The sequence below is a fragment of the Vibrio sp. genome (genome assembly GCF_048266485.1).
Taxonomy (GTDB): Bacteria; Pseudomonadota; Gammaproteobacteria; order Enterobacterales; family Vibrionaceae; genus Vibrio.
This window is the reverse complement of the sequence record NZ_JBLWZK010000003.1, coordinates 57,672-115,342: the sequence shown is the minus strand read 5'-3', so window position 1 is coordinate 115,342 and position 57,671 is coordinate 57,672. Positions and strand designations below refer to the sequence as shown.

Annotated in this window: 50 protein-coding genes and 1 pseudogene (1 of these 51 only partly in view); 16 read left to right on the top strand and 35 right to left on the bottom strand. The window is 40.3% G+C overall.

The window, feature by feature from the left end; genetic code table 11:
• The 4 genes from ACN0T8_RS06405 to ACN0T8_RS06390 all read left to right on the top strand — a co-directional run.
• On the top strand, positions 1–498 hold the 3' portion of the coding sequence (locus tag ACN0T8_RS06405; RefSeq protein WP_417879810.1) for a DUF748 domain-containing protein. The gene continues 2,619 nt to the left of window position 1, outside the view; only the last 498 of its 3,117 coding nucleotides appear in the window; the start codon falls outside the window, past its left edge; the stop codon is at positions 496–498.
• A 706-nt stretch (positions 499–1,204) separates the two neighbouring features.
• The gene (locus tag ACN0T8_RS06400) at positions 1,205–1,696 is read left to right on the top strand and encodes a hypothetical protein (RefSeq protein WP_417879809.1); all 492 of its coding nucleotides are present in this window, start codon (positions 1,205–1,207) and stop codon (positions 1,694–1,696) included.
• Between the two features lie 20 nt (positions 1,697–1,716).
• Complete coding sequence (locus ACN0T8_RS06395; protein ID WP_417879808.1) at positions 1,717–2,298, top strand: hypothetical protein; 582 nt, start codon at positions 1,717–1,719, stop codon at positions 2,296–2,298.
• Positions 2,299–2,370: 72 nt separating this feature from the next.
• Positions 2,371–3,216, top strand: a complete 846-nt coding sequence (locus ACN0T8_RS06390; protein ID WP_417879807.1) for a hypothetical protein — start codon at positions 2,371–2,373, stop codon at positions 3,214–3,216.
• Positions 3,217–3,500: 284 nt separating this feature from the next.
• Here ACN0T8_RS06390 and ACN0T8_RS06385 read toward each other — a convergent pair whose 3' ends face one another.
• A complete protein-coding gene (locus tag ACN0T8_RS06385; protein ID WP_193000406.1) occupies positions 3,501–3,719 on the bottom strand; it encodes a DUF6500 family protein in 219 nt (72 codons plus the stop codon).
• A 382-nt stretch (positions 3,720–4,101) separates the two neighbouring features.
• Positions 4,102–6,471: a Lon protease family protein gene (locus ACN0T8_RS06380; protein WP_417879949.1), complete on the bottom strand. Its 2,370-nt coding sequence runs from the start codon at positions 6,469–6,471 to the stop codon at positions 4,102–4,104.
• A 344-nt stretch (positions 6,472–6,815) separates the two neighbouring features.
• On the opposite strand from ACN0T8_RS06380, the gene ACN0T8_RS06375 reads away from it, so the two are divergent.
• The 4 genes from ACN0T8_RS06375 (at position 6,816) to ACN0T8_RS06360 (ending at position 11,524) form a co-directional block, all read left to right on the top strand.
• Positions 6,816–9,647, top strand: a complete 2,832-nt coding sequence (locus tag ACN0T8_RS06375; RefSeq protein WP_417879806.1) for an FAD-binding and (Fe-S)-binding domain-containing protein — start codon at positions 6,816–6,818, stop codon at positions 9,645–9,647.
• A gap of 127 nt (positions 9,648–9,774) precedes the next feature.
• Positions 9,775–10,131 (top strand): YibL family ribosome-associated protein, encoded by a 357-nt coding sequence (locus ACN0T8_RS06370; protein ID WP_417879805.1) that lies wholly within the window; start codon positions 9,775–9,777, stop codon positions 10,129–10,131.
• A gap of 108 nt (positions 10,132–10,239) precedes the next feature.
• The gene (locus ACN0T8_RS06365; protein ID WP_417879804.1) at positions 10,240–10,950 is read left to right on the top strand and encodes a DUF445 domain-containing protein; all 711 of its coding nucleotides are present in this window, start codon (positions 10,240–10,242) and stop codon (positions 10,948–10,950) included.
• Positions 10,951–10,999: 49 nt separating this feature from the next.
• Entirely contained in the window at positions 11,000–11,524 is a 525-nt protein-coding gene (locus tag ACN0T8_RS06360) for an RDD family protein (protein WP_417879803.1), read from the top strand.
• A 100-nt stretch (positions 11,525–11,624) separates the two neighbouring features.
• Here ACN0T8_RS06360 and ACN0T8_RS06355 read toward each other — a convergent pair whose 3' ends face one another.
• The 17 genes from ACN0T8_RS06355 to urtA form a co-directional block, all read right to left on the bottom strand.
• Positions 11,625–12,860 carry an MFS transporter gene (locus ACN0T8_RS06355; protein ID WP_417879802.1) on the bottom strand — a complete coding sequence of 412 codons (1,236 nt, stop codon included), beginning with the start codon at positions 12,858–12,860 and terminating at the stop codon, positions 11,625–11,627.
• Between the two features lie 78 nt (positions 12,861–12,938).
• The gene (locus ACN0T8_RS06350; RefSeq protein ID WP_417879801.1) at positions 12,939–14,264 is read right to left on the bottom strand and encodes a peptidoglycan DD-metalloendopeptidase family protein; all 1,326 of its coding nucleotides are present in this window, start codon (positions 14,262–14,264) and stop codon (positions 12,939–12,941) included.
• Between the two features lie 398 nt (positions 14,265–14,662).
• Positions 14,663–15,292, bottom strand: coding sequence for an urease accessory protein UreG (gene ureG / locus ACN0T8_RS06345; RefSeq protein WP_417879800.1), 630 nt, complete (start codon positions 15,290–15,292; stop codon positions 14,663–14,665).
• A gap of 48 nt (positions 15,293–15,340) precedes the next feature.
• Complete coding sequence (locus tag ACN0T8_RS06340; protein ID WP_417879799.1) at positions 15,341–16,096, bottom strand: urease accessory protein UreF; 756 nt, start codon at positions 16,094–16,096, stop codon at positions 15,341–15,343.
• Positions 16,097–16,111: 15 nt separating this feature from the next.
• Positions 16,112–16,714 carry a HupE/UreJ family protein gene (locus ACN0T8_RS06335; protein ID WP_417879798.1) on the bottom strand — a complete coding sequence of 201 codons (603 nt, stop codon included), beginning with the start codon at positions 16,712–16,714 and terminating at the stop codon, positions 16,112–16,114.
• 52 nt (positions 16,715–16,766) lie between these two features.
• Positions 16,767–17,252 carry an urease accessory protein UreE gene (ureE, locus tag ACN0T8_RS06330; protein WP_417879797.1) on the bottom strand — a complete coding sequence of 162 codons (486 nt, stop codon included), beginning with the start codon at positions 17,250–17,252 and terminating at the stop codon, positions 16,767–16,769.
• 139 nt (positions 17,253–17,391) lie between these two features.
• On the bottom strand, positions 17,392–19,134 hold the full coding sequence (gene ureC / locus ACN0T8_RS06325; protein WP_417879796.1) for an urease subunit alpha: 1,743 nt from the start codon (positions 19,132–19,134) through the stop codon (positions 17,392–17,394).
• A gap of 149 nt (positions 19,135–19,283) precedes the next feature.
• On the bottom strand, positions 19,284–19,619 hold the full coding sequence (locus tag ACN0T8_RS06320; protein ID WP_417879795.1) for an urease subunit beta: 336 nt from the start codon (positions 19,617–19,619) through the stop codon (positions 19,284–19,286).
• 9 nt (positions 19,620–19,628) lie between these two features.
• A complete protein-coding gene (gene ureA, locus ACN0T8_RS06315) occupies positions 19,629–19,931 on the bottom strand; it encodes an urease subunit gamma (RefSeq protein WP_417879794.1) in 303 nt (100 codons plus the stop codon).
• 140 nt (positions 19,932–20,071) lie between these two features.
• Entirely contained in the window at positions 20,072–20,962 is an 891-nt protein-coding gene (locus ACN0T8_RS06310; protein WP_417879948.1) for an urease accessory protein UreD, read from the bottom strand.
• Between the two features lie 315 nt (positions 20,963–21,277).
• Positions 21,278–21,460, bottom strand: coding sequence for a hypothetical protein (locus ACN0T8_RS06305; RefSeq protein ID WP_027695013.1), 183 nt, complete (start codon positions 21,458–21,460; stop codon positions 21,278–21,280).
• Between the two features lie 165 nt (positions 21,461–21,625).
• Positions 21,626–22,489, bottom strand: a complete 864-nt coding sequence (locus ACN0T8_RS06300; RefSeq protein WP_417879793.1) for a mechanosensitive ion channel domain-containing protein — start codon at positions 22,487–22,489, stop codon at positions 21,626–21,628.
• A gap of 311 nt (positions 22,490–22,800) precedes the next feature.
• Positions 22,801–23,496 carry an urea ABC transporter ATP-binding subunit UrtE gene (urtE, locus tag ACN0T8_RS06295; protein ID WP_417879792.1) on the bottom strand — a complete coding sequence of 232 codons (696 nt, stop codon included), beginning with the start codon at positions 23,494–23,496 and terminating at the stop codon, positions 22,801–22,803.
• 2 nt (positions 23,497–23,498) lie between these two features.
• Entirely contained in the window at positions 23,499–24,362 is an 864-nt protein-coding gene (gene urtD, locus ACN0T8_RS06290) for an urea ABC transporter ATP-binding protein UrtD (protein WP_237293897.1), read from the bottom strand.
• Positions 24,359–25,510 carry an urea ABC transporter permease subunit UrtC gene (gene urtC / locus ACN0T8_RS06285; protein ID WP_417879947.1) on the bottom strand — a complete coding sequence of 384 codons (1,152 nt, stop codon included), beginning with the start codon at positions 25,508–25,510 and terminating at the stop codon, positions 24,359–24,361. The genes urtD and urtC overlap by 4 nt, the downstream gene beginning before the upstream one ends.
• A 36-nt stretch (positions 25,511–25,546) precedes the next feature.
• Positions 25,547–27,139: an urea ABC transporter permease subunit UrtB gene (urtB, locus tag ACN0T8_RS06280; RefSeq protein WP_417879946.1), complete on the bottom strand. Its 1,593-nt coding sequence runs from the start codon at positions 27,137–27,139 to the stop codon at positions 25,547–25,549.
• A gap of 211 nt (positions 27,140–27,350) precedes the next feature.
• Positions 27,351–28,661 (bottom strand): urea ABC transporter substrate-binding protein, encoded by a 1,311-nt coding sequence (gene urtA, locus ACN0T8_RS06275; protein ID WP_417879791.1) that lies wholly within the window; start codon positions 28,659–28,661, stop codon positions 27,351–27,353.
• Between the two features lie 418 nt (positions 28,662–29,079).
• Between urtA and ACN0T8_RS06270 the strand changes: the two genes are divergently transcribed.
• Entirely contained in the window at positions 29,080–29,655 is a 576-nt protein-coding gene (locus ACN0T8_RS06270; RefSeq protein ID WP_417879790.1) for a hypothetical protein, read from the top strand.
• A gap of 116 nt (positions 29,656–29,771) precedes the next feature.
• On the opposite strand, the gene ACN0T8_RS06265 is transcribed toward ACN0T8_RS06270, so the two are convergent.
• Positions 29,772–31,352 (bottom strand): BCCT family transporter, encoded by a 1,581-nt coding sequence (locus ACN0T8_RS06265; RefSeq protein ID WP_417879789.1) that lies wholly within the window; start codon positions 31,350–31,352, stop codon positions 29,772–29,774.
• A 989-nt stretch (positions 31,353–32,341) separates the two neighbouring features.
• Between ACN0T8_RS06265 and ACN0T8_RS06260 the strand changes: the two genes are divergently transcribed.
• Entirely contained in the window at positions 32,342–35,503 is a 3,162-nt protein-coding gene (locus tag ACN0T8_RS06260; RefSeq protein WP_417879788.1) for a chitinase C-terminal domain-containing protein, read from the top strand.
• Positions 35,504–35,607: 104 nt separating this feature from the next.
• On the opposite strand, the gene ACN0T8_RS06255 is transcribed toward ACN0T8_RS06260, so the two are convergent.
• A complete protein-coding gene (locus ACN0T8_RS06255) occupies positions 35,608–35,964 on the bottom strand; it encodes a RidA family protein (RefSeq protein WP_417879787.1) in 357 nt (118 codons plus the stop codon).
• Positions 35,965–36,392: 428 nt separating this feature from the next.
• Here ACN0T8_RS06255 and proV point away from each other — a divergent pair, with 428 nt between their 5' ends.
• The 4 genes from proV to proX (ACN0T8_RS06235) all read left to right on the top strand — a co-directional run bounded on the left by proV (position 36,393) and on the right by proX (ACN0T8_RS06235) (position 40,866).
• The gene (proV, locus tag ACN0T8_RS06250; protein WP_417879786.1) at positions 36,393–37,580 is read left to right on the top strand and encodes a glycine betaine/L-proline ABC transporter ATP-binding protein ProV; all 1,188 of its coding nucleotides are present in this window, start codon (positions 36,393–36,395) and stop codon (positions 37,578–37,580) included.
• 5 nt (positions 37,581–37,585) lie between these two features.
• Positions 37,586–38,686 (top strand): glycine betaine/L-proline ABC transporter permease ProW, encoded by a 1,101-nt coding sequence (gene proW / locus ACN0T8_RS06245; RefSeq protein ID WP_417879785.1) that lies wholly within the window; start codon positions 37,586–37,588, stop codon positions 38,684–38,686.
• 85 nt (positions 38,687–38,771) lie between these two features.
• The gene (gene proX / locus ACN0T8_RS06240; protein WP_417879784.1) at positions 38,772–39,779 is read left to right on the top strand and encodes a glycine betaine/L-proline ABC transporter substrate-binding protein ProX; all 1,008 of its coding nucleotides are present in this window, start codon (positions 38,772–38,774) and stop codon (positions 39,777–39,779) included.
• An 85-nt stretch (positions 39,780–39,864) separates the two neighbouring features.
• Positions 39,865–40,866, top strand: coding sequence for a glycine betaine/L-proline ABC transporter substrate-binding protein ProX (proX, locus tag ACN0T8_RS06235; protein ID WP_417879783.1), 1,002 nt, complete (start codon positions 39,865–39,867; stop codon positions 40,864–40,866).
• Positions 40,867–40,960: 94 nt separating this feature from the next.
• Here the strand turns inward: proX (ACN0T8_RS06235) and ACN0T8_RS06230 are convergent, their stop codons facing one another.
• Positions 40,961–43,828: an alkaline phosphatase family protein gene (locus ACN0T8_RS06230; RefSeq protein ID WP_417879782.1), complete on the bottom strand. Its 2,868-nt coding sequence runs from the start codon at positions 43,826–43,828 to the stop codon at positions 40,961–40,963.
• Positions 43,829–44,038: 210 nt separating this feature from the next.
• On the opposite strand from ACN0T8_RS06230, the gene ACN0T8_RS06225 reads away from it, so the two are divergent.
• Positions 44,039–44,530, top strand: coding sequence for a MarR family winged helix-turn-helix transcriptional regulator (locus ACN0T8_RS06225; RefSeq protein WP_417879781.1), 492 nt, complete (start codon positions 44,039–44,041; stop codon positions 44,528–44,530).
• Between the two features lie 75 nt (positions 44,531–44,605).
• Here the strand turns inward: ACN0T8_RS06225 and ACN0T8_RS06220 are convergent, their stop codons facing one another.
• Complete coding sequence (locus ACN0T8_RS06220; RefSeq protein ID WP_417879780.1) at positions 44,606–45,502, bottom strand: homocysteine S-methyltransferase family protein; 897 nt, start codon at positions 45,500–45,502, stop codon at positions 44,606–44,608.
• Positions 45,503–45,655: 153 nt separating this feature from the next.
• On the opposite strand from ACN0T8_RS06220, the gene yjjG reads away from it, so the two are divergent.
• On the top strand, positions 45,656–46,330 hold the full coding sequence (gene yjjG / locus ACN0T8_RS06215) for a pyrimidine 5'-nucleotidase (RefSeq protein WP_417879779.1): 675 nt from the start codon (positions 45,656–45,658) through the stop codon (positions 46,328–46,330).
• Between the two features lie 110 nt (positions 46,331–46,440).
• Here yjjG and ACN0T8_RS06210 read toward each other — a convergent pair whose 3' ends face one another.
• The 12 genes and pseudogenes from ACN0T8_RS06210 to ACN0T8_RS06155 all read right to left on the bottom strand — a co-directional run.
• Entirely contained in the window at positions 46,441–46,725 is a 285-nt protein-coding gene (locus ACN0T8_RS06210) for a hypothetical protein (protein ID WP_417879778.1), read from the bottom strand.
• A 91-nt stretch (positions 46,726–46,816) separates the two neighbouring features.
• Positions 46,817–47,224, bottom strand: coding sequence for a hypothetical protein (locus tag ACN0T8_RS06205; RefSeq protein ID WP_193000293.1), 408 nt, complete (start codon positions 47,222–47,224; stop codon positions 46,817–46,819).
• A 123-nt stretch (positions 47,225–47,347) separates the two neighbouring features.
• Positions 47,348–47,506: a hypothetical protein gene (locus ACN0T8_RS06200; protein WP_417879777.1), complete on the bottom strand. Its 159-nt coding sequence runs from the start codon at positions 47,504–47,506 to the stop codon at positions 47,348–47,350.
• Positions 47,507–47,787: 281 nt separating this feature from the next.
• Positions 47,788–49,311, bottom strand: a complete 1,524-nt coding sequence (locus tag ACN0T8_RS06195) for an EAL domain-containing protein (RefSeq protein WP_417879776.1) — start codon at positions 49,309–49,311, stop codon at positions 47,788–47,790.
• 283 nt (positions 49,312–49,594) lie between these two features.
• On the bottom strand, positions 49,595–50,605 hold the full coding sequence (locus ACN0T8_RS06190) for a hypothetical protein (protein ID WP_417879775.1): 1,011 nt from the start codon (positions 50,603–50,605) through the stop codon (positions 49,595–49,597).
• 27 nt (positions 50,606–50,632) lie between these two features.
• On the bottom strand, positions 50,633–51,163 hold the full coding sequence (locus ACN0T8_RS06185; RefSeq protein ID WP_417879774.1) for a fimbrial protein: 531 nt from the start codon (positions 51,161–51,163) through the stop codon (positions 50,633–50,635).
• 47 nt (positions 51,164–51,210) lie between these two features.
• On the bottom strand, positions 51,211–51,756 hold the full coding sequence (locus ACN0T8_RS06180; protein ID WP_417879773.1) for a fimbrial protein: 546 nt from the start codon (positions 51,754–51,756) through the stop codon (positions 51,211–51,213).
• A 57-nt stretch (positions 51,757–51,813) separates the two neighbouring features.
• Complete coding sequence (locus ACN0T8_RS06175) at positions 51,814–52,581, bottom strand: molecular chaperone (RefSeq protein WP_417879772.1); 768 nt, start codon at positions 52,579–52,581, stop codon at positions 51,814–51,816.
• Position 52,582: 1 nt separating this feature from the next.
• A complete protein-coding gene (locus ACN0T8_RS06170; RefSeq protein WP_417879771.1) occupies positions 52,583–55,066 on the bottom strand; it encodes a fimbria/pilus outer membrane usher protein in 2,484 nt (827 codons plus the stop codon).
• 141 nt (positions 55,067–55,207) lie between these two features.
• Positions 55,208–55,774: a fimbrial protein gene (locus tag ACN0T8_RS06165; protein WP_417879770.1), complete on the bottom strand. Its 567-nt coding sequence runs from the start codon at positions 55,772–55,774 to the stop codon at positions 55,208–55,210.
• Positions 55,775–56,487: 713 nt separating this feature from the next.
• Positions 56,488–56,718, bottom strand: a complete 231-nt coding sequence (locus ACN0T8_RS06160) for a winged helix-turn-helix domain-containing protein (protein ID WP_417879769.1) — start codon at positions 56,716–56,718, stop codon at positions 56,488–56,490.
• 648 nt (positions 56,719–57,366) lie between these two features.
• A pseudogene (locus ACN0T8_RS06155) lies at positions 57,367–57,648 on the bottom strand (SDR family NAD(P)-dependent oxidoreductase); the annotation flags it as partial.
• Between the last annotated feature and the right edge of the window lie 23 nt (positions 57,649–57,671).

Here is a 57,671-nt window from a genome sequence, read left to right as displayed (position 1 = left end):
AAACTAAAACTCAGCATTGTCGGTTCGGTTCAAGAAGCAGAAGACACCAAAGCGATTGCCGAACACAAACTGCAAAACATACTACTTAAAGAAAGTGGTGATGATGCAATTCCTGAAGGTTTAACTGCTGACAACTTCCCTGCTGATAGTGATTTATCCGACGCTTTAGAAGATCTCTTTAAAGCCCAATTCAATATCCGTATTGGTACTGAAGAAGATAAAGTGGAAGAGCAATTAAAAGCTGAAACGGGTAAACAAGACATTGACGATGACGTTCTAGAACAAGCTCTCAACGCTAGTATGTATAACCAATTGATTGATGTACAAGACGTTAGCCATGATGAACTCGGTAGTCTCGCGGTAGAACGTGCGCGTGCAATCAAAGCTTACTTAATCGATGTTCAGCAACTTGAACCAGCTCGTGTCTTCATTTTAGACAGTAAGACCAAACTAAAAACCGAAGGTCGCTCTGCAGAGTTATCTTTAGATGGTAGTTGATAGGTAAGCCATTCAGCTACGGTTGACTCGATAATAAAAGCTCAAATTTCAGATGAAGTTTGAGCTTTTTTGGGGGACAAGAGTAATATGAATTTGTCTGGATATAATTTGCCAGTTTAGTGTCTTCGATATAACTAGATCTGACAGATTGCCCTAAATCAGTTAATGATCCGTAGTTTTATCTATCCTCAAACTTGTCATTCTAGAAATGAAGAACGAATTATCCGGAATCTATCACACGAATGAAATTTACGTGAAAGCAAGACCCCGCACATTATTAGAGCGTCATTCCAGCCGAGCCTAAGCGAGAGCAGGAATCTACTTATCACGCGCTGAATATTTACAGTGTTTTTTTACGCAAATATCATTACACAACAAGCGTTCACAAATAACTCCCTCCTTTTACCAATGAAAATACTTGGCATCAAGATTTACAGCCAAGGGAGGGTTGATGTGAGTAGCTTATTTTTGCCCCGTTTCTACTTAGATCAAAAACTCATTCATATGTTGTTCATCTATTTTGCCTTACTCCACCTAATGGTGCAGCGTAAAAGTTTGAGGTGGATTCTTTCCGTCATGCAAGGCCACTAATCACACAACATACCTATATTGCTTGAGTTGCATAAGTGATGGTAGCAAGATAGACCGAAAGCAAAGGTAGAAAGATTCTGCCTGCCTAAAAAGTGTTATAACTCATGGGGGAAGAATGTACTTTTACTTACCAATTTATAAAGAAACAAAGGAGCAGTTTGAAGATAAATATGAAAATGCTTTTGCTAAGAGGATTTCTGAGTTAGAAGCTCAAACTGATGGCGTAATTAGTCAAAATATACAAATCAGAATTAAAGATCAGTTGGCTAAAGATATGGGGAGGAGCTGGCGTGAGAATCATACTGTTGGCTGGATTAGAGTCGGTAAAGGGAAAGGTGGTTTTACCTTTATTATCTCTAAATCAAACCCCGAAAGACCACGCAGTCCTAAACGCTATTTTGATCTGATACCACCAGATAAGTGTTATGGCGCATACCACGTAATCTCATTTGAAAGCTGTACAAATACAGCGGAAGTGCTAGGTCAATTTAAGCGTATCTTTTCAGAGATTGTGCAAGATTCTCCATTCAAAGGCTGCTTCGTCGATGATAGTCAAATTGTAAATTTGAGTGATTTTATCGATTGGAAAGCACTCATCGAAAAATGAATTATGTTTCAGAGGATGATATGGAAAAATACTTATATTTAACGGAAGTGGAATGGGCTGATGCATGGGTCAATGGCGGCGAGATTCCAATAGCATTAGCTAGCTCTTATTTAAGTGACAATCGGGAAGGAATTTATACCCCTGATGAAAACTTAATTCATGATTCACCTGTAGACCTAAAAGGCTTATCTCCGTTCTTACACATAGCAGATGGTGCTCAAGTAAAAGGCCTAACTATGACCAACAACACCGGTAATGGTAGAAAAATGCCTGATGTGGTCAACGCGAGCTACTTTAATGAAGATGGGTTGATATTATCATTTTGCAATGAGTTTTCACCTGATATCGCTAAGGAAATGAGGAAAAAATGTTGCGTCAAAATTATCAATGTTGAAAAGTTAAGGAGAGTTATTGATAAGCAGCTTGGGTGTAAAGGTCGAATGGATGATTGTCTTTATACAGACAATCATGAAAGAAATCATTTCCTTAAGTCGATAGATGATAGTTGGCAAAAAGAATATCGCTTGTTTTGGCGTTCTCTTGAGAGTAAATGGGTAAAGTTACCTGCTGGTATGGCTGAATTTGTCTGTGAATTTGAATAAAAGCATAACAAGTATTAGCAGTCAGAGTTGTTTAGCAAAGCGTTAGCTGTATGCCGATAATCAAGGAAAACTATGTGTGAAATAGAGCAATGTAATAATCGAAATATCCCACTACCAATTCAACGGGAAGTTCGTCAAAGGTGTGGTTTTGGCTGCGTGATTTGTGGTTTGCCTCTATATGAATATGAACATATGGAGGAGTGGGCTGTTGTCAAGCGTCATGTAGCTGATGAAATTACTCTTTTATGCGATCAGCACCATCGAGAAAAAACTGGTGGGTTACTTCCTATTGAAGTTGTGCGTGCGGCTAACAAATCTCCGTACAATTTGAGAGAGGGTAATTCAAAGCCCTATAATTTACACTTTGCTGGTACTGAAGCCACAGTTGAAATTGGTAGTAATAGTTTCACTTGTCAAGACAAGGGATATGGTACAGCTATGGTACCAGTAAGCGTTGATGGTACGCCTCTTATTGGTTTGATACTAGCGGATGGGCATTTGTTGCTCAATTTGGTTGTGTTTGATGAATTTAATTCTCCAGTGCTACATATCAAGAATAATCAATTAATATACTCAACTTCGCCGTGGGACATACAGTTAGTAGGTAAAAAACTAACCATTAGGGAAGAGCACAAAAAAATCCTGTTTGAAATCGAGTTTTATCCACCGAGTCGTGTAGTTATAAACCGTGGACGCTTACTGAGAAATGGTGTGGAGATTTTAATAAGACCAAGAAATATTTTGGTTACTAACAATTCAATGTTACTAAGTGAAAATCATGCTAACAATTGTTATGGCGGCCTTATCATTGGACACCATGACAAACCAGTAGGTGGCTTTATTGCGCTACAGAGCGTGCCAAGATATCTAGGCGACCGTACAGAAGCGCTCAAGTTCGAAAAAGAGTCTCTCAAGTGAATGGAATGCAGCTAATAAGTTACTTGAGTGAACGCAAAATGTTCGGTGCTTTGGGTTTGGAGTTTGGTATGTACGCTTTCGTCAGCGCCACTTATAAAAGCGGTATTCCATACTATAAATAATTCATCAGTTACTAAATTAGCAAAGCCACTGACAAGGTTTTGACTATTCTAAAACCTGTCATTCCGGAAATGAGGAACGAATTATCCGGAATCTCTTACACCAGTGAAACTTACGTAAAAGCGAGCATGAGCTACCATCAACACTGAACTTGTACTACGGAGCTACTTCCCCGCTTTCACCATCTCAATTATCTTGGTGGCTTTCTCAAAGTGATCGAGCTTATGCGTTTGGATCCACCAAGTCGCGGCTTCCATTAAAAGCTCTGGGTTATCATTTTTATTGGCGAAGAAGGCGTAAAATGACACGCCGACATTATCGCCCTTTTGTTCTATTTTCTTAGTACAAACCGCAATAACCTTCTCTCGTAATGAGTCTCGCATTAAAACACTTCCTTTCTAATTACTACTTTATGATTCAGTTTTCTATTACCCAAAAATGACCACCAGCACGAGTACGATTAAGGCGATGATCCCAAACACTTTCATCGCCACTTTTAAGTCACCGCCGCCATTTGGCGCTTGATTACAGCATCCCATTGGTTTGTCCTTCACAAAATAAAAGCTTTACCATTTATAACCATCGTACTTGAAGCTGCAGCTTTGTTGACGGCGTTCATTCGCCCCAATCATTTAGACAAGCTAAACTCATGGGGTCTCATTCACTTGTCGCCTCACTGCAATTCCAATTACTTCGGGTATAGATTCATTAACTGGATAAAATGATAAAGCTTCCCGTTACTAGAAGGTCAATGCTTGTACCGTGTTATTTTCTCAACGCATTGAGTTTGGCTTGAGTGATACCAAAAATACTGCCCGTAGGATAGGTGAAATCATCTTCCAATTCTCCGGCTTCTATTCCGGTGAAAATCGACAAGGCTTGAGTGACATGATCGATTGCCCAGATATGGAACTCGCCTTTGTGTACGGCTTCAACAATATCTTTACGCAGCATTAAGTTATGGACATTCGATTGAGGAATGATCACCCCTTGAGTTGAACTCCTACCTTTAATAGCGCAAACATCAAAGAAGCCTTCGATCTTCTCATTCACACCACCAATTGGCTGCGATTCACCAAACTGATTCATCGAGCCGGTAATCGCGATATCTTGTCGTAGTGGGAGTTTCGAAAATGCCGAAACAATCGCGCACACTTCCGCCATTGAAGCACTGTCTCCATCGACGCCACCATACGATTGCTCAAAAGTAATATGAGTCGTCAGTGGAATTTTGGCACTACGACCTAAAATCGAAGCTAAGTAGGCAGATAAAATCATCACGCCTTTGGAGTGAATGCTTCCGCCGAGATCCACATTTCGTTCAATATCTAAAATATCGCCATCACCAAATGCGGTGGTAGCGGTAATACGATTCGGCGCACCAAACATGTGGTCGCTGGTTGATAACACCGATAACGCATTTACCTGACCAACCGCACTACCCTCAGTTTTGATCAAGGTGGTGCCATTAGTGAAAGTTTCCATCACATTATCTTGCAAGCGACTCACACGCATTTGTTGATTATTCAACGCTTGTTCTACATGCGAGGCACGAATCAAACTCGATTTCGCACTTCTAGCAACGTAATTAGACTCACGCAATAAGTTAGCAATATGCGCAGAATGGAGTGACAACTTGTTCTGATCGCCTGCGTTACGTGAGCTGTGTTCAATGATTTTAGCAATCGCTTTTTTATCGCAATGCAGCATGTTGTTGTCATGCACAATGCTGGAAATAAAGCGCGCATAGTGCATTTCCGCTTCTGGGGTGCGCTTCATTTCATCTTCAAAATCGGCTGTAACACGGAATAGTTCACTGAATTCTGGATCGTAATGTTGCAGCAATTGGTAGGTGCGATAATCACCAAACAGGATGATTTTGACATCTAGCGGGATAGGCTCTGGGTCTAGCGAAACCGCGCCGGTTAACGTGACCTCTTTTTCCAGAGACGTTAAGCTCAACTGGCGGGCACGTAACGCACGTTTGATTCCATCCCACACATAAGGTTGTTCAAGTACCTTAATCGCATCCATCAACAATACGCCGCCATTGGCTTTATGCATGCTGCCGGCGCGAATTAACGAGAAGTCAGTAAACACAGTGCCTTTAAAAGTGGCGGTTTCGACACAGCCGAATAATGAATGATAATTCGGATTGTCTTCTACTATGATTGGAAACGAATCTTTAGCCTGACTGACCAATACATTAATGGAATAACGACGAGGTAATTTACTATCTAGAGAGGCTGAGGCTATCTCATTTTGCTCATTCGACTCTTGTAAGAACTGGTCGACATTTTCAACAATATCTTTTTGTAACTCAGTCAAATATTGTTTTATTTCTGGATACTTTGAATAGCTTTTCTTCAAGGCTTTGATCAGATGAGAAAACACTTCAAGCGCGGTTTCATCGTTAAGCTTTTTCATCTTTTCGCTAAACGCTTCTTCCCACTCCGTTAATTGACGGATCATGCCGCGCAACTGAATTTCTAACGCATCAATCGTACTGTGGAATTTTTCCTGATCTTTTTTACTTAATTCAAGAAAGCTTTCTTCGGTATGGACTTCTTCTGCATTTTGCATGGCGATAAATTCATAGTCACCTTGCAACGTAATGGTAAGACTTACCCCTTTCTCTTTCGCTATTTTGCTGATCTCTTCGAGTGCCGATTGTTGCTTTTGATTAAGCTGATTTTTCAACTTTTCAGAGCGAGTAAAATACACTTCATTATCAAACGCCAATGGAATTGCTTTCACTAATTTCGCCAATAATTTTTCCATATCTTGGCGAAATGCTTTGCCAATACCACTTGGCAGTTTAAGTACTTTCGGCTGGCGGATATCTTCAAAGTTAGCGACATAACACCAATCAAACACTCGCATATCATCAGGTTGATGGCGGTTCAAATAGCGCAAAATCATGGTGCGTTTGCCTAGACCATTTTGCCCCGTCGCATATATGTTATAGCCCTTGTCTTTAATCGACATCGCAAATTCCACCGCTTTTTGCGCGCGTTCTTGGCCGACGATTTCATCAATCGGTGGAATATCTTTGGTCGATTTACAAGGCAGCTGTTCGAGTTCAGCAGGGTGATATAGCTTATCGCTTGATAAGCTGAGGGAGGAAGAATACATCGTCATAAGCAATCCCTACTTAGTTTGTTGATTAAAAAGTTAATCAATCCATGATATCCAGAATAGCCGATTTTTGTTTCGATTTGAGTGATTTAAGTACCTTTCTTATTTAAGTGCTCATAAAACACACAATGCACCAATCATTCATTTGAGGTTGTGATTACGCTGTAATGTCATCTCATCTATGCTAAATCTCTTGGAAATAGACAAAAGGCTGCGCTCACTGCTTTTTTGTTTTACACGATCCATTCCAACAAATTCTGTCACTATCACTTTTGTAAGTTTCCATCACACCCTATACTTGCTCACAACCTCGTTAATATATTGATAATAAAGCAGGAAGCATGGGTATCTATTCTCAACTTGAGCACGCATTAGTTAAACGCATTGATAGCGAACGCATCATTACTCAACAAGATAAACGCCTCGCCTATGGCACGGATGCCAGTTTTTATCGCTTAGTGCCTAAGTTGGTGTTGAGATTAAAAGATTTAGAAGAAGTGCTGTATGCCATGCGCTGCTGCCGAACGCTGGAACTTCCCTTCACTTTTCGCGCCGCAGGTACCAGTTTATCTGGCCAGGCGGTTTCTGATTCCGTTCTCATTACCCTAACCGACGATTGGCGTACCCATCAGATTCACGATAATGGCCAACAGATCACACTACAACCGGGAGTGATAGGTGCTGATGCTAATAAATACCTTGCACCTTTTGCACGAAAAATCGGCCCCGACCCTGCTTCTATCAATGCTTGTAAGATAGGTGGTATCGCCGCCAACAACTCTAGTGGCATGTGCTGTGGTACTGCACAAAACTCTTACCAAACGTTAGAAAGTATGAAAATCGTGTTTGCCAACGGCTCGATTTTAGACACTGGCAATCCAAGTAGTGTTGAAGCCTTTAAAAAGTCCAATGCCACCTTTATCAGTAAGATTGGCGCGCTTGCCCAAGCCACTAAAGCCAATCACGAACTGGCACACCTTATTCAACACAAATACCGTTTAAAAAACACCACCGGTTATTCAATTAATGCCTTGGTCGATTTCAGTGACCCGATTCAGATCATTCAACATTTGATGATCGGCTCTGAAGGCACATTAGGCTTTATTGCCGACATCACTTACAACACGGTAGAAGATCACGCCAATAAAGCCTCTGCCCTACTGGTATTTGAAAATATTGAGCAAGCCAGCCAAGCGGTAACGGTTCTATCGAATTCTCCAGTTGCCGCGGTTGAAATGATGGATGGGCGCTCTTTACGTTCAGTCGCCAATAAACCAAGCATGCCTAATTTTATTAAAGACCTAGACTTAGAAGCCGCAGCATTATTGGTGGAATCTCACGCCAATGACCAAGAAAAGCTACAGCAACAATGCGATACCATTTTAGAGCGTGTGGCTTCATTTGACATTATTGAATCAGTTCCCTTTACCTCCGATCCAAAAACCGTTGCAGGCTTATGGGATATCCGTAAAGGTTTATTCCCCGCTGTAGGCGCGGTAAGAGAAGCGGGCACTACCGTCATTATTGAAGATGTGGCTTTTCCGATAGAACACTTAGCGCAAGGCGTCCGTGAACTGCAGCAGTTGTTTGAAAAGTATGACTATTCCGAAGGCATTATTTTCGGGCATGCACTGGATGGCAACTTACACTTTGTGTTTACCCAAGGATTTGAAGCGCAAACTGAAATTGATCGCTATGGTCAATTTATGGATGAAGTCACTCAATTGGTTGCGGTGAAATACCAAGGGTCTCTTAAGGCAGAACACGGTACTGGGCGCAATATGGCACCGTATGTCGAGCTTGAATGGGGCAAACAAGGCTATCGCTTGATGCAAGAGATTAAGCAGTTATTTGATCCTCAAGGCTTGTTGAATCCCGGTGTGATTATTAATGATAACCCCCATGCCCATTTAAGCGATCTCAAACCTATGCCGAAAGCGGATGAGTTAGTCGACCGTTGTATTGAATGTGGTTTCTGTGAACCAGTTTGTCCTTCGCGCACTTTAAGTTTATCACCCCGCCAACGCATTGTGTTGTATCGAGAATTACAGCAACAAAAGCGTGAGGGTAAAGCGACTGCGCCGGAACTAGAGAAACTGTTTAACTACCAGGGCATTGAAACCTGCGCCGCGACAGGACTATGCGAACAACGTTGTCCGGTTGGGATAAATACTGGCGATTTGATAAAGAAATTACGCTCCGAACGCCACACAGATAAAGCACCTCTCATCGCTCATTGGACTCATGAGCATTTCAGCGCCTCTACAAAACTGGTTAAACATGGGCTCACCATTAACCACATTATTTCTAAATTGTTGCCCAATGCGCTGGTGTCCAAAGTCGCCAACGGTACTCGTCGGCTAAGCGGCAATCGACTGCCTTTATGGCTCCCTGAAATTCCAAACGCTAACCATCATAAGTTACCGATGGATACTCAAAAACAAGCGCAGCAAGATCTATTTAAAATCGCCGATGTTCAACATCGAAAAGTGGTTTACTTTCCATCATGCATCAGCCGAACCGCCACATCGAATCATAGTAAGCCATCACTAACAGAAGTCACGATGTCGCTGCTCACCAAAGCCGGTTTCGATATTATTCTCCCTAAAGATTTGGATAATCAATGCTGCGGTATGCCTTATAAGAGCAAAGGATTAAACCAATTAGGCGACAGTAAGGCGAAAGATTTAGAAGACAGCTTATGGCAAGCAAGCCATCAAGGTTTATACCCAATTTTGATGGATACCAGTCCGTGTGTGAAGCAAAGCCAAGCGCAATTTACTAAGCCGTTACACCTGTTTGAACCTTCTGAATTTGTCATGCAACACGTGACGCCTCATCTTAACCTTAAGCCGATTAATGAAACGGTTATGCTTCATGTGACTTGTAGTGCGCGTACGCTAGGGTTGGAAAGCACCATGATTGAACTGGCTCAACGTTGCGCTAAGAAAGTGATCGTCCCTGAGCATATTCAATGTTGCGGCTGGGCTGGCGATAAAGGCTTTAACACTCCAGAGCTTAATGAAGCCGCCCTCACCCCACTTAAAGAGCAAGTACCCATACATTGCAGCCGAGGTTTTAGTAATAGCTTAACTTGCGAAATTGGGTTATCTCATCACAGTGGCGTGCCTTATCAATCAATTTTGTATTTGGTGGATGAGGCGATGAAATAAAACCATAGTAACTTTAACCTTATTATACTCAAGTTACTTGGGTATAATAATATTTCACGTGCTATACTCCGCCCTCGCGTAATTTGACGCAATCCACTGATTTAATTTTAGAGTATATGGTGAACACATGAGCCAACAAAACGAACTACAACAACTGAATAATCGACTCGATAAGTGCCGCCATAAACTTGAAGCTGCTCAAAAACGAGCAGATAAAGCGATGATTTATCAATTTGAAACTGAAATTAATCAACTCAGTAAAAAAGTGGCTCAGCTTAACCACAAAAAAAGCTACGATTTAAATAAAGAACGTAAAGCCTTACTCGCGATGCCTTTTAGCCGCGCATTAACAAAAGAAGAGAAAGCCGACCAAGGTAAACTGAAAAAATCAGTGAAAGGCCTTGTTATCGTTCACCCTTTAACCAAAATTGGTAAAGAGTTAAAATTAGAAGAAATGACAGGCTTTGCTCCTAAAAAGTTTTAAGCGAGTCACCTCTCAATGACTGTCGAAGGATGATACTACTCACGTTTATCATCCTTTTTTGTGCCTTAATTTTACGTCCCTTGGATATAACAAAACAAGAAAATCACTATGAACAAAAGCTTTATCACTAACCTTATTTCAGTTGTTTTATTAGCGATTGGTTACCAAACTCAAAACACCATTGTGCTTTATGCTGGCTTATTTGCCTTTTCAGGTGCGGTGACCAATTGGCTCGCCATTCACATGCTATTTGAAAAAGTACCGGGCATGTATGGCTCGGGCATTATCCCTGCTCGTTTTGAAGAGTTTAAAGCGGCAATTAAAAGTCTCATGATGATGCAGTTTTTCACTAGCCAAAATATCGACAAGTTTTTAAATCAAGAATTGGCAAGCAGTGCCTCATTCGATTTAAAGCCAGTCATACAGAAAATCGATTTAGAGCCGAGCTTTGATTCTTTAGTAGAAGTGATCACCCATTCTTCTTTTGGTGGAATGCTCGCAATGTTAGGTGGCGCGGAAGCACTTCAACCGCTAAAACAACCTTTTATTGAAAAAATGCAAGAATCTATGATTGAAATCAGCCAAAGTGCTCAGGTGAAACAAGCATTAAAAGAACAGCTAGAACAACCGTCAATGATGGATGATATCCAAGCCAATATTGAAAATATTATTGATCAGCGATTGAACGAATTAACCCCTAAGATGGTCAAAGAAATCGTTAAGACCATGATTCAACAGCATTTAGGTTGGCTTGTTGTATGGGGCGGTGTATTTGGTGGCCTTATTGGTGTTATTTCAGCTATCGTTAGCGCGGCTTAACAAAAAACAACATCTTGCGTATAGATAATAAAAACAAACTGGATAAGTTATGAAAAAATTTGAACTAAGCGACACCTTAATGGAATACGAATATGTGGGGTTTTGGTCGCGTGTTGGTGCCAGTATTATTGATAATATTCTTTATTCCATTGCCTTAGTGCTCATTGCGCTACCGGGGCTAGAGTCATATCAACAAAGCTTTACCACTCAAACAGAACACTACTCTTATTCTTCTTACTCCACTTCATGGGCTGGTACTATGCTGTCGGATACTTGGTGGAGCTACATTCCACTGCTAATTATCACGGTACTATTTTGGAAGCTCCGCGGTGCAACACCGGGTAAAATGCTGATTAAAGCACAAGTTGTCGATGCAAAAACAGGACAACGTTTAACTACCGTTCAGTCAATTATTCGTTACCTAGGCTACTTTGTATCAACTTTCTTATTTATGTTGGGCTTCATCTGGGTCGGCTTCGATAGCAAGAAACAAGGCTTCCATGACAAGATTGCCGGCACTGTAGTGATTCGTCCGAAAGCGGATACTTTCACACCAAGTGCATTTAAAAACTAAACTGGAAAATGGCTCGAAGTAGAACTCGTCGACAAAAATAAAACGAGGCAACGGATCCGGTTAGATCATATTGCCTCGTTCAAGAAAGTTTAGACGTCAATTATTTTTCCGCTGCTACACTTCCCCACTTAAAGCGACACACTTCATTACCCGGCTTCGGCATACGCGGAATATTACAAGATAAAATCAAAGATACTACAGCCATCGCGGACCCAATATAAAACACTGCTGCCGGTGAATGTAGCCACAACAAACCAAATGTCACAGGAATCACCACCGCTGCAATATGATTGATGGTAAATGAAACCCCAGCGGTAGAGGCCATATCTTGTGGATCGGCAATTTTTTGCAAATAGGTTTTAACCGCTAATGCTAAGGCAAAAAATAAATGATCAACCACGTACAACCCCGCAGCAATATGTGAATTTTCAACAATCGCATAACCAACAAATACACACACCAGCCCGCAGTATTCAAACATCAGCGCTTTTCTTTCACCCACAATGCCAATAAATTGACCGATTTTCTTAGCAAATAAGAAGTTAAACGCATAGTTAATTAAAAATAGTAATGTAATATCTGCCGCTGAATAATGAAATTTCTCCACCATCAAAAAGCCCGCAAATACGGTGAAAATTTGACGTCTAGCACCACTCATAAAAGTAAGGGCGTAATACAGCCAATAGCGTTTTCTTAGAATCAAGTTTTTATGCTGAATAGTTGTCGATTCAAATTGTGGGAACGATAGCCACATAAAGACAGTGACGCTTAAAGCAATGCTGCCGGTAATTAAATACACGTGCCAATAATCAAACTTCAAGATTTCTAGCATGACCCACAATGCACCGTAAGTCAGTAATGAGGCAAGCGCACCCACCGAGATTAACTTTCCTAGAAACTCTGGCGCTTCTTCTTTAGTGAGCCATTGTAAAGACAAGGATTGCTTTAAGGTTTCAAAGTAGTGGAAGCCTATCGACATCAACAAAGTCGTCATTAGTAGGCCAAGTACCGAAGGGAAAAAACCGGTGATTGCCACGCCGATAGATAGCATAGCTAATGCAACTATCATGAACTTTTGCTCACGAATAAACAGCAATACGAACACCACAGTAAAAGCTAAAAAGCCGGGGATTTCACGTACACTTTGTAGCAAACCAATATCAGCACCAGTGAAAGATGCCTTCTCTACCACGAAGTTATTTAATAACGCCATCCAACTGGCAAAGGCAATTGGCACCACGATAGAAATGAGCATCAAAAAGGTTTGTGGTGTTTTCCAAGTTTTAGTTTGTTCTGAGTGTGGCGAATTATTCGGTGTATCTTCCAAAGAGCTCATTGCCCATCCTTGTAATATAATAGACGAAAAAAGAGCAAGCGATGATATCACTTGCTCTCATAGAAATAATTCAAATTATTAAATTATTTTTGCCAAAGTAGTCGGACCGTTATTTGTTCCGGCGGCTTGTTTTACCGCTTCAAACTCAGCATCGATAGCTTTTACTTGCTTTTCAAAGGCTGGCTTCTCTTCTTTCGAAATCGATGTTGCCATCGGGATTTTAGCGGTTAAGAAGTTCACAGGGCGATTTCGAATAATGAACTCATAATGCAAGTGTGGTCCAGTTACACGCCCTGTAGCACCCGATTTTGCAATCACTTGTCCTCGATGAACCACTTGACCTTGGCGCACTAAAATTTTGCTCAAGTGTAAGTAGCGAGTACGGTAAGTCGATCCATGTTGAACCACGATATATTTACCCGCGTATGGGTGGTTAGTCGTTAACGTCACAATACCATCGCCGGTTGCTATAACATCAGTCCCAGAAGGACAAGCTATATCAACACCATTATGTGGAGCATGGCGATGAGTCACAGGGTGTAAACGATTCGGATCAAATGGGGAGCTGATACGATAATGTTGTGCAGTTGGCCAACGTAAAAATGCTCGCTGTAAACTATCGCCATTACGGTCATAATATTGACCATCACTGTGCAGATAAGCACTGATCACACGGCCCCGATTATAAATACGGATCGCGTCAATCTCACGATTACCAGTTGCGACACCATTGATAAATTGACGCTTATGCAAAATTTCAAATTTATCACCTGCACGCAAATCTCGCACAAAATTCAGTTTATCTTTTAATAGCTGAGTAATTTGAGCCGTTTCCGCACCCGAAATCCCATATTTATAAACCGATGTAGAGAAACTACCATGAATTTCCCCTATTAACGGATAAGTCTTCCAAACACCGGGTAAATTTACTTCTTGAAAGGTATAGCTCTTATCATCGTTGCGAGTAAATACCACGCGATCTGCTAGAGTAAATTCAACCTCTAATTTGCTTAAGTGTTCTAGATCTTCGTCCATCCAAATTTTTAAGATGTCACCCGGTCTTAAAGTATCAAGTGTTAGGTGGTTTTGATCGGTATCCATCACGCTGAGCATATCGCCATACGGAACACCAAGACGAACAAAGATACTACTTAAATTGTCACCATCTTGAATTTCGTATGAATAAAGCGGAACGTTTTCATCCACATGAACAGGCTTGGTAGCGGCAACCGCTTTCGCCTCATCTGCTAAAATTTTGTCCATATCCATAGGAACTGACTTGCGTCCATCACCAGATTCAGCCATAAAAACAATTATAAGTAATACGACAAAAGCCACGCCTATTTTAAGCATCAATGGAAACTTAGGGTTCTGGCGAAATTTTGCAAATTTTTGTTTAGACATAAGGTTTAGTTTCTATAGTTCCCAACGTAGGAAGTTGTGTGAATCGACCTCAAGAGCCGGCTAAATATCAACTTGATATAATTGATATGTTATAACAGACCATTTAAAATTGAAAAGTTCAAAAATGTGGTGGCAAATGTAACTTAATATTTCATAAAAAGCGAATTTAACCCGTTAATCAAAATAACCGCCTACTCTATACCCAAGTGACTTCAAGGTGCAGAATTCAGAGCTATCATCCCAATCTTTAGACAAGGAGGATTGGCGAAGGAATGTAGGCACCTTTCAAACCAATCTAACGCAGTATAAAGATTTAGATGAAGCTCCCGAAGGGCAAGTTAAAAAAAGCTTAGTGACCAAATTGCCACTAAGCCTAGCTTTATTGCGCGTTAATCGAATTAATATTTTGGCTGCAACATACCTTCTGTAATAATAAAATCGATAATACTATCCAGCCCGACACTCTCTTTTAAATTAGTGAATACATACGGTTTGGTTGGACGCATACGCTGAGTGTCCGATTCCATTACCTCTAATGACGCTCCCACATAAGGGGCTAAGTCAATTTTATTAATCACTAATAAATCTGAACGTGTGATACCGGGTCCACCCTTGCGCGGAATCTTTTCCCCTTCAGCCACATCAATAACATAAATAGTTAAATCGGCAAGTTCAGGGCTAAAGGTAGCACTTAAATTATCACCACCACTTTCAACAAATACCACATCAAGGTTTTTATGTAATTTGGCCAGTTCTTCAACTGCAGCCAAGTTCATTGATGCATCTTCACGAATCGCAGTATGAGGGCAACCTCCAGTTTCGACACCTACGATACGGTCTGCGTCTAGCGCTTCAGCTCGAGTGAGTATTTTGGCATCTTCTTGGGTGTAAATATCATTGGTCACCACGGCAATGTTTAAACGATCTCGAATCGCTTTACATAAAACTTCTAACAACGCCGTTTTGCCCGATCCAACAGGGCCACCAATACCAATTCGTAACGGTTGTTTATACGTTTCTTGAGACATGTTTTATTCCTTGTTTGCTCACTCATTCGATTCTTTTCGCCATGACAGCTAGGAACGGAATAGTCTTGTATATTGTGTTTCATGACGACTACTGGCGATAGCAACCGAAGGGGTAAAGCTACCAATATCGTCATCTTGTATTTGATTGGCTTTGCCTATCGCTTGAGGTAAGCGTTCAGATAAAGCCAATAAAGTTTTTTGACCTGCGGTTTGACCAAGAGGAACCAGCTTAACTCCCGCCATCACAATGTTTTCCGCCCAACTCCATAAATAGCCTTGTTGTAAACTATGGAGCGAAATCCCCCACGCTTTCGCCGCGACACAAAAACCTAACAACTGATTTTGCGTTGCGGCTTTGGGGTCATTATCGGGGTGCCATTCTGCATTCAGAGGTAAATCGAGCTGCTTTAATAAAGTAAATAACGCTTTACCACGTTGAAGCTCTTCCGCTCTTAACTCGCGAGTTTCTCGGCATGAAAATAAATATTGACTCCAATATTCAATACTCGTGTTATCACCTTGTTCTAACGCGTAATAGAACTTCGCCAAAATAGGCAACTCTAATGTCACCAAGCTGTTATTAAGCATCATCTCAAGCCAATGTATTAACTTAGCTTGATTACTCACCCAGCCAGCCTCAACCGCCCATTCCAAACCTTGTGAATAGGTAAAGCCGCCAATGGGTAGTGAAGGGCTAATTAGCTGAAACAAACGAAAGCAAGCGACTTCGGAACCATTGTTCTGTGACGATGCGACTGAGTTGAGTGCTGAGTTAGATATAGATAAAGTGTCTATGTCTCTCATATCATTCATAAGCAATTAAGGCGCCATCATTAAGGCTGCACCAGAAGCGGCAATACCCGCTCCAAGCCACTTATTTACGAAGAACTTAGTTGACAAGAAATGTGCCAGACGCTCACCGGTAAACATGATGCCAAACGCGGCTACTAGCATACCTGCGCCAAATCCGAATAATCCGCCAGTTGCTTCTACGCCATGAGCAAAACCATGGAAAAACACCAAGCCAATGGAAACAATCACTAACGCCTGAGTTAAAGATTCACGAACAGAGAAGGTATTCCAAATCCCTAATGCAACTACAAAAATGGATGCGGCAATTATTAGCTCTACGCCACTAATCGCGCCAAATAGACTTCCTGCCGCAAGGCCAACCGTTAAACTAACAAGAGCTGCAATAAACAAAGTAGGCTTAGCCACTGAGCTTGATTTACTCGCCGTAAAATGGCTGATGAACATACCGAGACCAAGGAGCATCACTAAATGATCAAGACCAGTTAATGGGTGTACAAAACCTTCAAAAAATGCATTGCTTGAGCCGTGCTCATGCATGTGACCAACATGTGCAAACGCCGCTGGAGCAGCAAAAACAGAAGCAAGTGTGAGTAAGCGAACGAATTTCATGGCAAATATCCTTTTTGTTTTTTCTATTTTTGAATTCAATTTCAAGTTGTTATTAATGAGAGTGATCATGCGAATGATCATGATGATGGTGCCCACCTGAACGGCCGCCGTACGCCCCATCTTCAGGTTCAAATTCAGCTTGTTCTACCGTGACTTTGGCACCCAACCCCACCACCATGTCATCTAACACATGATCATGCTGGTAACGTACCCAACCATTTGCTATTTGTAGAGGAACGTGGCGATTACCTAAGTGGTAAGTCACTCGGTTTAGTAATAGTGCATCTTCGCAATACACACTAGAAACCGTTTCCGGTGCTGCGGTGACTTCAATCAATAACCCACATTCACTTTGCAATAACTGACCGCCACGCAAAATATTGCCGCGAGGTAAAAACAACCCCGCATCACGTCCATCTTCAAGCGACACTTTTAAGCGACTTTTAATACGACTATTAATAGGAAGGCTCAATACACCATCCACATTTCTCTCAGTAATTTGAGTGCTATCTGCGACTATTTTTGTTATTTCAATCATTATTTTTTATCCAATTATTCGTGTCTCGTGTCTCGTGTCTCGTGTCTCGTGTCTCGAAGGCAAGATCTTAAGAACGTTGATTAATAAAAGCTTTTTCGAGCAACGAGAGCAAAGCGTCCGAGCCTTCAAGCTACGTTAACTAAAACAGAAAATATCGTTGAGCCATTGGTAATACTTCCGCTGGCTCACAAGTGAGAAGTTCTCCATCCGCTCTGACTTCATAGGTTTGAGAATCCACTTCAATCTTAGGCTGCCAATCGTTAAGCTTCATATCAGCTTTTGAAATGGTGCGGCAGTTTTTGGCTACACCAATTAAGCTGCCAAGCCCTAACTGGCGTGCAATGTCTTTGTCTTTAGCCAATTGAGAAACGAATAACATTGAAGTCTTTTTTGAGGCTTTACCATAACTGCCAAACATAGAACGATAATGAACAGGTTGAGGTGTTGGAATAGAGGCATTCGGATCACCCATAGGTGCCATTGCGATCATGCCTCCTTTGATAATCGCGCTTGGTTTTACGCCAAAGAAAGCCGGTTTCCATAATACGAAATCGGCTAATTTACCTACTTCTATTGAACCCACTTCGTGGCCAATACCATGAGTAATCGCTGGGTTTATCGTGTATTTCGCAACATATCGACGCAAACGGAAGTTATCACTTGGCGCTTGATGACCAAACTTTTCTTCTTGAGCATCAAACGCTTGTTGATCTTCTTTTAAGGAGCCACGCTGCACTTTCATTTTATGAGCGGTTTGCCATGTTCGTAAGATCACTTCACCGACTCGTCCCATCGCTTGAGAATCCGATGAAATCATCGAGAAAGCACCGAGATCATGCAGAATATCTTCCGCAGCAATCGTTTCGCGACGAATACGAGATTCAGCAAACGCCACATCTTCGGCAATCGACGGGGATAAATGGTGGCATACCATCAACATATCTAGATGCTCATCGACAGTGTTGATTGTGTAAGGACGAGTTGGGTTGGTTGAAGACGGTAAAATATTCGATTCACCACAAGCGCGAATGATATCTGGTGCATGACCGCCACCCGCGCCTTCGGTGTGATATGTGTGGATCACGCGATCGCCAATCGCATCTAGGGTCGATTCCACAAAACCCGATTCATTCAGTGTATCGGTATGAATCGCCACTTGAATATCAGTTTGATCGGCAACGGTTAAACACATATCAATTGAAGCCGGTGTAGTTCCCCAATCTTCATGCAGTTTTAATCCAATAGCACCGGCTTCTACTTGCTCAATTAAGCCTTCAGGCAAACTGGCGTTTCCTTTACCGAGTAAACCAAAATTCATTGGAAACTCATCCAATGCTTCTAACATTCGGTGCATATTCCAAGGGCCCGGCGTACAGGTTGTCGCATTGGTTCCAGTTGCAGGGCCAGTACCACCGCCAATCATAGTTGTGACACCAGAGGTCAGCGCTTCTTCAATTTGTTGCGGACAGATATAGTGAATGTGTGAATCAATGCCACCAGCGGTAACTATCGAGCCTTCTGCGGCAATCACTTCGGTTCCTGGCCCGATAATAATATCAACATTCGGCTGCACATCTGGGTTACCTGCTTTACCGATGCCACAAATACGGCCATCTTTGACACCGATATCCGCTTTCACTATCCCCCAATGATCTAAAATCACCGCATTGGTTAAAACGAGATCAGGCGTAAATTCAGACGCTAGTTGGCTTTGCCCCATCCCATCACGAATCACTTTCCCGCCACCGAATTTCACTTCATCGCCGTAAACGGTGTAATCTTTTTCTACTTCGAGCCATAGCTCAGTATCAGCAAGTCGTAATCTATCGCCAGTCGTTGGCCCAAACATCTCGGCGTAGGCTCTTTTTGAAATTTTTGCCATACTATTAATCCTTTATAATTTCTCAGTCAATCCTATCCAAGTAATTGAGTTCACAGTGAGGCGGCAATTGAGTGAAGCCCCATGAGCATAGATTCTCTATGTGATTGGGGTGAACGAAAGCAGCCAACAAAGCTGTGGGCTCAAGAACGCTAGATAGGACCCATGACGCGGCCTTTAAATCCATATACTTCTCGCTTACCGGCATATTCCACCAGTTCAACGGTACGTGACTGTCCAGGTTCAAAACGAGTCGCAGTGCCTGCTGGAATATTGAGCCTAAAGCCTTTGGCCGATTCTCGTTCAAAATTCAAAGCATCGTTAACTTCATAAAAGTGATAATGAGAGCCAATCTGAACAGGGCGATCCCCTAAATTTTCGACTTTAATTTTGATGGTTTCACGGCCGACATTCAGCTCAATCTCACCCTTTCCAGAAACAAGCTGACCGGGGATAAACGCATTAGGATTGGCATTACTGGTTTTCATGTTTTCTCCTCACACTATCGGATCATGGACAGTGACAAGCTTGGTGCCATCTGGAAAAGTAGCTTCGACTTGAACATCAGGAATCATCGACGGCACGCCTTCCATCACATCATCGACAGTTAAAATAGTACGACCAAAGTTCATCAATTCAGCAACCGTTTTACCTTCGCGCGCACCTTCTAAAATCGCACTACTGATCAACGCCACAGATTCTGGGTAGTTGAGCTTTAAGCCTTTATCTTTACGCTGCTGTGCTAACATGCCAGCACAAAAGATCAGCAATTTATCTTTTTCTCTTGGGGTCAGTTCCATCTACATTCGATCCTCGGGTCTCGGGCACTTCGTTTTTCGTCTCTCGAAATGCTCCATTTAACTCATTAGTATTGATCTGGTTGTCTTTTCGTAATACGAGCAGCGAAGCGCCCTAGTCGCGCAGCGAGCCGAGCAACGGATTAAGTTGCCCAAATCCTTGGTGGCTCGGGTACATAACCAAACCATTGATGTCTAAATTGTTGCCAAATCAATGTAAACGCTTCCAACATTGACTCGGCCCATTTACCTAATGCTCGAACCACGATTAACTGTTCTATTTGAGTCGCACCAATCACTAATTCATCATTTGGTGCAAAGTCACGGAGCAAATCCTGTACCATTTCAAGGTCATCTTCAGACTGAGCGGTAATAAACAAACTCCCCATCATGGGAAAATACTGTAAACCACTGTTTAATATATACTTATCTCCTCCGATCAATTGCACGTTTTCGGTGAGAGTATTCCTTCCATCAACAAAAACTTGCGTCTTACCCCACACTTTACCTGCATCGAAGCACTCGTTTAGTGCAGGACGACCAAAACAGTGCAATTCCCAGCCCATAAATAGTGCGTCAGATTCAAGGTGGATATCGGTATCGACACGCACTTGTCCGGTAGGAAAGAAAATATTCTCTTGCGGAAGCCATTCCAAACAGCTTCCTGACTTGGCAGTTAAAATTTGTTTTTGACGGGCGATTTTTCCTTCCGAGCGATAAAACTTGGTCGCACCGGGTGTGGTAACTAAAGCATGCGCTCCAGGATAAGTCGTGGCTTTAATTAACAGCTCATCGCCGCCAACTACCCCGCCAGGAGGGTGAAGTAAATAGGTATGGCAAACGTCGCCTTCAGGATACAGTGGCCTTTGAATCGCCAGCGGTCCTAGTTGAGTTTTGTGCCCAACGACGGTTTTGTCGCCTCGATCGGTAAACCCCAGTGTTAATTCTGCTTTCCAACCATCGCTGCGATTTAATGTATTTATTGGCGATGTTTGAGCGACTCCCGCTATATTTAATTCTTCTAGCGCTTCCATTCGTGTGACTTCCATTTATTACCATCGAGTATTAGTAAAGCAATAACTATGCCGCCTAATGATTTAACTATCAGGAAATCTATACTGAAAGCACGATTAAAAACGAATGAGGAAAGAAAATGCAGGGACATTGCTTATGTGGCAGCGTGACGCTGACTACCGAAGATAAACAAAGCTTTGGAGCGTGCCATTGCGGGATGTGCAGACGCTGGTGTGGCGGCCCTTTTATGGGCTTTCATGGTGAGGAAGGGCGGGGCTAACTTGACTTAACGCCCTTCCGAGCAAACCGCAAATTCATTGCCGCTTGATAGAAGATTAATAACAAATAATCGTACCATCTGCCATTTCATAACTCTTCTGGCCAGAAGCAGTACAGTCGGTCTTTGCTGTCTCTGCATTCGTTTGAGATTTAGCGTTAGAATCTGACCCTGTGCTCGCACAACCACTCAATAATAAGCCACAAATTAACGCAGTATAGACAGCTTTTTTGTTCGTCATAACACATCCTTATTTAATTTCTGATCGAGAATATCTTCGCACTTAACCAAGAGAAATACACTTTTTATCAACTGACAATATCACTTTTTGTATTCATTTCTGGTCATGGTCTAGTCAATTAAATCTCGTTAGTGATGGTAGCTTTACCACCAAGAATATTCACTATCACTTAATATGTATATCCATTTGAGGAAATGGAATGTGAATACCTTCTTTATCTAACTCTTCTTTTATTGCCTGTAATGTGTCGTAGTACACTTTCCAGTATTCTTCAGATTTTACCCAAGGGCGAACCGCAATATTAACTGAAGAATTGGCGAGAGCTAATACTCCAATAGTTGGAGCCGGTAAAGAAAGAATACGCTCTTCCGATTCAAGAACACGGGCAAGCACTTGCTTCGTTTTCTGCAAATCAGCGTCATACGACACGCCAATTTCGAAGTTGATACGGCGAATCTTATGTTTCGAAAAGTTGACTATGGGTTGAGACATCACTAAACGATGCGGTATCGCGACCATTTTATTATCGCCAGTAGTTAAAACGGTATGAAAAATTTCAATCGCTTGGACTTTGCCTGAAACCTTACCAACTTCAATGAAATCTTTGCTTTTAAATGGACGAAAAATCACAATTAGCACACCAGAAGCAAAATTGGAAAGCGATCCTTTTAACGCTAACCCAACCGCGAGGCTAGCAGAAGCGAGCACAGCGATCATCGCTGCCATTTCAACCCCCATTGTATTTAGTGCGGCAATAAACACCATTACTAACAAAGCATAGCGAACCACATTACCAATAAATTGCACAACAACCGCATCCACACGTTTTGTTTGCAACAAGTTGATTACACCTTTATGGATAAACTTAACGCAAACACTACCCACGAATAGAATGCAAAGTGCTGCAAGAAAATTGACACCATATTGAACCAGAAAATCTGCATTATCTGTTAACCAATTAGCTGAAATCGACGTATTGAAAGTACTTTGTGCACCAGATATTAATTCAATATTATTTTCTACAGCCATGATTAATTCCTTATGTTAAGACTGCTATTTCCCATCATTACATTGGTGATAATGATAATTAAAGGTTATTAAGAGATTGATCCAGACTCTGGAGAAACTTTTGACTCCAACACCTTATACCTCAATAAAATATATAGTTTTTTATTATTATGAGAAACATTATATTCACATAAGCATCAATAAATTTAGCATAAGCATCTCTTTTTCAGGCTCTATATCCAGAACCTAAAAATAAAAAGCCCTTCAAAGAACATTAAATGATTTCCAACATCCTCTGAAGAGCTTTGACCTTTACATATACGGAAAGAACCTTAAACCGTCAAATGCTCCTTAATCAACGATTCATTCAAGGCTTCCATTTGTCCTTTAGCCACTGCTTTGCCACGATCAAGTAAACAAAAGTTATGACCGACTTTACGAGCAAATGGCAGTTTTTGTTCCACCAGCAATACGGTTAAACCATGTTTATCATTGAGCAGTTTAATAATATCGCCAATCTCTTGAACGATATTCGGTTGAATGCCTTCGGTTGGTTCATCCAGAATCAATAAATCCGGCTCGACGACTAACGCACGACCAATCGACAATTGCTGCTGTTGACCACCCGATAAGTCACCACCGCGACGATGCAGCATTTCCTTTAGCACGGGGAATAGTTCGAAGATAAAATCAGGGATCTTACGATCGCCACGCTTACGGATAGGCAGGCCAATCTCTAAATTTTCTTGCACCGTTAGCATCGGGAAGATTTGTCGGCCTTGCGGAACATAGCCAATGCCTAAATGAGGGCGTTGTTCAGTTGACGCTTTTTTAATGCTTTCACCTTTAAACACGATATCGCCGCTTTTAATTGGATTTAACCCCATGATGCATTGAAGTAATGTAGTTTTGCCTACCCCGTTACGTCCCATCAACACGGTACATTTGCCTTTCTCGACCTCAACATCGAGATCCCACAAGATATGACTTTCACCGTAGAATTGGTTTACGCCTTGTACTTTTAACATCCTTATTCTCCCAAGTAGACGCGTTTTACTTCTGGATGTGACTGGATTTGATCCATATTACCTTCCGCCAACACATGCCCTTGATGCAGCACGGTGACTTGATCGGCAATCGAGCGTACAAATTCCATATCATGCTCAACCACTACTACTGAATGCTTACCAGCCAGAGATTTCAATAATTCCGCCGTGCGATCCATTTCTTGATGAGTCATGCCAGTAACCGGCTCATCCACTAACAGAAGCTTTGGCTTTTGCATCAATAACATACCGATTTCTAGCCATTGTTTTTGACCGTGAGAAAGCACGCCAGCTAACAAGTTTCGACATTGTTCAAGACCAATCAAAGATAAAACCCCATCGATCTCATCACTTTGCTCGCCGGTTAATTTAGCGGTAAAAGTTGACCAAACCGAACGAGTGCCGGTCATCGCCAGTTCCAAGTTATTCCACACCGTTAAGCTTTCAAATACCGTAGGTTGCTGGAATTTACGCCCCACACCCGCGTTGGCGATTTCCGCTTCGGACATACTCAACAAGTTGGTTTTTGAACCTAACCACACCTTGCCCTGATCCGGACGAGTCTTGCCAGTAATGATGTCCATCATAGTGGTTTTTCCTGCGCCGTTTGGTCCGATGATGCATCGTAACTCTCCTTGTTTGATATACAGATTTAAGTCGTTAATCGCTTTAAAACCATCAAAGGAAACCGATACGCCTTCCATGTACAACATGATGTTGTGGCGAGTATCAATCAATGGATGATTAACTGGTTTAAGAAAATCGAACACTTCATCACGACGAGTAAACTTCTCAAAGCCTTCGCCCACTTTTCTGATTGGTGTGACGACTGATTCTAATGCGCTCATGAGTGGCTCTCCTGTGCCGATGGTTTATCTTGTTGGCTCGATTTCTTTGCCCATTTTTCGGATAACGCGCCCATCACGCCTTTTGGTAAATACATGGTGGCAAGAACAAAAATTCCCCCTAATGCAAATAACCAAACTTCTGGAAACTCGACGGTAAACCAACTCTTGGCATAGTTAATAATTAATGCCCCTACAATGGCGCCAAACAAGGTCGCTCGACCGCCTAAAGCAACCCAAACTACAATTTCAATTGAGTTAATTGGCGCAAACTGAGCGGCACTGGTACTACCGGCTTGCGTCACGTATAACGCACCAGCAATGCCGGCTAATACAGCAGAAAGAACAAATACCCACAGCTTGATGCTATCGACATCATACCCGGTAAAGCGAGTACGTAATTCTGCATCACGAATCGCCATGGCTACTCGGCCTAAACGACTTGCCACCACTAAACGACAAATCAAATAGCCGATGATGAGCGCAGCAATCGTCGTCACTAATAAGCCGACTTTGGTGGTGTCTTGCTCTAGACTAAAACCAAGTACATCTTTAAAGCCCGTCAGACCACTACTGCCGCCAAAACCCATTTCGTTACGTGAAAATGCCAGCATTAGCGCATAAGTCAGTGCCTGGGTCATGATAGAAAGATACACACCGGAAACACGGGAGCGGAACGCCAGATAACCAAATACAAATGCCAATACGCCCGGCACCAACATGATCATCATTGCGGCAAAAGCAAAGTTATCAAAACCATGCCAAAACCAAGGCAGTTCTTGCCAGTTCAGCGATACCATAAAGTCTGGCAATAATGGGTTACCGTAAACGCCGCGGTCACCAATTTCACGGGTGAGATACATGCCCATCGCATAACCGCCTAACGCAAAAAAAGCACCATGCCCTAAACTTAAAATACCTAAATAGCCCCAGATAAGATCAACCGCTAACGCCACCAGCGCATAAGACAGATATTTCCCCATTTGAGTCACGGTAAATGAGCTCACATGAAAGGGGTTACTTTCCGGTACCACTAGATTTAAAAATGGCACCACAATCGCGAGCGCCAATAAAAATACAATCGTGATTTTTCCGCCTGTATCTGAGGCGATAAAAGAACGACGGCTTGCAAAGTTCGACGTACTACTCATTGAATTAGTTGCTACTACACTCGTCATAACGCCTCCTTATTCTGCCGCGCGGCCACGTTGAGGGAACAAACCTTTCGGGCGCTTTTGAATAAATAAAATAATGAAAACCAGAACCAATATTTTAGCGAGAACTGCGCCAGCCCAAGGCTCTAAAATCTTATTGAATAGACCTAAACTTAACCCTGCCACTAGCGTGCCCCACAAGTTGCCTACCCCACCAAATACCACCACCATAAAGGAGTCAATAATGTAGTTTTGTCCCATGTTTGGACCTACGTTGGTTAGCTGAGATAACGCCACGCCAGCAACACCCGCAATACCGGAACCTAAGCCAAAAGTCATAGCATCAACACGTTCCGAGCGAACCCCCATTGATCGCGCCATGGCTCGGTTTTGCGAAACTGCACGTACTTGTAGACCTAGCGGTGTTTTTTTGAGAATGGCCACTAAGCCAAGAAAAACCATGAAGCAGAAAATAATGATGTATAGGCGGTTATAAGTCAGAGATAACATCGGGTTAAGCTCTAACGCGCCAGCCATCCAATCCGGTGTACTGACTGAGCGGTTTAAAGGAGAGAAAATACTGCGAACCGCTTGTTGTAAAATAAGGCTGATACCAAAGGTGGCAAGTAAAGTTTCAAGCGGACGACCATACAAACGACGAATCACGGTACGCTCAATCGCGATACCCACTAGCCCTGACACAGCAAAAGCCGCAGGAATAGAAAGAAGTAACGCAGCACCAATATTATTCGGCATTAATTGTTGAATAACATAAGTGGTATAAGCGCCGATCATGATCAACTCACCATGTGCCATATTGATCACGCCCATCACGCCAAATGTAATCGCAAGGCCAATACCCGCCAGCACCAACACCGAACCTAAACTTAAACCAAAGAAGACGGTTTCCATGCCACCGTAAAAACTTTGGGTTTGTTTATATTGATTTAACGCCAGCTGCGCCGCTTCAATCACTTTCTCATCAGCATCGCTATTAATCACTTGAGATAGCGCGCCGTAAACCTCTTGTTGTTTAGACTCGCTAATCACTTCAATAGCATCAATTTGTTCAGCAGCATTGGTACTGGTTTTGAGCTGCTTCATCGCCAATGCTAACTCTAAACTATTGCGAACATCACGATCGCTTTCTACTTGTAGTTGTTGGGTAATTTTTTCGATGGTTTTAGGGCTTGTCGTACCCAATAAACTATTCACCGCCGACAAACGCACATCAACATTGCTCGCTGAAATATCAATACGCGCCAATACATCACGAATATCAGAACGCAGTGAGTTATTGGTTCTTACCTTTGCAAAATCACGCTTGCCTTCGATAGTCACCACTTGTTCAGAAAGTAATCCATAAGCCTGCTTACCTTCTTCTAAATCTGTGATAATAAATAAAGCGTCATCGGATTTTTGATAATATAAATTTCCTTCTAACCAAGGCGTTAATACGGCCTTAGCGACGTCTGCATCAGAAGATTGTGATAACCACTCAATCGCATCTTGTTTTACCGAACTTTTTTTCGATAACAATGCAATCTGCACATCAGCAAGCGATTGAATAGAAGACGTTTGCGCAAGCAAAGGCGCACTAAATAAGCTCAAATACAACACCAGCATAAAACCGATGAATGATGATATTTGAGACGGTAATTTGTTATGTAGATATCGTTTTATTTTCATTATGTCTCATCCCTGACAATCAAAAGCATGGCAGTCAAATATCCATTATTTTTGAAACGGTTCTCTCTATTACCCCGCGAAGAACTAACTCCAGTAAAGAACCGAAAAAAGCCCCATTGAGCGTATAAAACTCAATGAGGCTAAAGGTTTATTTGGCTTCACCACCTAAACATGCTTTAGTTTGCGTGTTGTAGCTGCCACACATAATTGGTGCCGTCCAATCAGACACTAGGTGCTCAGAAGTTGGTAGGAAATCAGACCATGCATCGCCTTTCACTTCTTGTTCGGTTTCCCAAACTACATCAAATTGACCATCATCTTGGATCTCACCAATCACAACTGGTTTAGTAATGTGATGGTTAGCTAACATAGTCGCAGTGCCACCCGTCAAGTTTGGAACAGACAGACCCACAATGGCATCGCTCACTTTAGCCGTATCAGTCGTACCAGCTTTCTCAACCGCTTTTACCCATAAGTTGAAACCAATATAAGTCGCTTCCATTGGATCGTTCGTTACGCGAGAATCATCTTTAATGTACTTGTGCCATGTATCAATAAAGGTATCGTTCGCTTCAGAATCGACACTCATGAAGTAGTTCCAAGCTGCTAAATGACCAACTAGTGCCGACGTATCCATACCAGAAAGCTCTTCTTCACCAACCGAAAAAGCAATCACGGGAATGTCTTCAGAAGAGACACCTTGCGCCGCGAGCTCTTTATAAAACGGAACGTTAGCATCACCATTAATGGTCGAAACGACCGCGGTTTTCTTGCCTTCTGAACCGAATTTTTTGATATTGGAAACGATCGACTGCCAATCTGAATGGCCAAATGGGGTGTAGTTCACCATCACATCGGCATCGGCTACGCCTTTACTTTTAAGGTAAGCCGCTAAAATTTTATTGGTGGTACGTGGGTAAACATAATCGGTACCAGCAAGCACAAAGCGTTGTACGCCAAGTTCATCAATTAGGTAATCAACCGCAGGGATCGCTTGTTGGTTTGGCGCAGCGCCAGTGTAGAAGATGTTTTTCGAAGACTCTTGGCCTTCATATTGTACTGGGTAGAACAGGATGCTGTTGTTTTGCTCAAACACCGGTAACATGGCCTTACGAGACGCCGAAGTCCAACCACCAAATGTGACCGCCACTTTATCTTTTTCAATTAACTCGCGAGCTTTTTCAGCGTACATCGGCCAGTTTGATGCAGGGTCAACCACGACCGGCTCAAGCTGCTTACCTAATACACCACCTTTCTTGTTCTGCTCTTCAATCAGCATTAAAACAGTATCTTTTAAAGTGGTTTCGCTGATCGCCATAGTGCCAGAAAGCGAGTGTAGAACACCGACTTTAATTGTATCGGCTGCTTGTACGGTAAAGGCACAAGCACTAATTGCCACAGTACCTGCCAACAGTTTAAGACGGGTTTTAAGGGATTTGTTATGCGTTTTGTTTTGCATGATAGCTATCACTCCTTGATAAATAACCAATTAGGTATTGGTGGTATTACCAATAGAGCAAAGAGCGTGCCAGACAAATAAACGCCTTACTTTACAATCAAATAAAGTTATCTGCACAAATGAGAAGCAAGCAAACGCTCATTAACAGTGCGAAAGAACCCACTGATTCACCAAAAAAGTGACATTACTCGAAAAGCTTATAAAAAATTGAAATCACGCACTAGATTGGTGAAAGGGGTCGTGAAATGAGCTAAATCCGTAGCACTATAAAATAAAATCACTCCATCAGTGCTCATCACTAATCTCAGCGCAATAATATATACCTAAGTCACTTCAAGATGTGAATTCTGCATATTGAAGTCACTTGGGTATAAACATGGCATAATACCAACTAAATATTACAGATAAGACTAACATCATGACTGAACTCACTCTCACGCCTCAACAGCAAGCCATCGCCACTTTCAAAGCTAATCTTCACCTACCCAATAGTGGATTTCATAGGTTAATCGTTGAACTGGCACGTGAGTACTTACTTCCATTTCAAGCAGTGAGGAAGGTGTTAAAGCAATCTCAGAAAGCCATTGAGAAGAAAGTTAAGCACCAGTTTGATGACGTATCAGATTTCGACCTTACACAAGAAAATTGGCTCAACTGCATCCATGCCTCTCTTGCTGAACAGGCAAAAAATAACCTACCTGTGATGGAAAAATTACAACAAAGCCAGCTTTATCAAGATGTCATTCAAACACTATCGCAACCTATTAAAAATCAAGATCAGCACGAAGCCGTACGTGAACAATTAGCGATGACCTATGAAATAGAAGTATATAAGCCTCTAACCGAAATGCTGTATACCTCGATTTTGTATTGGAAGTTGCCCGATGATTTATACAAAATGACACAAGAAAAACAGCAAGAGTTTGAAGGGTATCCACAACATATGGAAGCGGTGAAGCATTTATTAGAGTTAAGTGAAAGAGTTAACCTGTAATTCTACAAAACAAAAATGCCAATCAGTACATGCTCTGACTGGCATTTTTATAAGTAAATTTTAAAGTATTTCAACGAGAAACCGGTTCCTAAAACCTTGATCTAAAAATAACCTTCTTAGAATTTCTGCTCTTTCGCCATCTTCATCGCAATTTGTGGCGCGTTCCAAAGAGACGGCAACAAAATAAACGATACTGGCACTGCAGTGATCACAATGAAAGATTGCAGCGCAGAAATGCCGCCCGAGCCTAAAGAAATCAGAATCAAGGCTGTCACACCCATCATCACGCCCCAGAAGGTACGGATAAAGGCATTCGGCTCCGTTTCACCACTTACCACCACACTAATGGTATAAGTCATTGAATCACCAGTCGTGATGATAAACACAGTCGTCAAAACGATGAACAAAATAGAAACTAAGATTGGCATTGGAAATTGTTGAGTGATCGCAAAGAGTGCACCTGGCAAATTAAAGCCTTCAAATGCCCCACTAATACTACCTGGGTTAGCAATTTCAAACGCCAAGCCACTACCACCAATAATCGTAAACCAGAAACAGGTGGCTAAAGGCGCGATCACACTAATGGTGCCAATCAGTTCACGGATAGAGCGACCACGAGAAATACGTGCAATAAAGATCGCCATCATAGGGCCATAACCTAAAAACCAACCCCAGAAGAACACTGTCCAACCACTTAGCCAAGCTTCATCACCACGATAGGTCGCCATTGGGATGAAGTTATCAATCATAGTCCCCACACCTTGAATGTAACCATTGAAGATGAAGTTAGTTGGGCCAAAAATAAGAATATAAAACATCAATGCCGAGGCTAAAATCACGTTATAGCGACTTAACATTTGCATGCCTTTATCTAAACCACTTAGAGCTGATAAGGTATAAAGTACAATTGCAAATAGTACGATGATCATTTGAGTAGTAAAGCCATCAGGTACATCAAATAACAAGTTCAATGCATAGCTAATTTGTAGACCAAGAAAGCCAATCGGCCCAATCGTACCCGCTGCCACTGCAATAATGCAGCACGCGTCAATCAACGCACCTAAATGACCTTTTAATGCTCGCTCACCAAGTACAGGATAAAGCAAAATTCTTGGCTTAAGCGGTAGGCCTTTATCATAATGTAAGTGCATAACTACTATCGTCGTTAAACTGCCGATAATCGCCCAAGCTAAAAAGCCCCAGTGCATAAAGGCTTGAGAAAGGGCATTAATGGCACGTTGTTGAACATCGTCTGCTGTACCATAAATTGGTGGTGCACTCACGAAGTGAGCAATCGGTTCAGCCGCAGCCCAAAAGACACCGCCACCAGCCAGCAAAGTACAAAACAAGATTGCCATCCAGCGGAAATTTGGTAACTCAGGGGTATCAATACCACCCAATACGACTCGACCAGTACGTCCAATCGCAAGTGCCAGACCAATAAGAAAAGTAAGAAGCAATAAAATTTGCCAAAATGGACCAAACACTTTTACCGACCAAGCGAAACCGACATTCACTAAGTGAGATAATATTTCACCATCGAACAGCGCTAATACAACGAAAAGCGCAATAAAACCACCGCTATACCAAAGTACAGGGTTGTTCAGACCTAATTTGTCTGAGGTCGATACGGGTTCGTGAGTTGCAGGATCATAAGTTGCGGAGGGAGATTTTATCGAGTTGGTTAAATCAGACATTCTGACTCCAATTTTCTTTGCAAAACAGCCACAAAGTTCTAAAGTGCTTTACATTGCAAAGTTGTATTTACACCCGATGTCATCCTTTCCAAACAGGCAGCGTATCTTTAACTGCTGGCAGGTCCACTCTAATAAAGAGAATTAAAACCTAGGCACAGTGAAATTTAGCCGCCTTAGGGTATAGATTTATGTCATAAGTGCAACCGAAGCGATTTATTTATTAAAGCTATAGATTCTCATCACTTACCATTCACGATCGGTATTTACCCCAATGTAATGGTGATAAAAACCACAGCAAAGTATTGATCTTCATCACATAAAATATCAACACAATCCACCAAGTAAATACTAAATCGACACCTTAGCCATCAGGTGAATATAAAAACAGAAAAACAACAGTTAACGAACTTAAAAGAAATTCACTGAACATAACAACACGATAACAACAGCTTCCCCAAATACGGTCACTTTTCACCCAAACAGTAAAAACACAACCCGAGCGATTAAAAAACAAACAACCTTATCTATAATTTCATCTTCAACACTTGAAAAATACCTTCACTCAACATATTTCAATTTATAAATTAACGCTCACTGTACTAGGCTACTTTTCCGCTCTCGAATGTAAAAGTCATATTAACTATTGATTTATTTATAAAATAAAAAACCATTTCTTATTTTCAGCCATCAAAACTCTTAAGACTTATTGCCAACCGCCACTTAAAAATCATTTAACATATTGATTAAACGTGATTTATATCAAAAAACAGAAATGTCAGGATAAGTCAAAACATGTCCTAAAAAGCAATTTTCAATGTCTTGTTGCATCAAATTTGGAGAATTTTTCGAGTCGGTATCGAATTCTCATAAAATATAAGTGTGTATTACGTCAATTATCCTACAGTTGTTTCGCATGAGAATAAAAGTTCTCACTTTCAATAAAGTTAGAAGAATTTAATTTTATAACAACAAGTTAAGGATAATTAATTATGGCTATAAATCGAAATAGCTTAGGGAAAAAGGCCTTTAGGCTAAGCACTTTAACGGCTTCATGCTTAATGGCGTTTAACAGCTACGCCGCTGTTGATTGTGGATCTTTAAACACTTGGGATATCGACACGGTTTACACTGGTGGTGATCAAGTACAACAAGACAATAATGCCTATAGTGCAAAATATTGGACACAAGGTAATAGCCCTAAAGAAGCTGGCGAATGGGGTGCTTGGGCATTGGTTGATGCTTGTACCACTGACGTTGTGGACAATGAAGCGCCAACCGTTGATCTCACCTCTCCAACCGCAAACACTTCATTCACTGAAGGTGATGAAGTAACATTAACAGCCAATGCAACTGATAACGATGGCACCATTGCTCGTGTTGATTTCTTAGTCGATGGTGACGTGATTGGGCAATCAACCAATGCGCCATTCTCAGCAACTTGGACGGCGGTTGCCGGTACACACTCCTTTAGTTCGATTGCCTACGATAATGAAGGCGCGCAAAGTACTCAGAGCACAGTATCGCTTGAAGTACAAAACTCTCAAACTGACGCTAACCAAACTCCAAGTGTGTCTGTTGCACTTTCTAGTAGCAGCGTAACCTTAGGTGAAGTGGTCACACTAACCGCTACTGCCGCAGACTCAGATGGTACCGTAGATAAAGTCGACTTTTACGTCGGTGGCAGCCTAGTTGGAACCGTCGCCTCTTCTCCATACACTCTTAACTACACGACGACTCAAACTGGCTCCCTTTCTGTTTTTGCTAAAGCAACCGATAATGAAGGCGCAACCACAAACTCTACTTCAACAAGCTTACAAGTTGCTAGCGATCAACCGGTTGCTACCACTTGTCATCCAGACGGCCTCTATCAAACAGAAGGCGTAAACGTTCCTTATTGCGATGCTTACGATGAAGATGGTCGTGAATTAATGGGAGCTGATCATCCTCGTCGTGTTATTGGTTACTTCACTAGTTGGCGTGCTGGTGATAACGATCAAGCGGCTTACCTAGTCAAAGATATTCCTTGGGAACAATTAACTCATATTAACTACGCGTTTGCTAGCATTGGTTCTGACGGTAACGTTAATATTGGTGACGTTAACGATCCTGAAAATGCCGCGGTGGGTAAAACTTGGCCGGGTGTTGATGTAGATCCAGCACTAGGCTTCAAAGGTCACTTTGGTGCACTAGCAACATATAAAGAACGTTATGGCGTGAAAACCTTAATCTCAATTGGTGGCTGGGCAGAAACCGGCGGTCATTTTGCTACTGACGGTTCACGCGTTGCTGACGGCGGTTTCTACACGATGACCACCAATGCCGATGGATCAATCAACCACGCTGCAATTGAAAAATTTGCCGATTCTGCTGTTGAATTAATACGTAAGTATAAGTTTGACGGTTTAGATATTGATTACGAATACCCTACTTCAATGGCAGGTGCAGGCAACCCTTACGATAAAGACTTCATGGAACCACGTCGTGAACATTTATGGGCATCATACCAAGAGCTGATGAAAGTATTACGTGAGAAACTCGATCGTGCATCAGAAGCAGACGATCACTACTACATGTTAACTATCGCCGCACCATCATCTGGCTACCTACTACGTGGTATGGAAACTTTTGATGTAACGAAATATCTCGATTACGTCAATATCATGTCTTACGACTTACATGGTGCTTGGAATGATCACGTTGGCCATAATGCTGCATTATACGATACCGGTAAAGATTCTGAGCTTGCGCAATGGAACGTATACGGAACTGCCGCTTACGGTGGCATCGGTTACTTAAATACTGACTGGGCTTACCACTATTTCCGTGGTTCTATGCCTGCAGGTCGAATCAATATTGGTGTCCCTTACTATACCCGTGGTTGGCAAGGCGTCACTGGTGGCGATAACGGCTTATGGGGTCGTGCAGCCCTTCCTAACCAATCTGAATGTGCTGAAGGGACGGGTGAAGGAGAAAAAAACAATTGTGGTTATGGTGCGACCGGCATCGACAACATGTGGCACGATACTGATCCGAAGGGCAACGAAATGGGGGCAGGCTCTAACCCAATGTGGCATGCGAAAAACCTAGAGAAAGGCATCTGGGGTTCTTATGCTGAGGCTTATGGTTTAGATCCACAAAACGATCCAACCGATGCACTCACCGGTACTTATACTCGTCATTATGATGAAGTCGCGGTTGCCCCTTGGTTGTGGAATGAAGAGAAACACGTCTTCCTATCAACCGAGGATAAAGAATCGATTACCACCAAAGCGCAATACGTTATCGACCATGGTATTGGCGGTATCATGTTCTGGGAACTCGCGGGTGACTACAGCTGCTATATCCTTGATGAAAATGGCAAGCGTACAAGTGTCGATCCAACAGAACAAGCTTGTTCATCTGGTAATGGTGAATACCACATGGGTAACACTATGACCAAGGCCATTTATGATGAGTTTAAGTCAGCAGCGCCTTATGGCAACAAAGTTGCAACCGAAGCAATGCCCGACCAAGTAGTGGATATTTCAGTCAGCATTGGCGGATTTAAAGTGGGTGATCAAAACTTCCCAGTCAATCCGAAAATCACCTTCACTAACAATACGGGTCAAGATCTGCCAGGTGGAACCGAATTCCAGTTCGATATTCCAACTTCTGCGCCAGATAATGCCAAAGACCAATCTGGTGGTGGCTTAGCAGTGATTAGCTCTGGCCATAGTCGTGCGGATAACATTGGAGGTTTAGATGGTGATATGCACCGTGTCGCCTTTACGCTTCCTTCTTGGAAAGTCCTACCTGCTGGCGAATCTTATGAATTAGATATGGTGTACTACCTACCGATTTCAGGCCCCGCGAACTACACCGTCAATATCAATGGTGTGGACTATGGCTTTAAGTTTGAACATCCAGAACTGCCTTTAGGTGATATTTCATCAAGCACAGGTGGCGGCGATAATGACAACAGTGACGGAACTTGTGATAGCGCAGGACTGGTTACCTACCCTGACTTCCCTCAAACCGACTGGCAAGGTAACCCAAGCCACGCTAACCAAGGTGATAAAGTCATCAACGACGGTGTGGTATACCAAGCAAACTGGTGGACATCATCAGAGCCGGGTAACAACGCTGACTGGACAAAAGTCTGTACTCTATAAGCGTAAGCGCGAATAGATAAATAAAACCAAAGCAAAACGCACGCCGATACTAACATTGACGTGCGTTTTTATTTCTATCACTTTATTCGTTAAGAAAGATACATTTAGCCGGTCTTTAATGCCGCCGTAACAATCAATTCCACTTTTAATTCAGGGCGAGCTAATTTCGCTTCACCGCACGCACGAGCTGGCGCAAACCCTTCTTCAAAAAATGCATCCCAAACCGCGTTCATTTCTTGAAAATCAGCCATATCCGCAAGCCAAACAATGGTTTGCAGTACATGTTGTTTATCCGATCCCGCTTCTAACAATAAGGTTTCAACACGACGTAATGCTTCCGCAGTTTGTTCTGCAACACTCGTTCCAGCAACACCTACTTGACCACAAAGATAAACCGTCTCGTTATGCACAACAATTTTACTCATTCTTTGATTGGTTTGCTGACGCTCAATTGTGCTCATGACTACTGCTCCTAAGTAATAATTAAAAATAACGAACTTATAAAATTCAAAAAATATCCGTTCGCCTAAATAGTTTGATGACAGAATAACGGATTGATAAAAATATTAGTAGGCCCACCTTTCAATACTAAACCATACTTTTTATAAATAATTTCAGCATCAATATTTGAAATTGCAATACAACCAATGTCGGACATATTGAATTCAATATTCTATGTTCATAACCTTAAACTTCAGATGCTTACCCTTATTCACTTAAAGTGTTCTGAATCAAAAATCCCCTACAATAGTCACAGCTTTATTAATTACATCAACTTGTGCACTCTGTCTAACTTTTGCAATTTTATGGCAAATTGTTTAGGGTACTAAACAGTTTGCAAGGCATTTGTGTATTAGTTTTGCAAAAAAATAGCCAAGGATGCTAAATAATGACAACGAAATTAGAAGTAAAAAACCTCTATAAAGTGTTTGGCGAAACACCCGATGAAGCCTTTACTCTCATCGATAAAGGTTTAGATAAAGATGAAATTTTTGAAAAAACTGGCCTCACTGTTGGGGTAAAAGATGTTTCACTTTCGATTAATGAAGGAGAAATATTCGTCATCATGGGCCTTTCTGGCTCAGGTAAATCCACCTTAGTTCGACTATTAAATCGTTTAATTGAGCCTACTCGTGGCCATGTATATTTAAACGGTAAAGACATTGCGGTTATTTCGGATGAAGAATTACGTAATGTACGACGCAATAATATCAGTATGGTTTTCCAAAACTTCGCCCTAATGCCTCACATGAGCGTGATAGAAAACGCTGCCTTTGGCTTAGAACTTGCTGGCGTTGATTTGGATAAACGTAATGATGCTGCACGTAACGCACTGGCAAGAGTAGGTTTAGAAAGCCAATGTGAATCCTACCCGGATGAATTATCGGGTGGTATGAAGCAACGTGTTGGCCTTGCCCGAGCTTTGGCGACAGACCCAGATATTCTATTAATGGATGAAGCCTTCTCAGCGCTCGATCCCCTTATCCGTACTGAAATGCAAGATGAGCTTATTCGTCTACAAAATGATGACCGACGCACTATTGTGTTTATCTCACATGATTTAGATGAAGCAATGCGTATTGGTGATCGTATTGCCATTATGCAAAACGGTGTGGTGGTTCAAGTCGGTACACCCGATGAAATACTGCAAAATCCAGCCAATGATTACGTAGAATCTTTCTTTAGTGGTGTAAACGTTGCTGATGTCTATTCCGCCAAAGATATTGCGCGAAAAAAACCTGCCGCAGTATTTAAAAAAGGTGAGACCGATGGCCCAGCCGCCGCGCTGCAAATACTATCGGATCATGACCGCGATTATGGTGTGGTGATTGATAAAGCCAACAAATACTCAGGAATTGTGTCACAAGACTCTCTAAAAGCAGCCTACAAAGAAAAACGCCCTCTTAGCACTGCGCTATTAGAAGGCACCGTTTCTTTACATGCTGATACCCCAGTTAGCGAACTGATCAGCCAAGTTGCTGAAGTACCTTATGCGGTGCCTGTAATCGATGACGACGGGACATATCACGGGGTGATTACCAAAACCCGTCTGCTTCAAACTTTAGATAGAGAGTAATTATTATGACAACTGAAACAACCGTAAGTGCAGCGCAAGCCGCTGATCCATGGGCTTCAGCTGCTTCAACAACATCAAGCGATCCATGGGCGACCGCAAGCTCAGCAGAAAGCACGTCTTCATGGCTCAGCAATACCCCAACTCAACCAATAGAGCAATCTATTGATTGGGCTCACCCGTTTAAAGATGCGGTGATCCCATTTGATCACTGGGTTGAAAGTGGCCTAAATTGGCTCGTCGAGCACGGACGCCCGGTATTCCAAGCGGTACGTGTACCAATCGACTTTATCCTAACATCATTCCAGACTGCCTTGGTCTCAACCCCCTCGCTGATCATGATTGCCTTGTTAGTGTTAATTGCTTGGCAACTTGCCGGTAAAAAAATGGGCTTTGCGACCCTAGTATCACTTGCTGTGATTGGCTTTATAGGAGCTTGGTCGGAAGCAATGGTAACACTCGCTTTGGTTCTCACCTCAGTCTTTTTCTGTTTATTGATAGGCTTACCGATGGGGATATGGTTGGCCCGCAGCCAATCAGCAGCCAGAGTTATTAGACCAGTACTTGATGCGATGCAAACCACACCGGCATTTGTATATTTAGTACCAATCGTAATGCTGTTTGGTATCGGTAACGTACCAGGCGTTGTAGTAACCATTATATTTGCACTACCGCCAATCGTGCGTTTAACCATTTTAGGTATACAGCAAGTTCCTGAAGAATTAATCGAGGCGGGTCATTCATTTGGCGCTAGTCCGAAACAAATGTTGTATCGAATTCAACTACCACTGGCAACGCCGACCATTATGGCGGGTGTTAACCAAACCTTAATGTTATCGCTTTCAATGGTCGTCATCGCCTCAATGATTGCCGTTGGTGGTTTAGGTCAAATGGTATTACGTGGTATCGGTCGATTAGACATGGGGCTTGCTGCAGTCGGTGGTTTAGGGATTGTTATCCTTGCCATCTTGTTAGACCGCCTAACTCAAACCATTGGGGTCGCTTCACGCGATAAAAAAACCCACTGGTATGAAACTGGTCCAGCATCATTGATTTATCGATTAACCAAAGGAAAATCAAGCAAGCCTGGTGATGTTAAGGCTTCTTGATTCCAATTCCAGTTCAGCGCCACCGCTGGAACAATGAATGTTCTAGCGTTCACCAATAAGCGTAAAAGAAAAAATAGGAGAAATAATGAAAACAACACGGATGAAAACTTTACTTACGACGACCCTACTGACTTCTGCAACTTCGTTTGCTGTCAATGCTGAAACCTTACCGGGTGAAGGCGTGAGTGTACAACCTATTCAATCGACAGTTGCAGAGGAAACATTCCAAACTCTGATCATTGATAAAGCACTCGAAAAGCTAGGCTATGATGTAAAACCAATTAAAGAAGTGGATTACAACGTCGGCTACACCTCTATTGCTAATGGTGATGCAACCTACCTTGCGGTTAACTGGGCTCCTTTGCATGATGACAAATATAAGCAAGCCGGTGGCGATGACAAATTCTACCGTGAAGGTACTTATGTCACAGGTGCGGCGCAAGGTTACCTAATTGATAAAAAAACCGCAGACAAATATGGCATCACCAATATTGGTCAGTTAAAAGATCCAAAATTGGCAAAATTATTTGATACTAATGATAATGGTAAAGCTGATTTGACAGGTTGTAACCCAGGTTGGGGTTGTGAAGCCGTGGTTGCCCACCAATTAAAAGACTTTGGTCTAGAAGATACTGTCGATAACAACCAGGGCAACTACGCTGCCATTATCGCCGATACTATTTCTCGCTATAAAAATGGTGAGCCTGTGTTGTATTATACATGGACGCCTTATTGGGTAAGTGGTGTATTGGTTCCAGGCAAAGACGTTGTATGGTTAGAAGTACCTCATTCATCTCTACCGGGTGACCGTAGCGATATTGATACCACACTACCAAATGGTAAAAACTATGGCTTCCAAATGAATGCAATGCACATTATTGCTAACAAGCAATTCGCTAAAGAGAACCCCGCGGCCGCCAAACTGTTTGCCATCATGAAGTTGAATATCAACGATATCAGTGCCGAAAACCTAATGATGCAAAAAGGCCAAAACAAACCAGCGGATATTGAAGCGCATGCTAATGGCTGGATCAAAGCACACCAAAAGCAATTTGATGCTTGGGTTGCCGAAGCGAAAGCCGCCGCTCAATAATTATTACTAAAATTAAGCCTATCAAGCTGCCTATCTTGGCAGCTTTTCTTCTATCAGTATAAATAAAAACATCGAGACATCACGGATGAAAAATATAACAAAAACTCTTTCAATGACCATGTTGGTAGCAAGTAGTATTTCATTATCCACTTTTGCAAGCGATCTACCGGGTGAAGGGATCACCGTACAACCGGTACAATCCACCATTGCCGAAGAAACCTTTCAAACATTGATCGTTAATAAAGCAATGGAAAAACTAGGCTACACCGTAAAACCAACCAAAGAAGTTGACTACAACGTTGCTTTTACGTCTATCGCTAATGGGGATGCGACCTACCTTGCAGTTAACTGGGATCCACAGCAAAAAGACAAATATGAAATGGGCGGTGGCGATGATAAATTCTATCGTAAAGGTGTCTATGTCAATAATGCCGCTCAAGGGTACTTAATCGATAAAAAGACCTCCGATAAATATCACATTACCAATCTAGGCCAATTAAAAGATCCTAAACTCGCCAAACTATTCGATTCTGATGGCGATGGTAAAGCCGACCTAACCGGTGGTGAGCCAGGCTGGACAACGGAATCTATCATCAACCACCAAATCGATGCCTACGGCTTACAAAATACCGTAACTCAGCGTCAAGGAAGCTACTCAGCTTTAATTGCTGACACTATCTCACGCTATAAAAACGGTGAGCCTGTGTTGTATTACACTTGGACACCATACTGGGTCAGCAGCGTATTAGTGCCAGGCAAAGATGTAGTATGGCTACAAGTACCTTTCTCAGCCATGCCAGAAGGCCTACAACAAGATACCGCGCTGCCAAATGGCCACAACTATGGTTTTCAGGTCAACACCATGCGTATTGTCGCCAATAAAGAATTTGCGAAAGCGAATCCAGCGGCCGCAAAACTGTTCTCTATCATGAAACTCAACATTGGTGATATTAGCCAACAAAATATGATGATGAGAAAAGGTCAAAACAAACCAGCAGATATAGAAGCGCACGCGAATGGGTGGATTAAAGCCCATCAGAAACAATTTGATGCTTGGGTTGCACAAGCTAAAGCTTCGGCTAAATAATTTGTCGTACACTATTTAGCTGTATTAAAATTTGTAGTTACTTGGGTATAGGTTACTGCTATTCATTAGCAGTAACCTATTTTTATTACACAAACTAATGTTGAAGCGACATTAATACCGATGGGTATCCCCAACCATCGACTCCAACTTTAATCGGTTTACCTGTCAAATATTCAAATAAAGTCGGAGCCAACGATCCATTATCTACCGCTCCAAGACGAGCTTTAGGTTGCATGCCATCTTTCCAAAACCCAATAAACGCATCTTTTTCTAAATATGTTTCACCGGCATGACGACCTGGAACTAACGTATTATAACCAAACCCATCTTTAGGAAATAAATTGACCGTCCCCGCCCGATCATCTTCATATAAATGAATTAATTGCATCACCGAATCCGGTCTAGCACTCATGGCAGTTAATTCACGCCATTGCGAACCAATACAACCTTTTTCTGTCATACAACTTTTCATCAACACTTGTTTACGTTTCACTTGTTGGTGGCTTAATGTGGCTTTATAAGGATTAGATTGAGCAACTGATAATAATTCCGGTTCACTTTTACCATCCACCGCTTGATAAGAAATATGATCGCCCACACGAGTGATCACTTCATTTCTAAGTTTACCGTGACGATACCCCACCACACGTACTGCGCAACGTTCAGGTAAGCAATCTGATTCACGAACCACTAAATAATCTAACGATTCACGCAATCGATAGACAATTTCATCAATAATATTAATCGTTTTACTACCAGAAATGGGCATAAACTTGGACAATTCATCATAAAGCGGCTGAACTTTCCATCCTCGTTTCGAGTTAAAAAAATCCATCATATAGTTACCACCAGCGGTTGATGCAATCACAACATCGACCCCTTTATTACTCGGATAATGCAAAGCGTTCGTCATTTTGGGCCCTTCGCCTTCATCTGAGGAAATTTTTAACACTTTCAGTTCAATTCCTTGTTTCTTCAAACCATCAAACACCACCGATTCTGGGCTCAAGGTATAATGCACCGCAGACAAGCCATGATCTCCCGCCATGCCCCAAAGCGTGTGTGGATGTATGCCCGCTTGTTTGTAGGCTTCATCCACCTGACCTAACCAAAAATCTAATCGATTCAACTCCCCTGTTGGGTTAATGATCTCATCACCAAATGGGCCTTTAAAGTGGGCAAAGTGATCCGGCCATGGGTTATACATCAATAAATAATCTGGCATCGCTTGTTCATTCAATGTGGCTAACTCGGCAATTTGATCTCTCAACACTCCCTTTTGGCTCATTTTTGTTAGCAGTCGCCAATCACTTAGACTTTGATAAGCCTGAATTTCATTAATTAAGGCTTGGCGCCTTTTCGACGCGATACGTTCCATTTCTGCTCGGTGGTGTAATTCAAGTAAGCAACGTTGCTCACCAAAATCACGAATCGATTCACCCAAACCTAAGTTCACTAACGCATCAAAACTCAGTTGTGCATTCCAATCATATTGCGCATTACAATTCATAGTTTTCAAATACTTTAAACGATCAAACATGGTCTTCATGCCACGCTGTTCCGTTAAAGGCTCTAATTGCAAAGCATCATTACCAAAAAAGTAATAAGCACGGTCGTGTTGTCTATCCACAAAATGAAAATTAGGGATCCCCGTTCCTCCTTTACCTGAAACCGCGGCCCCCGTTTTCACAATCGGTAAATTACGCACACTAATCGTCGGTGTGGATGAAATGCCATCACTCGCAATCCCATTTTTATGTTGCTGATATAAGTGCTTAAAAAATGGTAAATAACTCGGATCATTTTCCCCTTTATTTACCAACTGATTCAAAAATTTATGCTGAGGTTGATGTTCTGGAGAACCCGTTTCACCCTTTGGTTTAAACGCTTTAAATACTTGCTCTTGTTTGAGTACTTGGTGTAAATATGGGCTGTCTTTAGATTGCGCTAACCCTTCCATTAAACCTTGACTTAAACCATCCACCACAATTTGAACCGCTCTCGGTCGGTTCTGGCGTGATTGTAAATAGGCAATTAATTCATCCGGGTTATCTTCTAATTTATCTTGCATCCATGCCGTAAAAACTTCCGCTCGTTGAGTCGGCTGCACATATTGACGGTAGGCTTTCAATACATTCATGCGAACAAAATCGATTAAAGTAATCGTCAATGCTTGTGCTTTATTGTTGGTTTTACCTTGGTTGGCTGGTTTCGCATCATCCAAGATGGCGTTCATTGCGGATCTCATTTCACCTTGCGGCATACTTTGAACATATTTGGACAACGCTTCCATAAGCAACCATTGAACATGCTCAATGGTTGCTCGATCTTTTGCAGAGGTGGTTAAATATTGGTAATGATCGGGCAAAGATTTCGCCAACTCCCAATCATCATTATTAAATAGTTCATCATAAATACTCACTAACATAGCGAAAAACTGGCGATTCATCGTCAGCCCTTCACGGCGCTCAACACCATCACTTAATTCTTCTTCTGTTATTTTAGATTTATCTTCATCCAGACGAAAAAGAGAATGTTGCCAAGCTTCTAATTGAGTAGAAGAATAATGATCAATTAAATATTTTCGAAACTGGTCTTGGTTTTCTGCACGGCTGTATTGATCATAAAAAACGTAGAGAAAGCGCCCTAAAGAGATACTATAAAAAGGGTTAGAAAGGCGTTTAATCACTCTACTTTTGGTTTCAACATCAAGAGGAAGTGTCAGAATATAAGCATCTAATGTCATGCCTGCAATCGTGAATACGGTAACATCTCTTCCTGTTGAAATAGTGGTATCGAACTGATTTAAAATATTATTTTTTATTAAAGTACCACTGTAATAAATAGGGGCAACAACGGGAATATTCGAAACACTCTCCGCATGAACTATCGACATCTTAAAACTGGTCAAAGTGGCCACGACCCACAAACTGACAAGCTTTATTTTTCTCCTTGGCTTCATTTCCATATACCTTTAATTCTTGTACAATATCGTCAATATTTAAGTGATTAATTTAACCACAAATACATAAGCAACAGTGATGATTTGAGTAAAATTTCACCTGTTATCTACACTTAACGTAAAATACCCACATCTTTATACCTCAATGTACTTTTCCCTTTGCGAAAGACAGATAGGTTACTTTCACGTCTTCATTATGGGAGCAATAACATGGATAAACACGAAGAAGTTCTGATCGCTATTCGACAAATTATTCGCGCGATCGATCTGCACTCAAGACAACTGAATAAAGAGCTTGGTTTAACCGGGCCGCAATTACTTCTGATGCGTTCAATTCGTGACTCAGGAGAAGTAACGATCCGTCAGTTATCCATAAACACCAATATGAGTCAGGCGACCGCGACAACCATTATTGATCGCATCGAAAAGCGTGGTTTAGTTCAGCGCCAACGCAGCCAGCTTGATAAGCGTAAAGTGCATGCCTACTTAACCGAAGAAGGTGCAAAGCTGCTAGAAAAAGCGCCGCTACCATTGCAAGATCACTTTATTCAACGTTTCCAAAATCTCGATTCATGGGAACAATCGCTACTGCTTTCATCGGTACAACGTATTTCAAAAATGATGAACGCTGCCGATCTTGATGTCGCACCGCTATTGGAAGTGGGTAATATCGCGCACCATCAAGGTACGCCAAGTAACTAGTACCAAGTTAATACCGCCACCATACTCTTTGTGGCGGTTAGTTTATTAACAGATAGTCACCATAACAAAGTCGATTTAATTGAATTGTTCAAGTTTCCATTGGGATAATGCTTGAATATGATCTGGACGAATACCACAACACCCACCTATTGTCGTCGCACCGAGTTCGTACCAACGCTGTGCAAATTTCAGATAGTCATCCGGGGTAAAAGTCCGTAGTGAACTAATCTCATTATTTGCCTGATGCCCAGAGGAGATAGGGGTGAAATTATTAGCATACACTCCAATTTCTAAATCGAGCCCATGACTATCGATAACCTTTTTACTGACTTTAATTGCCTGCTCCATCACCTCAGGAATCGAGCAATTAAAGAACACGCCTTCCCCACCATGACGACAAACAAATTCCGCCGCCTCTTCTACTGCTTCGCCTGAACGTAACTTAGCTTGATTCAAAACTTCATCATCCAATGAAAAAGCGTAGTAGCATTTTTTATTGGTCGAGTTCAGTATTGAATGAATCACCGTTAATTCAGCCATACTCGAAATGGTCTCGACTAACCACAGATCAACATACTCATCTTGTGCATTAAAAAGTGCGCGGGAAATACTTTCAGCTTGTGATGATTCGAAAAGGTCTGGTCGATAACTACCTAATGCAGGAGGAATACAACCCGCGACAAGGACAGCGTTTTCTTTAGCCACTTGATAACTAATTTCCGCTGCCTGTCTTGCCAGATCAGCACCATTGCTTTGATACAACGCCTCACCCAAATGAAAAGGAACGCATGCATAACTATTAACAGTAATAATATCAGCACCCGCATCGATAAAGTTTTGGTGAGCTTGTGTCACTTGTTGTGGTGATTCAATTAGCGCTTGTGCACTCCATAAAGGTTGTGAAAATGGTGCGCCTATTCTTTGTAATTCTCGCCCCATTCCACCATCAAGGATCGTTAATGCTTTCTTCATTTCATTTAACTTAATTGGCTTGTTTGTGATGAAGATTGAATCATATTAGATTAGAGATCAAATAAATTTAATGGGAATTTTTCTCCTCGGCGATGGTTTAATCAATCTCACGATTAAAGGTATACTACAGCTTCAATAACCAATGGATAAATCATGAAATACGACTGGATCTTCTTTGACGCCGACGAAACCCTTTTCCACTTTGACGCGTTCAAAGGCATGCAATTGATGTTTTCTCGCAAAGGCATTGATTTCACCGAACACGACTACGCAGCCTATCAAAACATTAATAAACCACTATGGGTTGATTATCAAAATGGCGATATCACGGCCGACCAACTCAAGCACACTCGTTTTGATTCCTGGGCGCAGCGACTAAACACCACGCCAGCGGAACTGAACTCAGCATTTTTAGAAGCCATGGCTGATATTTGTTCTGTTCTACCCGGTGCCAAAGAGTTAATGGAAGCGATTACGGGCAAAGCAAAAGTTGGCATCATTACTAATGGCTTTACCGATTTACAAGCAATTCGATTAACTCGTACTGGTATGGATAGCTACATAGATGAAGTGATCATTTCAGAAGAAGTCGGCATGGCAAAACCGGATAGCATCATATTTGAACATGCTCTACAGCGCGCGGGGAATCCATGTAAATCTAAAGTGCTGATGGTAGGCGATAATTTGCATTCAGATATTCTGGGCGGCATCAATTTTGGGATAGAGACTTGTTGGTTAAATCCACACGGCGCAATCGCAACCGATGGCATTAACCCACACTACACCGTGAGTTCGCTAATGGAATTGCAAGCGATTTTAGAAGCATAGTAACGTCTTCAAATAGCACTGAACACAAACGACAGAGCCACCGATCCTCTATTCATATTGAAATAGGAAACCAGTGGCTCAATGTTTAATTCTCAATAACGTCAAACAACCTACTGCTTAACCGACACACCTTCCACTTCCATGACAGATTTAGCATCTGCGCGATCAATAATTTTAATCAAGGCTGATTGAATCACTTCATGCTCTCGAACATCGATTTCACTCGAAAAACGCTCTTCTTGAACTTCCGCGCCTTCTTCTAAAGTAAAACTGACTACCACCTCGGTGGCACAATCTAGGTTCGGACCAAAATATTGCAGGGTAATTTGTGGGTATCCTTTAAAGCCTTTTTTAACTAGCTTTGCGATGCGTTTTTTTGCTTTATCCACGTTCATCTTTATCTACTCCTACCAACGCTAACTCATTGTCACGTTTAAACTCAGAGTACCACGAGGTATCAATATCGGATACGGAATGTTGCAGTGATTACTTTTTCTTGCTCAGTTGCACTAAGGTTTCATGCCAAGCGGCGCTACCGTCTTTCTTCGTCACATCATACTCAGCGCAGAATTGCGATATCGTCATATTGCTATCACCCGTCGCCAATTTTAACGCCAATTGAACTTGCTGAAGTTTACTTTGCAGACGCAGCACTTGCCCAGCATTGGGGTTCTTTTCTTTGGCATATTTTAGCGCGGCATGTTTACGCTCAGCCGCTCCCGCTCGACGGTCAGCTTCTGACAATAAGTATTTCAGCTGCGCAACGCTCTTTCCTTTTTTAAAAGCGGGATCGATCAACTCGACACATTCATCAAATGACGGGTTAACGACGTATGGATCAATTTTACGAGCTTGTTGGCGCATCCACTCGAGCGCGAGTTTTTCATCAGACATAACAGGATCTTTACTAAATAACGGACTTGCATGGTATCGCTCAATAGTGAAGCGTTGCAATAAAAAAGTCACTACTGCGGAGTAAGTAAAAAAATTCGTTATTTGATGAAATAGGTGACAACATTAGGCTTGTTTATTGTGGGTTTTACGTGGTGATTTTTTGGGAATAAAAAAGTCACAAGCGATACGTGTTGCAACAGTCGGTTGCTCCCATGCACCGCATAAGTCTTTTTGATTATCTGGCGTACGGGTAAATTGTCGACATTGTCCACATTTATTCATTGTACTTTCTCCATAAAGTCTTAACTATATCACTTAAAACAGAGTACAAAACTAACACGGCAAAGCCAATACTCATAAAGAGTCAGTGTGAGAACTAAATTAACCACAGTGATGTGATAACGATAGTCATCGCCTTCCATCAATCAGGTGATTTTGATTTAGAACAACTGTTATTTAGGTTTACGATGATTGACCATAAAATGGTCAAATCATAATAAAATGATAGTGTTATCTAATAAAAACGCAGGTTGAGTTCAACATAAACAGTAAGATACATAGGTTTAATCATCTTTAGATAAATACTGGTTAATAAATTCATCTATCGTCATAGGTTTCGCAAAATAATAACCTTGTAGAAAATCAACGCCTCTTTCTATTAAATATTTAGCTTGTAGATCAGTTTCCACACCTTCGGCAATAATACTAACATTTAAACGTTTTGATAGATCAATAATGTTATCAACGAGCTGTGCTGTTACAATTTTTGTTTCAATTAAATCTATAAATGATTTATCAATTTTTATTGTATCGATATTCAAATTTTTTATATATCCCAACGTTGAGTGACCGGTTCCAAAGTCATCTATAGCTAATTTAGTTCCAAGTTTGTGTAAGCTAAAAATAGTTTGATTTGTTTTTTCATAGTCGGTAATTAGTTCACGCTCTGTTAGTTCAATTAACAAATCCGAGTGAATACCAGTAGGTGTCTCCTTAAATTTCTTACAACATTCAATGAGGGATTCTTGATTCCTTACATCAAAGTGTTTCGCACTGATGTTTATTCCAATATGAAATGACTTCGGAAATCTACTTGAGAATGGATTAAGTTGACTCGCGACATTATCCATTAGCTGCTCAGTTATAGGAATTATAACCTCTGTCTTTTCTGCAACTGGAATGAATATATCAGGGTAAATCATACCGTTAGGCTTTATCCAGCGTATCAATACTTCTAGGCCAGCTAATTCATTTTTATTATTCATTATTGGTTGTACGTAAGGCTCAAACTCATTATTTTTTATGGCTTTTTTCATATGGTAAATAGATGTTGGACTTCGAGATTTAACAAAACTAAAAATAGAATAAACCATAGATAACAATATAAATATGATAATCAGAAATAGGTTTTCCTGGAGACCATATTTTATATATTCATCAAGTGTTATACGAGCATTTACTTTAAATGAATTTTTCGTTGAAGCTTGAGTCATAGAGTACCCACCATTATTAGATAATAAGCTCCCCTTATTATCTAAATAATAACCCGGGGTCTCTATGATAAAATCGTCTACATTTTTCACTACATCAAGAATAGTGTATAAATTACTACCAGCTATAGTGACAAAAATTGTTCTATTATTTACATGCCGTTTTAAAATCACAAGTGAATGCCCTGGCGTTAATAACTCTGATTTTTTTATAAATAAATCAGAGTCACTTAAGTAGTTCAAATCAAACTTAAGACCAATTAATAAATCGCTAGTCGAACAAACAATAATATCTTTATCATTTCCTATATTAAAACTTTGAAGCCCGGAGACTGTATTTACGATATTTAACATTATTGGTATGCTTTCACTGCATGATTTATTAATAAATGGATCAGCTTTTTCTAATGCTAAATATGAACCATCAAGAACATTGTCAATTAGAGAGACCGCTATATTAAGTCTTCGCTCCGTCATATCTCTTAATCCAGAAACACTTTGATACAAGAACAAAACCAAACCAATAATAATTAAAAATAACGACACATAAGTATTGGTAACAGTTCTATTTCCAATAAAATCATTAAGTTTATTCATGGTGTAATAATACCTTATTGGTTTTAATTATTTATAACTAATCTTAATTATAATTGTTAATTATTTTGGTTATATTTATTAGTTACACCCGAAATTCAACTATGAACTACGATATTCTAAATTTCAAGCAACCAATATCGTCTGATAAAAATGATTAATGATTGCTTAAAATTTAAACGCCTCTTAAGGCAATAATTTATCTAACAATAGAACTCACCCAACCTAATTATAATTCACTAGTCGTAAGCTCTATTTCTTACTTAATATATTCTCTAAAAATAATTCATTCGAATAAAATAGTTAAAACTCCCCCTCCAGTAAATTCACCTTCTATTGTTTTTCCTTCTATTGGGTGAAATGTTGATGTTACTGCGATATCTAAATTTCCAGTGGATTTGTATATTTTATCGTATTCACTCCCATTAAATGTTAGTTCACACATTCCTCCAACACCACATTTAGTGAAATTTAATGTTTTTCCTGCTACCGATTCTTTACCTGTTAATTTTACTCTTATTGGAGCGTCATAATCGCAACTAGCATTAATATTAAATGGCGCCGACTTATTCCCAGCAGACTCTTCCAGTGTCATTCTTCCATGAGATAGAGAAATCGGACCATAAGTACTTAATAAACATCGTGAGCCAACATCAAGAGCAAGATTAAACGAATTTTTCTCACCAATCTGAAGTACTTTGTTAGCATGTTGACTGGTATCAGCGGCAGAAGAACCACGCTGAACTTTATGTTCCTCAAATGCATAATAATATGTGATTGGAATAGAATACGAACCTGGCGGAAAGCTTTGTTTCTTCACTTTTAATGTGAGCATTGCATCTTGCCAATATAACTCGACAGCGCTAAATAGCTGACCAACCCCGTAACAAGGACCCATATCAGAATCGACGAGTCTTTGAACAATTTTAAAGTCATATTGAGGAGGTATAATAACTGATGGTTTCGTCCATGAGTTAAACTCGTCTATTGATAAGTCTATAGATATTCCATTCTTGTAAATGATCTCTTTTGGTACCGCAAGCCATGAGGTTTTCGATTGCTGCGCCTTCGAAGCATTATTAGAGGGACTACAGTTACTATAAACGACTTTGGCGGGCTGTGGAGTTGATGTCAAACCTGAAATAGGAACCTTAATTTCTACTATCTCATCAGAAAGACTAGCCTTTTGATCATTGGCGGTTGTAGGAGTAGTAGGCAACCAAAAAAAATCTCGATAAGCACAAACCGCAGGAGATGATATAAATAATAACAGTATTATGATTGTTTTTTTTAACATAATAAATTCCACTTTTATATATAAATATTATTTATATACTATAGACATCAATGCTGATGCATTGAAAACTCCAGATTCTGGCATATTTAAACCGGTTAAATGTGGCACTGCGGTAAAAGTGAAATTACCAGAATAACCATCACCTGTTAACCCTGTTGTTATCTTATTCCCATAGCCATTATCACCACTTCCAAATAGTAACATAGCTGAAGAATCCACATTACTGCCCATATATAATGCAATTCCCAAGGATGGAATATTAGTTTTTAATATATTCTCAGATATACTAACATCTTGTGGTCCGCTTATTTTAACAAATGGCAAGCCATTTGAGTTAGGACATTTAATTGGAACCGTTGTTGTTTTAGCGTTGTTAACGCCATCAATGCTAGAAATAACAACCTTCCCGAAGTCAACACTAATAGATGTATCATTATTAATACTACAAGGTGGTATGTATATCTCACCACTAATAGTTATATCTATATCATAAGAGTATGACTTTAAAGGTACTAACATAAGCATCATCGCCAATGTGATTATCTTTTTATTTCTCATTGTCAATTCCAAAAACGTTATTAATTAAAATTCATATTTATAAAATTCTAATTGTAATTTAGAGAAAACTTCACCGTAGCAGAGTAATCCCCTTCATTTATACTTTGGTTTACAATGGCATCAGGTGTAGCTTGAACATATGCTTTAAAATTTAATAATATATCTTTTCGGTCAATTTTTGTTCCTTTATTACCATTATTAATAGATCCAATTTTTAGTGGCGTTATTCCATCACTGTTCAATATCCCTATGGCTAATTTTCCTTGTAGAGGGCCAGGGGCAACTGCAAGAAAAAATGGTTCCATCTCTCCCATAGCACTTTCTGTTATACCAGAGAAAGAAACGGAAACTATTTTTCCAAACATAGATTCTTCACAATTAGAAAGCTTAATATTGATATCCTGATTTTCTCCTTTCCCTGGTGAGTACCAAAAATCTTTAGCTGGGCGTTCCAGAAAGTTTATTGTTTGAGTCAAGTCTGATGGGTTAATCTGGCAAGGAGAATCAATTAATTCTCCTGTAAAATCTAAACCTACAGCGTAAGTTTTAGCAAAATTAACCATTAGACATAAACATAGAACTTTTTTTTTCATAATTGAATTTCCCACAATTTTTTAAAAAATCATTCAGTTTTAACTTACTTTAAATGGTTATTGTGCAGAAATACATTTTCCATTATTACATTCAAACTTTATTACCGGACGCCCACCATAGTCATTAATATAAGTTAAGTAGACCGTCTTATAATTTTCTACAGAATCTACTTCCACTGAAGATTTTGGGGTAATCATAACAGCATTAAATGGATCAGATTTTGAAGATTTTTCATCTTTCCCTATCCCGATAATCGTAATGTAGTAAGGGGTAGGATTTTCAATTTTGTACCCACCTTCAACTTTGTACATAACCATTTGATCTTGCCAAATAGCATTAGGTTTTGCTTTTATGGATTCAGGACGATAAAAAAGTTTAATTTTTGTCTGCAAGGCAATCTGTAAAGCATTCGCATTACCGCTTCTAGGTGGAATTTCCCTTAAATTAAAATAAAACAAAGACTCTCTATCATGAGGAAAGTTCATGATCTCACGGGTTTTCGTTAATTGAATCATGCTTTTTGCTCCTGCTTCCACTCGTTGTACAGGTGGAGTGGCGATAATAGGGCCCGTCATGATTTTTTGCTCTTTATCATTCTCTATCCATACTTGAGCTAAATAAGGAAGCTGTTCATTCTGATTTGCTATTGTCAGTGTTATTGACTTTTGTTCCCCATCATAAATTACACGAGTTCGATCTAAGTTAATAGCCGCGTAAGCCTGCTGAAAGTAAGCCATAATAAAAGTAGCTATTATTATGGATTTTATTTTTTTTATCATTAAATGAACCTCTTTAACTACTAAAATATCGAGAAATTTCTTCATACTAATTATTACAGATAAAGGTTTGTAGTTCCGGTTTAAGAATAACGGGAATATCCACTGCACAATTATTGTTTCTTTCCAATTGAATCTCTATAGTTGATCCTGGCTCTAGACCACTCAACCAAGCAAGTCCCTCTTCGCCAACAATCCCCAACTCTTTGCCTTTAATATTTCTTACAGAAGAACCAAAGGGAACAAAACTTCCGTCTTCATTTATTAACGTTACGAATAATCGCTCTCCTTTTAATGTTTCAAAAAAACGATATCCAATCGCTCCTTCTGTCAATACGGATTCCGTTACTGCTTGTCTTACTTCCACATTTTCAGGCAATCTATTGAGATCTATTGATGTTGTATTCCGATAATAACTATTTACACTTGTCAGTACAGCAATACCAGCGTCATTAGTTACTGCTCTACCACCATCAATTGGGACTCCCTCAATGCCATCAGTATCAATCATTAACCTAGTCCCACCATTTGAGTTACCCGAATGTAACGCAACCCCTTTCTTCGTTAATGTAGCACCACCGGATAACGTCATCCCTAAAGAAGTATAACCTCGCTCTTCCCATGATAAATTGGTGGACAAACTTGCTGATGGAAGTTGGTGGCTATAATAACCAGAAAACTTTTCATTAGATTCCATATTATGACCATGCTTAATTCCTGCATTAATATTATAACTGCTTAGTCCTTGCTCCATACTCCCGCTATACCCTAAACTCTGCTCGTAAACATCATCACTTATACTACTGTTGAAACTCACAGTGCCTTTTCCTAATGGTAAAGAAAGACTCAAAAAAATCGAATCAAGATATTTATTATGATAGTCCGTTCGAGATGCAGATAACCCCAGTGAAACACCTTTTAAACTGAAAACATCAAAGTACTGATTAAGAGACAAATTATAATATCGACTCGACTGATTATCCCAATATGTTTGGTGACTGTATTGTAAATTAAATGCTAAGTTTAAATCTTCAAATACTTTATTCATTGATAAGCTATATAATTCTTTTTCTCTTTGATTCACACTATCATTATAACGGCTATCTAAATATTGCTGCATTGTCATATAATCCTTTTCAGAAAAACGATAACCAGCAAACGTAATATCTGTATTTGCATCATCAAACCGTTTCGAATAACTGACTCTCCAAGATTTACCATTACTTTCGTCATGATGTGGTAAGTTAGCAAATGACTGTGTAATATCTGCAGATAAAGAACCAAATTGCTGAAGATCTTTTGCTACGCCAATATTTAAGGCATTATAATCTCCTGCTATTACAGCCCCTCCGTACAAAGACCAATGATTATTCACTCCCCATGAAGCCTCTCCAGTTATAAACGCAGGACCTTCGAGGTTGTGGTTATCAACACGTGGTCTACCTAAACTTAATTTATATCGAACTCTGTCTGGCCTGGTAAGATAAGGAACGTAAGCTGCATCTACATGAAACTTTTTAACTTTTCCATTTTGTTCAATAACCTCCACATCCAAACGTCCCCGAATAGAGCCATTCAAATCATTGATTGTAAAAGCTCCAGCAGGCACTGTAGAATCATAAAGAATGCGATTCTTTTGAGTTATGACTACCCTGGCGTTTGTTTCTGCAATACCAGATACCTGTGGTGCATACCCTCTCATTTTTGGTGGTATCATTCGATCATCACTTGATAAATTTAAACCGGTAAAATTCCAAGAATCAAAAATATCTGATTTGATGTATTCTTCACCTACAGTCAAGTTAGATTGCCAATCCGGTAATGCTCTATAAGCGTAGATTCTAGACCATTCGAAATCATTCTGAGTCGACCCCTTCTCGCCAGAAAATGAAGAATGATTATAACTTCCACGATAATCCGCTCTAAGTCTCCATACATTAATATTTGCACCTAATATTCCGTTGTACCCTAGTTGTTCTGCACTTCCTCCATTATTAATTTCTGATAAATTTCCATTTAAGTTGTAATCAAACATTACTCCTGATAACCCGTTCTCCCAACGTGACGGAGGTAACCATGATGAATCAGAATATTCTAACCAAACTTGAGGGATAGATATATTAAGAACTCCTTCGGCCATATCAGGATTAAACTCTACACCTGGTAACTCGCCCAGATCTGCACATTGATTATTATTGCTATATTGTAGTTTCTTAAGTACATCCGCTTTTAATCCAAGCTTCCTGACAATATCTCTAGTAATACAAGCCTTGGATATGGCGTCATTTTCATTTATAAAAAAATCAATTGAAGAACCACTTCCAAACACTATTTTGTTATTCAACTTAATATTAAGATCATACTGCCCAGGCATAATATAACCAGCTTGAGAAAACCTTGAGAAATCAATGTTATTCTTGTCATTCAGGTCAAGTAAATCAGTATTAAATTCAATTGCCAGAACCCTTATAGGAAAAATCATAAAAGTAAAAGTTATTATTAAAATATTTATATATCTAATACAACTGATCATCACACTTCCCAAATGAAACACTAGTATATGAGCCCATAGGCCAATTTAAATAATTTATTGCGTTTAAAAATTTATCAACATTGGAAAAATAGTAATAAAAGCAGGCTAAAGAGCCTGCTTTAATCATGTTAAATAAAATTTTTATTCATAAGAAAGTTTAAAGTTAGCGACAGCAGTAAATTCACCTTCTTTTATGGTTGCACCTGTTCCCTTTTTAACCCATGTAACATATCTCAGCATATTATCACCAAGCTCTAATGCTACTTTATTACCAGTAGCAGAGTTTAATTCCAGCGGCTCACCACCAGCATCAGCAATCACAATTGCAGCGCCCGTTTCACCTACAGTACGAAGCTCTGTATTATTTGTACCATTTGTAGTGCCTGTAAAAGTTACACTTACAGATTTATACGCTGCAGTTCCTTCAGGAGAACCTTCTGGTGCACTCAGATCACAATTAACTAATCCAATATTTAGATTTCTAACTTCAGATGTACCATCTTTACTTAAAAGTGATTTTGAAATCTCACTAAAAACGATATCCTGAGCAGCCGTTTCTGCAGATATACCACATGGTGTATTTACTACTTTTCCTGAGAAATTCACCACACCGTGACCTTGAACACCATCAGATTGAGCAGCATATACACCTGGTGAAGCCATAGTTAAGATAGAAGCTATCGTTACTGCCATATATTTTACATTCATATTTTTTTCCTACTTAAGTCATAAACTAACAAATATTTTGTTTTAATTATTAGTTTCTCTGTCATTAAAAATCACATTATTTAACATCAATATTTGATAATGATATAAGTGCTGACTTTCCCTTCTATAATAAGGAATACAAACACTTTCTTTACTAAAAAGTAACAAAATCACTATCTCGCATTACTTTAAATCAAAATTTGAAACCATCAAATCAACTATTATCAGTTGTTTTTAATAAATTTAAACTCATTACAAAACAATGACTTACACTTTTATTTTTAGTTTTTTTTATAATTTTTAAGTCAACTTAAGCATTCAATATCAATAAAGTATGTTTATAAGCAATCTTATGTGCTGGCAATAGAGCAAGAATGACTCAATACTTCAAACTTAAGACTTGTCTAACTTTTAATATGAGTCTTTACAATTATGGTTTTAATGGACAAACTTTCGATAAATTTAACACTCAACATAAAAAATAGTAATCAATTAAATATGTATTAAAGCAACCACATATCTAAACAATGAACAATGAATGAAGAAAAAGACGATATTAAAATAGAAATAACATATGAAACTTAACATTAATTAAACACATATTATTACATCGTACCAGACCTCTTATAAATTATAACTTTAGAGAATTCTAGTGGGATTTTTAGTGGGAGATTTTAGATTTGATAAAAATGAAGATTTCGGATTATGAATGATTATAGAAAATCAAAATTATTAATTGAAACGTTTAATCCATATTGCTCCCACACATAATACAAAAAGTCTTCATGAGGAATAACTTGTCCTTGCCTTTCAATTAATAATTGCAAGCAACGACTAACAGGGTTATTTAAATAAATAACCTCTTCATCACCCTGCACTGATTCCAATGTTCCTAAAATAGAATCAAAAAATATCATGTTATTAATAGTATATGTATGTTGCATCTTTATCTTACTCATCTGATATCAAGTGAATCTTTGCTAATACGTCGATTACCTTTACTAAAGAAATCTATTACGTTACGTGAATATTAAAGTCTTACTTAATAGTAAAAGACATAAATTTTGACACTCTCTCTATCATAACTTTTCTTATACTAATGATAAAAGGTATACAAACTGAGCTTTAACATTTATTAATCGTTATCATAAAACTGAACATAAGTAAACATTACTAGACGATAGCCTATAGATGGGATAAATTGTAATTTTCTATGTATACTGTAAATTCTGTCCTTTTAATTTAAGTGATTAAATACATTACCTAAACAGAATATTACTAAACTCTTCTTGATCCACGAAAAAATTGAGTGTTTTCATCAGTCGCGTACATGTATATATTTGATATTATAAAAAACATTCTTTCATAATACTCCTCAATGAAAGAAATCGCAGCGGTGTCATTTATAGCGGATTTCTTTTTCTAATTTGGGCGCATACTATATAATATCAAGAAAACCAGAAAACAATTTTTTTTCACCGTCATCATAAAAACTATTTATCATAACAACAAGCTAAAATGCTCAACTTAATTCGATTTTTGATACAAAATAATTTCTATTAGATTAGGAAAAGTATGCTACTTCCTTAGAACGTTTGCGTATACAAAATACCAGCATGATTAACAAGTACTGTTGGTCGCCCTAATTCTTTATCTATGGTTGAAAATAACCGTGCAACATCTTGCGCGCTGGAAACATCGGCTTAAACGTAATACAGTGCCCACCTTCTGATAGGATTTTATCAGCCAAATATTACGCAGAAGTAGAATCAGACTTGTAATTAGTACAAACCGCATAGTCATGCTTAGCAAATAATTCAGCGGTAGATGCCTCTACCGCCACCAATGATTAATGCCACTTTATGATGACTCATTAACGACCCCTTATTGATGAGTG

What these genes read in the sequence shown, in the direction of transcription:
- ACN0T8_RS06310 (WP_417879948.1), bottom strand. Translation starts at nt 20,962, where the DNA reads ATGGAAGCGCTAGAAGAATTAAATATAGCGGGAGTCGCTCAAACATCG.
- yjjG (WP_417879779.1), top strand. Translation starts at nt 45,656, where the DNA reads ATGAAATACGACTGGATCTTCTTTGACGCCGACGAAACCCTTTTCCAC.
- ACN0T8_RS06270 (WP_417879790.1), top strand. Translation starts at nt 29,080, where the DNA reads ATGACTGAACTCACTCTCACGCCTCAACAGCAAGCCATCGCCACTTTC.
- ACN0T8_RS06305 (WP_027695013.1), bottom strand. Translation starts at nt 21,460, where the DNA reads ATGACGAACAAAAAAGCTGTCTATACTGCGTTAATTTGTGGCTTATTA.
- ACN0T8_RS06365 (WP_417879804.1), top strand. Translation starts at nt 10,240, where the DNA reads ATGAACAAAAGCTTTATCACTAACCTTATTTCAGTTGTTTTATTAGCG.
- ACN0T8_RS06300 (WP_417879793.1), bottom strand. Translation starts at nt 22,489, where the DNA reads ATGGCTGTAGAAAATAATATTGAATTAATATCTGGTGCACAAAGTACT.
- urtC (WP_417879947.1), bottom strand. Translation starts at nt 25,510, where the DNA reads ATGAGTAGTACGTCGAACTTTGCAAGCCGTCGTTCTTTTATCGCCTCA.
- ACN0T8_RS06190 (WP_417879775.1), bottom strand. Translation starts at nt 50,605, where the DNA reads ATGTTAAAAAAAACAATCATAATACTGTTATTATTTATATCATCTCCT.
- ACN0T8_RS06265 (WP_417879789.1), bottom strand. Translation starts at nt 31,352, where the DNA reads ATGTCTGATTTAACCAACTCGATAAAATCTCCCTCCGCAACTTATGAT.
- ACN0T8_RS06175 (WP_417879772.1), bottom strand. Translation starts at nt 52,581, where the DNA reads ATGAAGAAATTTCTCGATATTTTAGTAGTTAAAGAGGTTCATTTAATG.
- ACN0T8_RS06195 (WP_417879776.1), bottom strand. Translation starts at nt 49,311, where the DNA reads ATGAATAAACTTAATGATTTTATTGGAAATAGAACTGTTACCAATACT.
- ACN0T8_RS06160 (WP_417879769.1), bottom strand. Translation starts at nt 56,718, where the DNA reads ATGCAACATACATATACTATTAATAACATGATATTTTTTGATTCTATT.
- ACN0T8_RS06180 (WP_417879773.1), bottom strand. Translation starts at nt 51,756, where the DNA reads ATGAAAAAAAAAGTTCTATGTTTATGTCTAATGGTTAATTTTGCTAAA.
- ACN0T8_RS06225 (WP_417879781.1), top strand. Translation starts at nt 44,039, where the DNA reads ATGGATAAACACGAAGAAGTTCTGATCGCTATTCGACAAATTATTCGC.
- ACN0T8_RS06375 (WP_417879806.1), top strand. Translation starts at nt 6,816, where the DNA reads ATGGGTATCTATTCTCAACTTGAGCACGCATTAGTTAAACGCATTGAT.
- ACN0T8_RS06360 (WP_417879803.1), top strand. Translation starts at nt 11,000, where the DNA reads ATGAAAAAATTTGAACTAAGCGACACCTTAATGGAATACGAATATGTG.
- ACN0T8_RS06170 (WP_417879771.1), bottom strand. Translation starts at nt 55,066, where the DNA reads ATGATCAGTTGTATTAGATATATAAATATTTTAATAATAACTTTTACT.
- urtE (WP_417879792.1), bottom strand. Translation starts at nt 23,496, where the DNA reads ATGTTAAAAGTACAAGGCGTAAACCAATTCTACGGTGAAAGTCATATC.
- ACN0T8_RS06395 (WP_417879808.1), top strand. Translation starts at nt 1,717, where the DNA reads ATGGAAAAATACTTATATTTAACGGAAGTGGAATGGGCTGATGCATGG.
- ACN0T8_RS06230 (WP_417879782.1), bottom strand. Translation starts at nt 43,828, where the DNA reads ATGAAGCCAAGGAGAAAAATAAAGCTTGTCAGTTTGTGGGTCGTGGCC.
- ACN0T8_RS06220 (WP_417879780.1), bottom strand. Translation starts at nt 45,502, where the DNA reads ATGAAGAAAGCATTAACGATCCTTGATGGTGGAATGGGGCGAGAATTA.
- ACN0T8_RS06260 (WP_417879788.1), top strand. Translation starts at nt 32,342, where the DNA reads ATGGCTATAAATCGAAATAGCTTAGGGAAAAAGGCCTTTAGGCTAAGC.
- ACN0T8_RS06165 (WP_417879770.1), bottom strand. Translation starts at nt 55,774, where the DNA reads ATGAATGTAAAATATATGGCAGTAACGATAGCTTCTATCTTAACTATG.
- ACN0T8_RS06385 (WP_193000406.1), bottom strand. Translation starts at nt 3,719, where the DNA reads ATGCGAGACTCATTACGAGAGAAGGTTATTGCGGTTTGTACTAAGAAA.
- ACN0T8_RS06400 (WP_417879809.1), top strand. Translation starts at nt 1,205, where the DNA reads ATGTACTTTTACTTACCAATTTATAAAGAAACAAAGGAGCAGTTTGAA.
- urtA (WP_417879791.1), bottom strand. Translation starts at nt 28,661, where the DNA reads ATGCAAAACAAAACGCATAACAAATCCCTTAAAACCCGTCTTAAACTG.
- ACN0T8_RS06185 (WP_417879774.1), bottom strand. Translation starts at nt 51,163, where the DNA reads ATGAGAAATAAAAAGATAATCACATTGGCGATGATGCTTATGTTAGTA.
- proV (WP_417879786.1), top strand. Translation starts at nt 36,393, where the DNA reads ATGACAACGAAATTAGAAGTAAAAAACCTCTATAAAGTGTTTGGCGAA.
- proW (WP_417879785.1), top strand. Translation starts at nt 37,586, where the DNA reads ATGACAACTGAAACAACCGTAAGTGCAGCGCAAGCCGCTGATCCATGG.
- ACN0T8_RS06320 (WP_417879795.1), bottom strand. Translation starts at nt 19,619, where the DNA reads ATGAAAACCAGTAATGCCAATCCTAATGCGTTTATCCCCGGTCAGCTT.
- ACN0T8_RS06355 (WP_417879802.1), bottom strand. Translation starts at nt 12,860, where the DNA reads ATGAGCTCTTTGGAAGATACACCGAATAATTCGCCACACTCAGAACAA.
- ACN0T8_RS06205 (WP_193000293.1), bottom strand. Translation starts at nt 47,224, where the DNA reads ATGTCTGATGAAAAACTCGCGCTCGAGTGGATGCGCCAACAAGCTCGT.
- urtB (WP_417879946.1), bottom strand. Translation starts at nt 27,139, where the DNA reads ATGCTGGTGTTGTATTTGAGCTTATTTAGTGCGCCTTTGCTTGCGCAA.
- ACN0T8_RS06200 (WP_417879777.1), bottom strand. Translation starts at nt 47,506, where the DNA reads ATGAATAAATGTGGACAATGTCGACAATTTACCCGTACGCCAGATAAT.
- proX (WP_417879783.1), top strand. Translation starts at nt 39,865, where the DNA reads ATGAAAAATATAACAAAAACTCTTTCAATGACCATGTTGGTAGCAAGT.
- ACN0T8_RS06255 (WP_417879787.1), bottom strand. Translation starts at nt 35,964, where the DNA reads ATGAGCACAATTGAGCGTCAGCAAACCAATCAAAGAATGAGTAAAATT.
- ureE (WP_417879797.1), bottom strand. Translation starts at nt 17,252, where the DNA reads ATGATTGAAATAACAAAAATAGTCGCAGATAGCACTCAAATTACTGAG.
- ACN0T8_RS06390 (WP_417879807.1), top strand. Translation starts at nt 2,371, where the DNA reads ATGTGTGAAATAGAGCAATGTAATAATCGAAATATCCCACTACCAATT.
- ACN0T8_RS06380 (WP_417879949.1), bottom strand. Translation starts at nt 6,471, where the DNA reads ATGTATTCTTCCTCCCTCAGCTTATCAAGCGATAAGCTATATCACCCT.
- proX (WP_417879784.1), top strand. Translation starts at nt 38,772, where the DNA reads ATGAAAACAACACGGATGAAAACTTTACTTACGACGACCCTACTGACT.
- ACN0T8_RS06350 (WP_417879801.1), bottom strand. Translation starts at nt 14,264, where the DNA reads ATGTCTAAACAAAAATTTGCAAAATTTCGCCAGAACCCTAAGTTTCCA.
- urtD (WP_237293897.1), bottom strand. Translation starts at nt 24,362, where the DNA reads ATGAGCGCATTAGAATCAGTCGTCACACCAATCAGAAAAGTGGGCGAA.
- ACN0T8_RS06370 (WP_417879805.1), top strand. Translation starts at nt 9,775, where the DNA reads ATGAGCCAACAAAACGAACTACAACAACTGAATAATCGACTCGATAAG.
- ureC (WP_417879796.1), bottom strand. Translation starts at nt 19,134, where the DNA reads ATGGCAAAAATTTCAAAAAGAGCCTACGCCGAGATGTTTGGGCCAACG.
- ACN0T8_RS06340 (WP_417879799.1), bottom strand. Translation starts at nt 16,096, where the DNA reads ATGAGAGACATAGACACTTTATCTATATCTAACTCAGCACTCAACTCA.
- ureG (WP_417879800.1), bottom strand. Translation starts at nt 15,292, where the DNA reads ATGTCTCAAGAAACGTATAAACAACCGTTACGAATTGGTATTGGTGGC.
- ACN0T8_RS06210 (WP_417879778.1), bottom strand. Translation starts at nt 46,725, where the DNA reads ATGAACGTGGATAAAGCAAAAAAACGCATCGCAAAGCTAGTTAAAAAA.
- ACN0T8_RS06335 (WP_417879798.1), bottom strand. Translation starts at nt 16,714, where the DNA reads ATGAAATTCGTTCGCTTACTCACACTTGCTTCTGTTTTTGCTGCTCCA.
- ureA (WP_417879794.1), bottom strand. Translation starts at nt 19,931, where the DNA reads ATGGAACTGACCCCAAGAGAAAAAGATAAATTGCTGATCTTTTGTGCT.